The sequence below is a fragment of the Sphingomonas sp. GW821-FHT10C01 genome (assembly GCF_059415525.1).
Genome location: NZ_JBWKNK010000001.1, coordinates 2,028,380 through 2,082,309, shown reverse-complemented (window position 1 = coordinate 2,082,309; position 53,930 = coordinate 2,028,380). Strand labels below are relative to the sequence as shown.

The window sequence follows — 53,930 nt, the reverse complement described above, 5'->3', positions numbered from 1 at the left end:
CGCACATGCGGACGTCGCGCCGACGAACATCCGCGTCGACCCAGCCGCCGGTCTGTTCGGCCTCGCCATCGTCTCGCGCGAAGGGTTCCTGGCCAAGGCGGACAATCGCGCCGCGATCGCCATGGCGATCGACCGGGTCGCGCTGACAGCCGCGTTCCGGCCGGAATGGCAGTCCGTCGATACGCTGCTGCCAGGCAAACTCGATTCGGCCGCCGATCCGGCGGCACCTCAATGGACAACGCTCCCGTTGGAAGAGCGCAAAGCCACCGCGCGCAACCGTGTTGCGGCATGGCGAACCGCCAATCCCGGGGGTTCGCCTCTCATTCGCGTCGCCCTGCCCGGCGATTCCGGCGCGACCCTGTTATGGAGCCGGATCGGGCGCGACCTGCTCGACATGGGGCTGAAACCGGTCCGCGTCCTCGAGAACGCCGACGCCGACCTGCGACTGATCGACGCCGTCGCCCCCTATGACAGCGGCCGCTGGTATCTCGTCACGGCTTGTCGTTTGTGCGGCGGCCCGTTGATGGCGGCGATCGACGCCGCCCGCGATGCGCCGACCCTGACCGAACGCGCACGGCGGATCGCGGAGGCCGACATGGCACTGACCGCCGACGCCGCCTATATTCCGATCGCACAGCCGCTGCGCTGGTCGCTGGTCGCGGTGCGGCTGCGCGCCTTCCAGCCCAATGCGCGCGCCTGGCACCCGCTCACGCATCTGCGTGAGATCGGACAATGAAAGACGGGCCGATGAACGAAGCGACGCGCATGGACCAGGAACCGGAAGTGCTGTCCTACACCGGTAGCGATGTCGCGTCGGTGCGCTATCGCATCGAAACGATGGAGAAGCTGCTCGAGCGGGTTATCACCATTCCGGGTACCCGACAGACGGTCGGATTCGACTCGCTGATCGGCCTGATCCCGGTCGCGGGCGACATCGTCGGTGCGGCAATGGGCGCTTACATGATCTGGGAAGCGCGCAACCTGAACATGCCCAAGAGCGCGATGTTCCGCATGGCGGGCAATGTCGGATTCGACTGGCTGATCGGCCTGGTCCCCGGGGTAGGCGACGCGGCGGACTTCTTCTTCCGCTCAAACACGCGCAACCTCAAGATCATCAAGAAGCACCTCGACAAGCACCATCCCGGCACCGCGACGATCCAGAACTAGCTTCCGCGCCAGATCCTGAGCGGAACATGCGCGGGCACGCCGCGCTGGTGCGCTGGGCAGGCGCGCGGTTGGAAGCGCGTGTCGAGGCAGACCTGTATCTCGTCGAGCCAGCGATCGCGCCCTGCCTGCACACGCAGCATCGCCGGAGTCATCCCCGGATTGGCACGCGCGACCGCCGCGGCGAGCTGGCCCGCCGTCAGGCCCGGGCGGCGCGACAGGGCATCCATGTCAGGATAGCGGATCGCGCCATAGCTCTCCCGCGCCCGGTCGAAATAGGCGGCAGGCGGGAGGCCCGAACAACTACCGTGCTTGGCATATTGGTAGCGCTGGAGCGCGGGAGAGGGCATCACGCAGAGGTTGCGGCGTACCACTGCCTCCGGGATGCGGGGCGCGGCGGAGCAATATTGCGGCCAGCTCGCCCCCTGCCCATCCGGCCACAGGCCATGGAGCACGAAGCCGAAGCGATTGCCTGGATCGCACTGAAAGCGGTCGCGATTGGCCGATTGACGGCAGAAGCCGGGATTCCAGGTCAGCGCCAACGTGTAACCGCCGACGGGGAGGATGCGGCGCGGGCCGGCGCGGCCAACCTGCTCCGAAGCTTCGGGAAGCCGGTCAGGTACCACGCAGCGATCCGCCTGCGCCGCCGCCACGCCGGGCAGGACCAGCGCCAGAGCGAGCGACGCCGCGCGGATCATTCGAACGGGGTGGTGTCCGGCTGACCGTTGTCCCCGGCGAACCATGCCTGCGCATCGGACCGGAACAACAGCCAGGTCGCCCATCCGGTCAATGCGAAGGTCGCAAGGCTGAGCAGCGTGCCAAGCGTCCCGATCACCGAATAGCTGATCAAGGTGAACGGCAGGCCGATCACCGACAGGCCGAACAACACGACCACCGCCCATTTCGCGACGACGCTCGCGCGGCGCGCTGTGAAATACCAAAGCAACAGCCAAAGCACGAGCGTGGCAATCGTGGTTCCGATCATCATCGTCTCCGCCAGCTCAGCCATTTGCGGATTGCCGGCAAAGGCGGGATTGCTGTGGGCGGCGGCGAGGCGGGTTTTCCACCCGAGCCCCAGATTCACCAGCCAGAGCAGCGTCGCCCCCAGATAGGCCTGCTCAAAACGGACGATCGATTGCGGACGCATGGAAACTCCTCCCCAGTAGCAGGGCAGCTAAGGCTCAAGCCGGCGCGAAGTCCAGTCCGATATCGACTGCGGGCGCCGACTGGGTCAGCCGTCCGACGCTGATATAGGTGACCCCCGTCTCCGCGATCGCGCGGATCGTGTCGAGCCGGACGCCGCCCGATCCCTCGGTCGGTACGCGCCCGCCCACCAATGTCACCGCGCCGCGCAACGTCGGCGGGTCCATGTTGTCGAGCAGCAGATGCGTGGCGCCGGCGGCCAGCGCGGGTTCGATCTGGTCGACCCGGTCGACCTCGACGATGATGCGTTCGATGCCGGCGGTGACGGCGCGGCGCACCGCCTCTCCCACCGATCCGGCGACGGCGACATGATTGTCCTTGATCATCGCCGCGTCCCACAGACCCATGCGATGGTTCTGCGCACCGCCCATCCGCGTCGCGTATTTCTCCAGACGACGCAGCCCCGGAATGGTCTTGCGGGTGTCGAGCAAGGTTGCGCCGGTCCCTGCGATCTTGTCGACATAACCGCGCGTCATCGTCGCGATGCCCGACAGATGCTGAACGGCATTGAGCGCCGCGCGCTCCGCGGTCAGCAGGGCGCGGGCGTTGCCGCGCAGCCGCATCAGGTCACTCCCGGCGGCGACCCGATCGCCCTCACCCGCCAGCAGTTCAATCTCGACCCCGGGATCCAGCGCATGAAAGAAAGCCGCCGCGATCGGCAGTCCGGCCACCACGATTGCATCGCGGCTGTCCATCACCCCGGTGAACACCGCATCCGCCGGAATCACCGCGGCGGAGGTGACGTCCCCCGGCCCGACATCCTCGGCAAGCGTTGCGGCAACAAACGCCGAAAGGTCGAAGCCATCAAGCTGAAACGAAATCATGCGCAAACCCCTGGCGGCAAGTGGCGCTCGCTATAGCCGATGCGACGGAGGCGCGAAGCCCCGTGCGGACGAATTTGGCACACCCGTTGTCATGCCGCGCCACCCAACCTATCTGCCAAGCGGAACAATCAAGGGGTTTTTAGGGATGACGACCTTCGACGATCGCGAACGTGCGTTCGAGGCCAAGTTTGCGATGGACGAGGAAATGGCGTTCCGCGTCATCGCGCGCCGCAACCGCCTGCTCGGCCAATGGGCGGCGGAGAAGATGGGCCTGACCCCCGAAGAAACCGACGCCTATGCCAAGGCGGTGGTTCAAGCCGATTTCGAGGAATCGGGCGACGAGGACGTGATCCGCAAGCTGCTGGGTGATCTGACCGCCGCTGGCGTCGATGTCGACGACGCCACCGTTCGCCAGGCTGTCGAGGCGCAGACCGTCAAGGCGCGCCGCCAGCTGATCGAGGCGAAGTAACCATGCCGATGGCGGCGGAAGAGATCGAGACGCTGATCCGCCAGGGCATCCCCGATGCCCGGGTGGAAATCACCGATCTGGCCGGCGACGGCGATCATTATGCCGCCCGCGTGGTGAGCGAAACCTTCCGGGGAATGCCCCGGATCCGGCAGCATCAGGCTGTCTATGCCGCGCTCGGCGGGCGCATGGGAGGCGTGCTGCACGCCCTTCAGCTCACCACCGCCGTGCCCGCGAACAATGAATGACCTCGGAGCGAGTGACATGACCGACGAAACCCAGACCCACATCCAGAGCCTCGTCGACGGCAACGACGTGCTGCTGTTCATGAAGGGTACCCCGTTGTTTCCGCAGTGCGGTTTCTCGAACCGGGCGATCTCGATTCTCAGCCATCTGGGCGTCGCGTTCGAGAGCGTCGATGTGCTTCAGGATCAGGCCGTGCGTCAGGGGATCAAGGAATTTTCCGACTGGCCGACCATCCCGCAGCTCTATGTGAAGGGTGAGTTCATCGGCGGTTCGGACATCATGATGGAGATGTACGAGTCGGGCGAGCTGGCGCAACTTCTGGAAGAGAAGGGCGTTTCAGCCGCGTAACAACCGCGCGGTGTTTTGCGCGGTTTTGTAAAGGTAGCGTATCATGTTCGTACAACCTCGGGCTGCGACGCTTGGCGTCGCAGCAAGGGACAGTGCGTCCCTGACGATTTGTGATTTGACGCAGAGCTATTCGCCTGCAGGCGGCGGCGGGATCAGCACTTACCTCCGCGAGAAGCGCGATTACGTGCTCAACCATACCCCGCATCAATTGCTCCAGATCGTTCCCGGCCCTGAAGATCGCGTGACGATCAACGGACGTCACATCTTTGCGGAGGTCGGCGCCGAGCCCGTGCGCGGCAGCCCGAATTACCGCTTCATTCTGCGCACCGATGCGGTGCGCGACCTGCTCGCCCATTACCGGCCCGACATTATTGAATCGCTCTGTCCATGGGTGCTGCCCTGGACCGCGATCAATCACCGGCGCGATTTCCCTGAAACCACGTTGGTCGCGGGCTATCGCACCGATTTCCCCAACGCGCACGTCCATCGCGTCGTGCAGGAGAAGGTAGGCGGTCTCGCGGCACGCTTCATGCGCATGCTGGCCTATGGCTATGCCGAGATCACCTATCGCGAGTTCGATCGTGTCTATGCGCTGAGCGAGGACGCCCAGGCCACATTGGCCCGCAAGACGATCACGCGGACCGATGTGATGCCGCTGGGTGTCGATACATCGATGTTCGCGCCGTCCAAGCGCGATCCGGGCTACCGCGCCTCGCTCGGGCTTCCCGGCGACGGCCCGCTCCTGATCTATGCCGGTCGCATCGATAACGAGAAGCGCGCCGACCGGCTGGTCGAGATGTTCCGCAAGCTCCCCGCAGACCTTGGCGCGGCGATGGTGATGATGGGCGACGGCAAGCTTCGCGAGCGGCTGATCGCGCAGTCGCGGGGGCTACCGATCGCCTTCCCGGGATTTGAAAAGGACCGGATCGGTCTGGCTCGCGCCCTCGCCTCCTCGGACATCTATGTCTCCGCAATGGCGGACGAGACCTTCGGCATCTCGGTGCTGGAAGCGCAGGCATGCGGCCTGCCCGTGATCGGAGTCGCCAGTGGCGCGATGCCCGATCGCGTGCCTGAGGGGCTGGGCCTGCTCGGTCCGGTCGACGATACCGGCGCAATGGCGGCCAATGTCGTTAAGCTCTGGAACGACGGCGCACAGCTGGTCGGTGCCCGCGCCCGCGCGATGGTGGTCGAGACCTATGGCTGGCGCCGCACGTTCGAGCGGCTGTTTGGCGACATCTACCCCGCCGCGCGCGCCCGCGCCGCCGAACGACTCGAAGAGGATGGCGTGAGGATCTTTCGTCGCCGCACCCGCCGCGACGGCGCTCCGGTGCTCTACAAGATCTAGCGACGCGCCCCGAAAACGGGCGAGGCGAGCAACCCGGTATGGTGTTGCCCGCCCCTGAAGCGTTACACGCGCCTTGTGAACAGCGGTGTGCCCGGAACCTTGCAGTCCGCGTGCCAGAATGAGTAACCCTCGGAAATCTGGGGTTTTCATGGTTAACCGAAATTCACCTCGCCGCGAACTGTAAGAAGTTTCGACACTTCCTACCCATTTCGGTCCCGGAACGCTGTTCAGATAGCGTTCAGCCTATTGACTACAGATGTGGTCAAGGCGATTACAGCCGTAGTCGAAGGGGAGTGAAATGACCGAACGGATCAGCGATGCCGAGCACGCCGTCATGGAAGTGCTATGGGATGAATCGCCCCTCACGGCCAATGACGTCGCCGAGCGGGTGGCCCCGTCGCGCGGCTGGAGCGCCAACACGGTCAAGACGCTGCTCGGCCGCCTGCTCGCCAAGAACAGCATCGCCGCCGAAGAGGATGGCCGCCGCTACCTCTATCGTCCGCTCGTTGAGCGCGGCGACTATGTCGAGGGCGAATCCCGGCGTCTGATCGACCGGCTGTTCGGCGGCAAGCTGACCCCGCTGGTCGCCCATCTCGCCGAGCGCGACGCGCTCACAGACGAAGACATCGCCGAAATCGAAGCGCTGTTGAAGGAGATCAAGCAATGATCGCCTGGGTAATCGAGACGTTCGTCGCGACGACGCTGCTGATGCTGCTGGTACTTGCGATCCGCAAGCCGGTGAGTCGCCATTTCGGGCCCAACATCGCCTATGCGCTGTGGGCGCTTCCTGTCCTGCGCCTCGCGCTGCCCCCGCTTCCGGAAAGCTGGCGCGCAAGCGCCGAGACACCGGTCGCCACAGCGAGCGAGGTCATCACCTACTATATCGTCGATCCGATCACGGTCCCGCAGGCGACGGCTACCACCGCCTCCGCCGCTACCGCCGCCCTTCCGGTAGAGGCCGCACCGATCGACTGGCTGCCGATCGTGGTCGGGGTCTGGGCGGTCGGTGCCCTCGCCTTCCTGGCCTATCACCTGATTGCCCATAGCCGCTTCTGCGCACGCCTGCTGCGCCGGGCGAAGATCGAGCGTACCGTCGCCGAAGGTCGCGTCCATGTGATCGAGACCGATGCCGCCACCGGCCCGCTCGCCTTCGGCATCTGGCGCAAATACGTCGCCTTTCCGCGCGACTTCAACGAGCGTTACGATCCGCTCGAGCGCAACCTCGCGCTTGCCCATGAACTCGGCCATCATCTTCGTGGTGACCTGATCGCCAACTGGATCGCGCTGGTCGTGCTCGCGCTCCACTGGTTCAACCCGGTCGCATGGCGGGCGTTCCGCGCCTTCCGCGCCGACCAGGAAATGGCCTGCGACGCCTTGGTGCTCTCGGGCCGCGCTCCGGCGCTGCGCCACGCTTATGGCCGCGCCATCGTCAAGTCCGCGCATGGGGGCGCGGTCTCGGCGGCTTGCCACCTGCACACGATCAACGAATTGAAGGGGAGGCTGAAAATGCTTGCCAAGCATAACCGGAAGTCGCGCACGCGGATCACCGCCGGCGTGACGGGCGCCGCGGCGCTGACGCTCGCCGGCCTGGCGCTCACCGCATCGGGCACCCAGGCGGCGGCGAACCTGCGCGCCGATGTCGGCGACGCGATCGGCGTCGACCTGCAGGATGCGCCCGCGGCGCCCACAGCACCGGATGCGGCCGTGGCTCCAGAGCCCGCTCCCGCCGCAGCCCCTGCGGCAGCTCCCGCGCCGAACGGGGCGGGAACGGTCAAGAATATCCGCATCGTCACCCGCGACAAGGACGGCAAGATCACCATCACGGAGGACGGTGACATCCGCACCGCCCAGACCGGGCACAAGCGCATCGTCATCCGCGACGGCAGGGTCGTGAGCAGTGAGGGCATTCCGGCCGACATGCCTACCGTGATCTCCGCACGCTGCGGCGCGCCCAAGGATGGCGACGTCAAGGTCGAGCGGTCCGAAGGCAAGCGCCGCAGCATCACCATCTGCACCGATCGGATCGAGGCGCGCAGCGAAGCCGCCATGGCCCGCGGGATGGCCGCACGTGACGCCGCGCTGGCCCGTGCCGAGGCATCGCGCGAAGCCGCGCTGGCCCGCGCCGACGCATCGCGCGAAGCCGCACTCGCCCGGGGCATGGCGTCACGCGACGCCGCCCTGGCCCGCGCCGAAGCATCGCGTCACGCTGCCGAAGCTGCACGCGAGGCCGCCCGGGACAGCCATGCCATTGCGATCGCCAGCGCCGAAATGGGCAAGCGCCAAGCCCTGTTCGGTCTCAAAATGGCTCGCCGCTCGATCGAGATGCAGAGCGATATGAGCGCGAGCGACAAGGCCTCCGCGCTGAAGGGCATCGATCAGGCGATCCGCGAAGTGCAGTCCGGCAAGGACTGATCGCCGCCACTAACGAGATGGGAGGAGGAGAATCCGCGGTTATGCTGCCCATCGCCGCGGAGGTTGCTCCAACCGGGCCGGTCGCTACCCCTATGGCGGCCGGCCCAACTTGTTTGTCCCCGCTCCGGCCTTGCCTCGCGCCGTCGGAGCCGCCATCTCGGCCGCATGACCGATCCCGCAACTGGTGAAGCGATCCGGCTGGAACCGCTGGTGGCCCGCATCCTCGCGGCGAACCCGTCGGCGTTCACCTATACCGGCACCGAAACCTATCTGGTCGGCACCACCGATCTGGCGGTGATCGACCCCGGTCCCGATTTGCCGAGCCATATCGAAGCACTGATCCAGGCGATCGATGGCCGTCCGGTCGTCGCGATCCTGTGCACGCACACGCATCGCGATCACAGTCCGGCGAGCCGCGCGATCAAGACCGCGACCGGCGCGTCGATCATCGGTTGCGCGCCGCTCGCGCTCGACGACAACGGCCCGCGTGCCGATGCGGCCTTCGATCGCGACTATCAACCCGACCGCGTCCTGACAGATGGCGAGCAGGTGACGGGTCAGGGCTGGACGCTCAGCGCGGTCGCGACCCCCGGCCACACCTCCAACCACCTCTGCTTCGCGCTGGAGGAAAGCGGCGCACTGTTCACCGGCGACCATGTGATGGGCTGGTCGACCAGCGTGATCGCCCCGCCCGACGGCGATATGGGCGACTATATGGCCAGCCTTGAGAAACTGCGCGCGCGCACGGACCGCGTCTATTACCCGGCACATGGCGACCCGGTGGAGACGCCGCAGCGGCTGGTGCGCGGGATGATGGGGCACCGCAAGCAGCGCGAGGGGCAGATCCTGCGCCTGTTGGGACAAGAGATCGGCGACATCCCGGCGATGGTCGAGAAGATGTACGTCGGACTCGACCCGCGGCTGACTGGCGCGGCGGGACGATCGGTGCTCGCGCATCTGATCGATCTGCGGCAGCGCGGGGTCGTGACCGGAAGCGAGGATGGCGCATGGCGGATATCGTAAAGCGCGATGCCCTGATCCGCGGCCTGCTGATCGCCGCTGCGGCCGCGATAATCCTGGCGGCGGCATGGATCGCCTGGGACCGCTATTCCGAGACGAGTATGGCGACCTTGCCCGAAGAGGGTGGCGCGCCGGTAACCCAGATCGTCACCGCCAAGCTTGCCGGGAGCGGCAAGCTCCAGGTCGCCGAGCTTTCGGGCATCGTCCAGGCAACCGCCTCCGACATTCGCGGTTTCGGCTGGCTGCGCAGCGACCAGGTCGTGAAGATGCCCTATTCGGTCGCCTATCATGTCGACCTATCCGGTCTGCGCGATCGGGACCTGCAATGGAATGCGCAGTCAAAGACGCTGATCGTCGATGCCCCCGACGTCATCGTCGCGGCGCCGAATACCGACGAGGGCCGCCGCACTTTGGTCGACACCAGCGGGCTGTTCGTGACGCGCGAGGCAGCGGAAGCGCTGAGCCAGCGAACTTCGGCCCGTGCCGCCGATGTCGCCGGACGCGAAGCGCGCAGCCCCGAACGGATGGCGCAAGCACGCGAGCATGCCCGCCGCGCCCTCGCCCGGCTGCTCGCGCAGCCGCTGACCGCCGCGGGTCTCGGCGACGTCCGCGTCGTCGTCACCTTCCCGCCCGAACGCAGCGCGCAGGTGCGCGAGCATTGGGATGCCTCACGCTCACCCGATCAGGTGATGAAGGACATCGAGGCCCGTGACGCCACGAAGAAGTAGCGGCATTCCTCGCCCGCAATGGGTTGAACGCGGCCCCCGACAAGGCCATGTGGGGCCAAAGAACGAGGGTCCCAGAATGAACGCACCGAGCAACCTGTCCGGCGTCGATATCCGTGCCGAGATCGAACGCCTGCGCAAGGAGCGCAACGCGGTGATCCTGGCGCATTACTACCAGAAGCCGGAGATCCAGGACCTTGCCGATTTCGTCGGCGATTCGCTCGAACTCAGCCGCAAGGCAGCCGAGACCGATGCCGAGGTGATCGCGTTCTGCGGCGTGCGCTTCATGGCGGAGACGGCCAAGATCCTGTCGCCCGACAAGACCGTCATCCTGCCTGATATGGACGCCGGCTGCTCGCTTGAGGACAGCTGCCCACCCGAGCAGTTCGCGGCGTTCCGCGCCAAGCACCCCGATCACATCGCGCTGACCTACATCAACTGCTCGGTCGAGGTGAAAGCGCTCAGCGACATCATTGTCACCAGCTCGTCGGCCGAGAAGATCCTGAGCCAGATTCCCAAGGACCAGAAGATCATCTTCGGCCCCGACAAGCATCTCGGCGGCTATATCAATCGCAAGGTGGGTCGCGACATGCTGCTGTGGCCGGGCGTGTGCATCGTGCACGAGGCGTTCAGCGAGACGGAACTACTCAAGCTCAAGGCACTGCATCCCGGCGCGCCCGTCGCCGCGCACCCCGAATGCCCGCCGCACGTTCTGGATCATGCCGATTATGTCGGGTCGACCAGTGGTATCCTGCAATATGCCAAGGATTTCGACGGCGACACGATGATCGTCGCGACCGAACCGCACATCATCCACCAGATGGAAAAGGCGGTCCCGCATAAGACCTTTATCGGTGCGCCCGGCGCGGACGGCAACTGCAACTGCAACATCTGCCCGTACATGGCGATGAACACGCTGGAGAAGCTCTACATCGCGCTGCGCGACCTCGAGCCACGGATCGAGATCGAGGACGAAATCCGATTGAAGGCGAAGAAGAGCCTCGACCGGATGCTGGCGATGGCGAGCGGCACCGTGGGTCTGGGCGACCTTGGCCCGCTCAAGGTAACCGGCGACTGAAACGGTCGGTTTCCGCTGGCGGGATTGATCTGAGCCCGCAGGCATGAAAGGTTTCACTTGCGCAACGGCGATCAGTCCTTTGCCGCGCAAGGAGAACTTATATGCCGATCCCCGCCAGCTGGTCCGACAAGCTGCTCGCCGTCCTGCGCATCGTCGCTGGACTTGCCTTTCTTCAGCACGGCACGTCGAAATTCTTCAACCTGCCGCCCTTCCCCATGCCGCTCAACCCGCTGCTCTATGCGGCCGGCGCGATCGAACTGGTCGGCGGCGCGCTGCTGGTGATCGGGCTGTTCACCCGTCCCGTCGCCTTCGTCGCATCGGGCATGTGTGCGGTGGGCTATTGGCTCGCACATGGATCGAAGGGCTTCTTCCCCGCCGCGAACGGCGGTGAGGCCATCCTGTTGTTCACCTTCATCTTCCTCTATCTCGCGGCGGCCGGTGGCGGTGCGTGGAGCCTGGACGGGAAGAAGGCCTGACCGCTCAGCGCCACTCCGGGTGAATGGGTAGCGCGGGCGAATAGTAATTGACGTACTGCGCCATCCGGGGCCGCGTCGCGCGGTTCGGGCTGGCGCCGTGCGGCAGATCCTGTCGCCAGATGATCAGATCGCCCGCGCCCGCCGGGATCGGGACCGCCTCCGCATTCAGATCCACCTGACGCGGATCGCGGTTCCCCAACCCGTCCAGCCAGCCATCCAACCGGTGGTGGAATCCCGGTACCAGGGTTAGCGCGCCCTGATCCGCCGCGGTATCGGTCAGATAGAGGATGCCCTGGGTCGCGAACGGGATCGGGGGCGCCAGGCTGACGTCCCAATGCAATCGCGGTCCCTGAAATGGGCGCGCCGCCGTCTCGGGCGGATTGAAGCTCATTCGATCGATCGTGGTCCAGAGATCCGCGGTGCCCCAAAGCTGCGCGAACGCCTTGTGGATGCGCGGCGAGCTGCGGGCGACATCCATCGCGGGGTGCTGAAAATGCTGCACCATGATCCCGTTGCCGCGAAAATCATACCAGCTGGCGGGTCTCCCCGCATCACCTCCGACAATCTCCCATAGCAACGCCTCGGCGGCCGCCGTCTCTTCGGCGCTGATCGCCTGCCGAAGCACCACCCAACCTTCGCGCTCCCAATGCGCCAGATCCTCGGCATCAAGGACCGGGGCGGCAGCCTCAATGGCCGCGACCCGCGCCTGCACGCTTTCGGGCAATGGCGCCGCGTCGAGCCAGGCATGATAGCGCGCGATCGCCTCGGGATCGGGCCTCCCCGCGGTCGCCAGAACCCAGCTTTCGAATTCGGCCAACTCGGGCAACTCTTGCCCCAGATGCTGGATCGCCTGTTCCAGCCCAAGCCCCAGCGCGTCGAGCAGCATCCGCTCGGTCTGATCCTGCGGCATGATCCGTGGCGCGCGGAAGGTGAGCTGAGTCCAGAGTGTTTCGAAACCCCGGATCGCACTGAAATCATGGGTCGGTTGCATCGTAAGCACCATTCCGGCTGCACGATCCGTCGTCAACGGCAGATACCCTCGCCGATCTCGGTCAACTATGCGATCACAAAGAAGAAAGACGGCGTGTCCGCGCCGAACGGAGCCCGCAATCGATGCTCAAGCTTTACGGAATGGCTGCAGTTCTTCTCGCCGGCACCGGCATGGCGGCGGCGCAGGAACCCCGACCGCTCTGCGCCGATCGCCCGGGCCTGGGCACGCCAGCCTGCACGCTCGATCCCGGTCGCACCGTCGTCGAGCTTGGCGGCATCGACTGGACGCTCGATCAGGATGCGACGCAGCGTAGCGACACGTTGATCGCGGGCGATCTGCTGGTTCGCCACGGCGTGACGCCGAATCTGGAGATACAGGCAGGCTGGACCGCGTTCGGTACCGTCCGCACCCGCGACAAGGTGACTGGCGCGGTTAACCGAAGTTCGGGCGTCGGCGATTTCACCCTCGCGGCACGCTATAATCTATCCAATCCGGACGGCTCGGGCCTTTCCGCCGCGATCATGCCTTATGCGACGTTGCCCGCCGGTGGTGACGCGATCGGTGCGGGGGATTGGGGTGCGGGGCTGATCCTTCCGATCAGCTACAGCCTGAGCGATACGATCGGGGTAGCGCTGACCCCCGCGATCGATGCCGCCGTCGATGGCGACCGGAACGGCCGGCACCTCGCCTATGGCAGTGTGATCGGCGTCAGCGCCGCGCTCAGCGATTCGGTGAGCGCCGCGCTCGAGGCCCAGATGACCCGCGACGAAGATCCCGCCGGGCACACAACGCAAGCGCTTGCCAGCCTGTCTTTCGCATGGGTGTCCCAGGATCGCCTTCAGGTCGACGCCGGCGCCGTGGCCGGCCTCAACGCCGACAGCCCCGACCTCCAGCTCTATTTCGGAATAACGCGCCGCTTTTAGGCGGCGCGTATTCGATCTCGGCGAGTCAGCTTCTTGTAGACGAGGCGGGTCGAACGATCCGCCGCGTTGCCCAGCCTAGAATCGCGTTACGGCGCCCGATGCGATTTCGTGGCCGCTGCCGCGGAGCAGTCGCCAGCGGTCCTGCGCGATGAACAGCAGCAGGTCATCGACGGGGATGATTCCGTCGCCTCCGATCACGACCACGGCGGTGCCTGAAGAGGTGGCCCATCGCAGTCGAAGCTGGTTCGTCCCGTCAATGAACCGCCCGCTCGCCTCACTTGCATTGCGCGTACGAGGAATCGCCAGCGGCGCGGCGAGCTGGAACCTTCCCGACCATCCCTGAACTACGCCCGCAGGGGCACCGTTCAGGAAAAGGTCGAGCGGTTCGTTGTAAAGATTGAAGACGTAGACATGTCCTGCAGGCATCCTGATCCGCTCCTTGCGGGCGGACCGGAGTCCCTCAGCGCGTCAGCTTCTTGTAAGCCAATCGCGTTGGACGATCCGCCGCGTCGCCGAGTCGGCGGCGCTTGTCCTCCTCATATGCCTCAAAATTCCCCTCGAACCATTCGACATGGCTGTCGCCCTCGAACGCCAGGATATGAGTGGCGAGACGGTCGAGGAAAAAGCGATCGTGGCTGATGACCACGGCGCAGCCCGCGAAATTCTCGATCGCCTCTTCCAGCGCGCCGAGCGTTTCGACGTCGAGGTCGTTGGTCGGTTCGTCGAGCAGCAGCACGTTGCCGCCGCGCTTCAGCATCTTGGCGATGTTGACGCGGTTGCGCTCACCGCCCGACAGCTTGCCGACATTCTTCTGCTGGTCCTGGCCCTTGAAGTTGAAGGCGCCGACATAGGCGCGCGTCGACTGGTCGTGGCCGTTGACCTTCATGTAATCGAGTCCATCCGAGATTTCCTCCCAGACGTTCTTCGATGGGTCGAGATGGTCGCGGCTCTGGTCGACATAGCCGAGGCGGACGGTGGTCCCCATCTCGATCGTGCCCGAATCCGGCGTTTCCTGGCCGGTGATCAGCTTGAATAGCGTCGACTTGCCCGCGCCGTTCGGCCCGATCACGCCGACGATGCCGCCGGCTGGAAGGGTGAAGGACAGGTTCTCGAACAGCAGCTTATCGCCATAGGCCTTGGAGACGTTCTCGACCTCGATCACCTTGCCGCCCAGGCGCTCGGGCACCTGGATGACGATCTGAGCCTTGCCCGGGGTGCGTTGCGACTGCTGCTCGACGAGCTGCTCGAAGCGGGTGATACGCGCCTTGGACTTGGTCTGGCGGCCCTTCACGCCGGCACGGATCCACTCCAGCTCGTCCTTGATCGCCTTCTGGCGGCCGGTGGCCTCACGGTCCTCCTGCTCCAGGCGCTTGGCCTTCTTCTCGAGATAGGTCGAGTAGTTGCCCTCGTACGGGAAGTACTTTCCGCGATCGAGCTCGAGGATCCAATCCACCACATTGTCGAGGAAGTAGCGGTCGTGGGTGATCATCAGCACCGCGCCGGCATATTCCTTGAGGTGGTTTTCCAGCCACTTGACGCTTTCGGCGTCGAGGTGGTTGGTCGGTTCGTCGAGCAACAGGATCGACGGCTTCTGGATCAGCAGGCGAGTCAGCGCGACGCGGCGCTTTTCACCGCCCGACAGGTTCTCGACCGCCCAATCGCCCGGCGGGCAGCGCAGTGCCTCCATCGCGATCTCGAGCTGGTTGTCGAGGCTCCAGCCGTCGACCGCGTCGATCTTGGCCTGAAGGTCGCCCATCTCCTCCATCAGGGCGTCGAAGTCGGTGTCGTCCTGGGGATCGCCCATCTCGGCCGAGATCGCATTGAAGCGCTCGACCAGGTCGGCGGTCTCGCGCGCGCCGTCCTTGACGTTCTCCAGCACCGACTTGCTCGGGTCGAGCTGCGGCTCCTGCTCGAGATAGCCGACCGTGATGTTCTCACCCGGCCACGCTTCGCCGCTAAAGTCCTTGTCGATGCCCGCCATGATCTTGATCAGGGTCGACTTGCCGGCGCCGTTGGGGCCGACGATGCCGATCTTGGCACCCTGATAGAATTGCAGGTTGATGTTGCTCAGCACCGGCTTCGGGGCGCCGGGGAAGGTCTTGGTCATGTCCTTCATCACGAAGGCGTATTGGGCGGCCACGTGCGGGTCTCCGTTCGAGTATCTGAGTGTTCGGGAATTCGGCGCCGATGTAGCGATGCGCCCGTCGATTGGCAAACTTGTCGCTCGTCGAAAAGAACGCGCGTGCGGGTTGCCGCGGGGGGCGGGCTTCCATTACGCGTCGCCGCAACAATCTTTCAGTGGAGGATGCGAATGCGCGTGAAGACCATGGCCCTGGCCGCGACCCTGAGCCTGCCCTTCCCCGTCCTGGCCCAGATCGATCCGGCAGTGCTCCGCGATGCCGCGCTCAAGGACGAGATCGCCTGGGACATCACCGAAGGCCTCACCACCGAAATCGGTCCGCGCCTTGCCGGAACCGAAGCGGAGGCGCGGGCGCGTGCGTGGTCGGTGAAGAAGCTCACCGCGCTCGGCTTCAGCAATGTCCGCAACGAGCCGTTCCAGATGAAAACCTGGGTCCGTGGCGAAGAGACGCTCGAGGTGCTCGCCCCCTTCCCACAGCCGCTGCGTCTCACCGCGCTGGGTAATTCCGGCGCGACACCCGCGACGGGCCTGCGCGGCGAGATCGTCTATTTCAAGGATATCGCCGCGCTCAACGCCGCACCGGATGGAAGCCTGCGCGGCAAGATCGCCTTCGTCAGCCATGACATGACCCGGACCCAGGACGGATCGCAATATGGTGCCTATGGCGCTGTCCGCCGCAGCGGTCCGGCGACGGCGGCACGCAAGGGCGCCGCGGCGATCCTGATCCGATCGGTCGGTACCGATTATCACCGCAATCCGCATGCGGGCGGCACCGGCTTCCCCGAAGGCGTGACACCGATCCCGGCGGCGGCACTTTCGCTCCCCGACGCCGAACAGCTGGAGCGGATACTCAAGCGCGGCCAACCGGTCAGCGTCAAACTGACCTTGACCCCCAAACAGATCGGCATGACCGAATCAGGCAATATCATCGCCGAAGTGCCAGGCAGCGATCCCACTGCAGGGCTGGTTGTCGTCGCCTGCCATCTCGACAGCTGGGACCTTGGAACCGGCGCATTCGATGATGGCGCGGGCTGCGGCATCGTCACTGCAGCGGCCAAGCGCGTTATGGAAGCAGGCAAGCCCCGTCGCACCATCCGTATCCTCTGGGCCGGTGCCGAGGAAGTCGGCGTGTTCGGCGGCAAGGCCTATTTCGAGGCACATAAGGGCGAACGCCACGCACTTGCCGCCGAATCCGATTTCGGGGCCGACCGCGTCTGGCGCGTCGATTTCAAGCTGCCGGATAGTGCCAAGGCGGTGGGTGACCGGGTGGCCATGGTGCTTTCACCACTGGGGATCAGCCGTGGACGCGATCCCGCAAGCGGCGGGGCCGATGTCGGCGCGCTGGTTGCGTCCGGGGTCGCGGGAATCGATCTGCAGCAGGACGGCACCCGCTATTTCGACCTGCATCACACACCCGACGATACGCTCGACAAGATCGATCGGTCACAGTTGCGCCAAAATGTCGCGGCATGGACGGCGATGCTCGCGGTGGTCGCCAATGCACCCGAGGAAATCGGTGCCGTACAATGACGCAGCGCGTCATTTCGGCTCGCCGCAAAGCTTGCTGTCAGATGAATTCCCATTGACGGCGGCGTAACGGGCGTTATTCCGACTAACTCGCACGGCAATCGGGCCGCCGCGAACCGAATAATTTTTGCTTGGGAGCAAAACGAATGAAGAAGGTCCTCATCGTCGCTGCCGCGACCGGCCTGATGTCGCTCGCCGCTTGCGGTGGCACGCCTGCTGCGAACAACACCGTCGAGAACGTCGCTGACTCGCTCGAGAACGGCGCTGACCTGCTGCAGAACGAAGCTGCTGGCGCGAGCAACGAAGCGGCTGCGATCCTCGAGAACACCGCCGAGACGCTCGACAACGCGGCTGCAAACGTCGCCGAGTAATCGGACCTGTTCTTCCAGGGCTCGAAAGAGCCCGGTCGAATCGAAAGGGCGCTCCTCACGGGGCGCCCTTTTTCGTTGTGCCGGACAGCGCGTCGCTTTGCCTTCGTCGCCGACAATCGGTCGTTCGTCGGATCGAACGGTTCCGGTGGATGTGTCGTTACCTCTCGTCGAGCATTGATGGCCCGTCAGCGATCAGGGGCATAACCGGGATCAGCGTTCGAACAGGACGCACCCCAAAACCCCGGAGTGACCCATGTTGTTCAACCTCGCCCGCGCGGCCGCAACCGCCGCCGCGCTGATCGCCGCCGTTCCGGCCCTTGCCGACGGCGCGAAGTCCGTGAAGGTCTCCTACGCGGATATCAACCTCTCCAGCAGCACCGGCAAGGCGCTGTTCGCCCAGCGCATCGATATTGCCATCCAGCGCGTGTGCGGTTCCCCATTTCAACGCGAGGTCGCAATGGCTGCCGCGTCACGCCGCTGCGCCACCGTCACTCGTAAATCGACGGCACCCGCCATCCAGCTCGCCCACCGCAACGCTGCCAATCGCCAGCTTGCGGCGCGGGACATGAGTGTCACTGTAGCACCCTGACATTCATACCAACTGCCCCGTCCGCCGCAGCCGGCGGACGGGGTCATTTCACCATGATCGCCTTGGCGGCCGCCTGATAGGTTCGTCCAATCCTGACCAGATCGCCGTCGGTGAGTTCGGCGTGCCAAACACCCAGGCCATCGTGCCGGAGCTTGGTGATGCAATCCTTGCGCACGATCGTCGAACGATGCAGCCGGATGAAGCGTCCGGGATCAAGCCGCCGTTCAAGCTCGCTGATCGTCTGGTGGATTAGATAGCTGCGCCCGCCCACGCCAAGCCGCATATAGTCGCGTTCGGCATCCACACGCTCGATGTCACCAGCGCTGACCCGCACCATCTCCGAACGATGCGGTACCCAGAATTCTTCGATCCAGCGTGAACTTGCCACTTGCGGCTCCGTCCGTCCCCGGCCTGCCGCCTCGATCGCACGGCCGATCGCCCGTCCGAGCCGTTGGGCGCTCACAGGCTTGAGTACATAATCCACCGCCGCCACATCGAATGCGGCCACGGCATGTTGTTCGAACGCGGTACAAAAGATCACCGCCGGCCGGATCGCCAGATCCGCGAGCGCGGCCGCCACCCCGATCCCATCGCGATGCGGCATCGCGATGTCGAGCAGCACAAGGTCTGGGTTGAGCGCCTCGATCAGGCGTAGCGCCGCCTCACCGTCGCTAGCCGTACCGATCAGATCGATCTCAGGAATGCCGGCGCACAGGATCTGCATCCGCTCGACCGCGAGTGGTTCGTCATCGACGATCAGCGTACGCAAGCGTTCAGCAGCCATTGGTTACCATCGGCAAAGTCAACATCGCGGTATATCCCCCCTCAGCGCGCTTTCCGGCGGTGAGCCATGCGGAATCACCAAACCGCGCGGCCAGCCTGTCGCGCACATTGCGCAAACCGACGCCGGTTCCGTTGGGAGCCTTGGCACCGTCGCCATCGTCGCTCACCGTCACCTCCAGCTTATCGCCGTTTACCCGTGCGCGAACGCAAATCCGGACAGGACGGCGCGCTGGCGCAACCCCGTATTTGATCGCATTCTCGATGAGCGGCTGCAGAATCAGCCCTGGAACACAAGCGTTGGCGGCTGCGGGTTCGACCTCGAAGATCGCACGTAACCGCTCCGGAAAGCGCACCGCCTCGATCTCTAAATAGAGCTTCTGCACCGCGATCTCGTCGGCCAGCGGAATATCGTCGGTGGGCTCGCTAGCGAGGCTCGTGCGAAAGAAATTCGAAAGGTTGAGGATCATCGCCTCTGCATCCTCCCGCTTGCCTGACATGACGAGTGCAGAGATCGAGTTCAACGTATTGAACAGGAAGTGCGGATTGACCTGGTATCGCAATGCTCGCAGCTCAGCCGTCTGAGCGGCAGCGCGAAGACGCGCCGTTTCTCGCTCGGAGGCGCGTACAGCGCCGGCATAAGATAATGCCAGGTAGAAGACAGACCAGGAAACGAAGAAGAAGTACCAAGCAATCGCGTTCTCCGCGATCAGATGCAAGGCATCGTAATCCTTCTTCTCCTCCACCTCTTCAGGCGACTTTTTCTGCAGTTCGGGCGGCTTGGGATCATAGACGTAGAAGGACGCGTAGTTGATGCCTGAATAGGCCGTCGCCGCCACCGCGGAAAACAGGAATGCCGCTGCCACGCGAACGCGTAGCGTGTGATAGCAGAACAGCCGCAATACCCGATAGAGCAGGTAGGTGAAGCCGATCCCGAACAGCGATACCCACGCCCGATTGTCGAGCATCAGCCAATAGCCCGGATAGTCCATGATCCACGACCGCAGCGTGATGCTGACGTAGTAAAAGATCCAGAATGCGATGATCGACCAAACCGCAACCCGATGCGGGACGGTAAAGCGGGTAAATTCAGGGCTATTTTCAACGGCCATTTGCGACCCTAGCGCGATGGTTGCTGAAGAAACCATGTGCCGCGACGTCATTGATCGAACAACATTGCACGCTTGTCGAAAGCGTAGCCATGCGCCGTGAAAATGGTCGGGGAGACAGGATTCGAACCTGCGACATCCTGCTCCCAAAGCAGGCGCGCTACCAGACTGCGCCACTCCCCGACGCTGGGCGCGGTTAGGCGCTAATGCGCCGCCGCACAAGGCCCGCCACGGCAAAAATTGCCTCATCAACCCAAGGTGACGGGGCTGCTGGTGGGCCCGGCAGGACTTGAACCCGCAACCTAGCCGTTATGAGCGGCCAGCTCTAACCAATTGAGCTACAGGCCCCCAGCGCCACCGCGCTTACGGGCGAACGCCGCGCCCGGCAAGCGTCGCTCGATCCAGAGCGGCAAGGATTTCGTCGTGAGAGGCCGGGGCGATGCCAAGCTTCGCGAGCAGACCGAACGCTGCTTCCCACCATGCATGGAATGCGCGGAGATCGGCAACGTCGCGAACATAAGGGGTGTAACCAGGCGCAGCCGAGGGAGAATGGTAGGAGAAGAGCAATGTCCGCACGCCCTCCCCCGCAGCGATGCGGATCGCCTCCAGCGCAAGTTCGATCGGCATTTCCTCAGGCGTCAGCGCCACGCGCGTGAGCAGGCGCAGCCGCGCGGCGAGGCCACGTCCACGCGGCACATGGCCCAACGCGCCATAGAGGCCTGCGCCGCCTGATCGCGCGGCACCGGTGTAGATCGTCGTGAGCGGAAGCTCAGCGAGGCCCTGCTCGCCAGCCCAGAAGGCGTGATTGCCGATTCCCGTGAAATCCGGACCGCCTTCTGCCGAATAATTGTAGCCCGATCGCATCGAGGTATCGACGCGATACCCCTCGGCGGCCAGTAGCGACAGCGAGTTGGGGCCGATCCCGTAGCGACCGGCACGGAACATCACCGGCCGCCGCCCGAAGGCCGAAGCGATCTCGCCGGTCAGCACGGCCAACTTCGCCGCCTCCAGCTCGCGCGGCAAATTACCGACGAAGCTGTTGCGCGGCACCACCAACTCGTCGAACGGCGGATTGACCCAGGGATGAAGCTGCGTGCCGATCGCCGACCGTCCGTCGGCGATTATCGCACGCAAGATATCGACCGACATCGGACAGGTGACGATCGGGTGATCGACCATATAGGTCGCCGGGACGCCGTGCGCCGCAAACAGCGCATGCATCTCCGGCAAGGCGCGCATCGCCTCCGTCGCGCGATTCTCGCGGCGCAATGGCTGCGACCAGTCGAACTCTTCCTCGGTATCGACGAATACGGTGAAACGCGTGCCGAAATCGTCCGGCCACACCACTGCGGCTTCCCGCACCGGCGCAGGCACCAGGTAATTCTTCGGCGGCATAAGCTGTTGTTCCATCCCCATGCGGACGGGTTTAGCGCACCTGCTCCAAAGACTTGGTTACCGCCGCAGGCAAGCGGATCGTCAACGTTTCGGCTTCGATCACCAGCGATCCCGACAATTCGTGCGCAAGGTTGCGAATGAGCCGCAACGCGAAGCCGGTGCCAAGCAGCGCGGCCTCCTCGCGCTCATCGTCGATCGCGAAAATCGCGTCGCCCGGATAAGCCGCCAATGCGCGCGGCCGATCGAAGCCGATAGCAACAGCCTCGTTTTCCGCGGTCAGATGTACCGAGATCCGTTCGCCCTCGCCCGCTGCCGACAGCAACGTCGCCAGTGTTCGCGACAGCAACCGTTCGATCGCACGCGCATCACCGACCACGGCCAGATCATCCGAGGGCAACGAGACATCCGCCTCACGCATCACGGCGAGCGGCGCCAGTTCATCCGAAACCCGATCGAACAGCGGCTGCAACGCCACCTCGCCGGGATACAGGCGCAGTGCCGAGGCGTCGATCCGTGCTGCTATGTCGAGATCGTCGATCGCCGCCAGCAGCGCACGGGCACGATCACGGATCAGCGCTGCTCGCTCACGATACACCGCGGCCGCTTCGCCCAGGATTTCGCGCTCGATCAGCTCTGAAAAACCCGCGATCGCGTTCGTCGGGGTGCGCAGTTCGTGCATCAGCTGGCGCAGCGAATCAGCGCCGCGAGTCCCGCCGGTGGGGGCCGCGATCTCATCCACGCGCGGACGGCGAGCCGTCCCCCGATAGCCGATGAACCGGCCGCTCGCTGAGTCGAACGCCGCGTTGGCAGAAATGCGCCAGTCACCACCGGCATCGCTGTCCCCAGCAACGAACAAGCGGGCGCCTGCAAAGCGCGCGCGCTGGCGCAGCGCTCCTGCCGCCACACCATCGACGCGGGACCCATCGGGCATCGCGGTCATGTCCAACGAGAGGCCGATCAGCGGCGCACGCGATACGCCATCGACCCAGCGGATCACGCCCTGTGCATCGGTCTCGAACCGGAAACCGTCAGTGCGGGCACGCGCGCGCGGTGTGGCCGGCAGCCCCTGCTGACGGGTGTAAAAGGCGTCGATGCGGGCAACCACGTCGGCGATTTCGAATGGCTCACTCGATGGATCCGTAGCGGGTTCCGACGGCGCGTCCGTCCGTTTGACTAGACCCCCGCTTAGCGCCGCAGGCTTGGACCCGGCACCGTTCTCCTCGGCCTGCTGGAGCGCGGCGGCGACCACGGGAATTCCGAGTGCCGCGATTCCGACCGGAATGAAAGGCGATGCGGCCGGCATCATCGGCGCCACCACGGGAGCGTCCTCAACCGATTCGGTCTGAGTGGAGAGGCCCGCAGGAAGCTCCGCCGCCACGACTGCGTCGGTACCCAGCACGAAGTCCGCGGCACGAAACCCTTCCAGCGCGCCGTCCACGCCGACAGGCAGATCGCGCCGACCGCGCAGCACGCCGCGCGCGGGCGAAGAGAGCCGCGGCAACAACTCAATCCATTCGCCGGCGCTCAACCGTGCGGTCCGAAGAATCGGCGCGGCGACCGCGATCTCATCGACCACGCATAGCTTCACCAACGCTGCGGGTGGTTCAGCCATTTCGAGTGATCGCGCGCTGGTAATCCGCACCGCAACGGGTACGTCGTCTCGAATCGATTCGAGCAGCAATAGCGCGCGCGAATCGTCGGGGATTCGACGGCGGCCGATCAGGTCGACGAGCTGGCGCCACGCCGAGGCCTTGCCGAACGCCGTCGAGACGTCCGCCGCCAACACCGTTTCAAGAGTATCGTCGAACCGCACCGAATCTATCGTTCCCAGCCGCCGAAAAGCCCGCGGTAATCAAACCTTAACGCGGCAAATCGCCGCCGGGAACCGCAGATTTCAGGACGTCGCATAGTGGGACAATTGCGCTTGCGCGTAATTATCTTATGTGTACGGGACATATGGCGACTGTTGCTGTCGCGCCTAAGGGGAGTTTTCATGGCTTTTGACGAGATCGACCGGCAGATTATGGCACATCTGCAGGCCGACGGCAGGATGACCAACGTCGACCTGGCCGATCGTGTCGGCCTCACCGCGCCACCATGTCTGCGCCGCGTCCGCACGCTGGAGGAAAAGGGTGCGATTCGCGGCTACCACGCCGATCTGGATCCGGTGTGGCTGGGCTATACGATCACCGTCTTTGCGATGGTGAGCCTGAAGAGTCAGGCCGAAACCGATCTGGAAGCATTCGAGGCGCATGTCGCGGACATTCCCGAGATTCGCGAATGCTACATGCTCAACGGCGACATCGACTTCATCCTGAAGATCGTCGCCAAGGACCTGAGCAGCTTCCAGCAATTCCTGACCACCAAGCTCACGACCGCGCCAAACGTCGCGCACGTTCGCACCTCGCTCACCATCCGCTCGTCGAAATCGCTTCCCGGCGTTCCAGTCGAACCCTGATCGGCAAGGACAGCAGCAACAAAAAGGGGCGGCGATGGCCGCCCCTTTTCGTTCGTGAAGCGCAGTGTCAAGCCAGCGGCAGATCCAGCCAGGTCGTCCAGAACTTCGCAATGTCGCCACGCGGCGATCCGGTGACGGCGCCAAATGCCGCCTTCGCCTCCGCCTTCTGACCCGACAGAGCCAGCGCGATACCCAGGCGGGTATTCACGACGTTTGTGTCGACGCTGCCCTTCTGGAGCGCAAGCCGGTACAGTTCGACCGCCTTGGCGTAGTTGCGGGTGCCCAGATAGGCGTCGCCGGTCTGCATCGCGACATCGCCCTTGGCCGCACCGGCCGCCCGCTTCTCTTCGTTGGCGAGCGGGACTTCCGCCTTCTCCTGCGCGGACGCGGTGGTGTAGAGCTGGTTGATCGAGACGTTGGTCTTGGTCACCTTGCCGTTCGCGCGGCCTTCGTCGATCACCGCCTTGACCTCGCCCGGCAGGCCGCGGCGCTGCGCGACATCGGCGTACTGGAAGTAATCGCTCTCGCCGCCCATCGCCTTGGATGCGCGCATCAGGCGGAGCACGTCGAGCCGCTGATCCGGGTCGAGCGTGACATTCTTGTCCTGCAGCTGCTCAAGATAGATCAGCAACGACGAACGCCAGGCGTCAGGGGTCGGATAGGCGGCAAGCTGACGGTTCAGCCAGGTCGTCGCTCCGGGCTTGTCACCCGAGGTGTAGAGCTTCGACACGACAACCTTGTACCAGGATTCGGGCGCCTTGCGGCCGGCAGCCTCTTCGGCCTTGATCGCGGCGTCGATCGAAACGACGCCCGCCGGAATCTGGCCGCCGTCGAGCTGAACCTGGGCGATCCGCAGGTCCAGATTGGTGTCGGTGGGCGCATAGCCGAGCTGACGCGCCTTGGTCAGGTGGGTGAGCGCTTCGGCATATTTCTTCTGCTGATAGGCATAGTTGCCGCGGAAGAAGCTGTAGCGGGCGATATCCGTGGGCGGCGTGTTGGGGTTCGCCAGCAACGCGTCGATCGCGGTCATCGATCCGGGGATGTCGTTCAGGCCCGAAGCGACCTGCAGCCGGAACACTGCCGCATAATATTTTTCGCCATCATTCTGCGCGGCCGCATCGAGAGCGGCGAGCTTGGGCTGGGCACCCGCCCAATCCTTGGCCTTGAGCAGCGGCTCGACCTCGCCGGCCGCCTTGCGGAAGGCTTCACCGACCTTGATCTGGGGACCGGCTGCCTCTTCCTTCTTTTTCTTCTGTGCCAGTGCGGGCGATGCGGTGAACAGCGCGGGGGCGCTCATCACGAACGCCGCGGCGAGTACCGCCTTGGAAACAGACTTCATCCAGGACTCTCCTTACGCGGTTCGCGTAACAATAATGGGGCAGATTCGCTCTAGTCTCCCCTTGGCGGGGGTCAAGGCGAACCGATGCATTCCAGCCCTCGCATCGGCACGCTGAACGCATTTTGAACGATTCGGCTCCCCGCCTCCTCCTCCCGGCTCCTACGCGCGCGTGTACGCGGGCGCGCGGGCTTGGCAGGTGGTCGCTGCCCCGCTAGAGCGGTCACAACACTGAAACAACCCTTCGAAAGCGCGAAACTTTGACCGACGAGACCGTCCTCGCGGACCCTTCCGATATCACGCCCATCTCGATCGTCGACGAGATGAAGACGAGCTACCTCGATTACGCGATGAGCGTGATCGTGGCGCGCGCGCTCCCTGACGTCCGCGACGGGTTGAAACCGGTTCACCGCCGCATCCTCCACGCCGCGCAAGAGGGCGGCTATCTCGCCAACCGACCCTATCGCAAATCGGCGCGCCTCGTCGGTGACGTGATGGGTAAATACCATCCGCACGGCGACAGCTCGATCTACATGGCGATGGCGCGCATGGCGCAGGACTGGTCGATGCGCGTGCCGCTGATCGACGGTCAGGGCAATTTCGGATCGATGGATCCCGATATGCCCGCCGCGATGCGCTATACCGAGGCACGGCTCGCCAAGGTCGCGACCTCGCTGATCGAGGACATCGACAAGGACACGGTCGACTTCCAGGACAATTACGACGGTTCCGAAAGCGAGCCGACCGTCCTCCCGGCTCGCTTCCCCAACCTGCTCGTCAACGGCGCTGGCGGCATCGCGGTCGGCATGGCCACCAACATCCCGCCGCACAACCTTGGCGAAGTGATCGACGCGTGCCTCGCCTACATGGACAATGGCGCGATCACCATCGACGAGCTGATGGAGATCGTTCCAGGCCCCGATTTCCCGACCGGCGCCATGATCCTCGGGCGTTCGGGCTGCCGCAACACCTATCAGACGGGCCGCGGCTCGATCCTGGTGCGCTGCCGCCACGGCTTCGAACAGCGCGGTGAGCGCCGCTCGATCGTGCTGACCGAGATTCCCTTCCAGCAAGGCAAGAACGCGCTGGTCGAGAAGATCGCCGAAGCCGCGAAGGAAAAGCGAGTCGAGGGCGTCAGCGACATTCGCGACGAATCGAGCCGCGAGGGCGTCCGCATCGTCATCGACCTCAAGCGCGACGCCACCCCGGAAGTCGTGCTCAATCAGATCTGGCGCAATACGCCGGCGCAGCAGAGTTTCCCGGCCAACATGCTCGCGATCCGCGGCGGCCGTCCGGAACTGCTCAATCTGCGCGATATCGTCGAGGCATTCGTCAAATTCCGCGAGCAGGTCATCACCCGCCGCTCGAAGTTCGAGCTCGCCAAGGCGCGCGACCGCGCGCACATCTTGCTCGGCCTGGTTATCGCGGTCACCAATCTCGATGAGGTCGTCCGCATCATTCGCGGATCGTCCAGTCCGGTCGCGGCGCGCGAAGCGCTGCTGGTGCGCGAATGGCCGATCGCCGAGATCGCGCCCTATATCCGCCTCGTCGAAGCGGTCGAAACCGAAGTCACGGGCGACGTCTATCGCCTGTCGGACATTCAGGTCCGCGCGATCCTCGACCTGCGCCTGCACCGCCTTACCGCGCTCGGCCGCGACGAGATCGGCGACGAGCTCAAGGGCCTCGCCGATTCGATCGCCGAGCTGCTCGAAATCCTGGCCAACCGCGTCAAGCTTTACGAAGTGCTGCGCGGGGAGCTGATTGCGGTCCGCGATCAGTACGCCACCCCGCGCCGCACCGAGATCGCTCCCGCCGCCGACGGCATCGACGACGAGGACCTGATCGAGCGCGAGGACATGGTCGTGACCGTGACCATGCAGGGCTATATCAAGCGCACCACGCTCGACACCTTCCGCGCCCAGGCGCGCGGCGGCAAGGGCCGCGCCGGCATGGCGACCAAGGACGAAGACGTCGTCACCGAACTGTTCGTGACCTCCACGCACACGCCGGTCTTGTTCTTCTCGACGCTGGGCAAGGTCTACCGGATGAAGGTGTGGAAGCTGCCCGAGGGTGGCCCCGCAACCCGCGGCCGGCCGATGATCAACCTGCTCCCGCTGGCGGCGGGTGAGACGATCTCGACCGTACTCCCGCTGCCTGAGGACGAGAGCGAGTGGGGTAAGCTCCACGTCATGTTCGCGACCGCCAAGGGTTCTGTCCGCCGTAACAGCATGGACGCGTTCACCAACGTGCCCAGCAACGGCAAGATCGCAATGAAGTTCGAGGGCGAGGACGAGGACGATCGCCTGATCGGCGTCGCCCTGCTCGACGAGGCCGACGACGTCCTTCTCGCCACGCGCCAGGGCAAGGCGATCCGCTTCCCCGGCGACGATGTCCGCGAATTCCAGAGCCGCAACTCCACCGGCGTGCGCGGCATGCGGCTGGGTGCGGGCGACGAGGTCATCTCGCTCTCGATCCTGCACAAGGCCGGGATCAAGGACCAGGACGAGCGCGACGACTATCTGCGTCACGCCCCCTGGAAGGCCGACAAGGACAGCGAGCCGCAGATGACGCCCGAGCGCTTCGAGGAGCTCAAGGATCGTGAGCAGTTCATTCTCACCGTCTGCGCCAACGGCTATGGCAAGCTTTCGTCAGCCTATGAGTATCGCCGCACCGGCCGTGGCGGTCAGGGGATCACCAATATCGACAACATCGCCCGCAACGGCCTTGTCGTCGCCAGCTTCCCCGCGACCCAGGCACACCAGCTGATGCTCGTCACCGATCAGGCGAAGATGATCCGCCTGCCGCTGACCAGCCTGCGCGTCATCGGTCGCGGATCGGCGGGCGTGCGCCTGTTCAACGTCGCCGACAACGAGCATGTCGTCTCCGCCGCCCGCATCGAGGAAACCGAGGACGAGGAAACGGCGGTCGCCGAGGGCGAAGTCGAGACCATGGAAACCCCCGATGCGGCCCCCGGCAATGAGGACGCGGCCAGCTCGGACGAGACCGAGTAACCCCGATCCGTCACCCCGGCCTTGCGCCGGGGTCCACCGGGCGGCAAGCATCGGGACCGAACTTCCTGTTCACCGCTTGCGTCACGGTGGATCCCGGCACGGTGGCAGGGATGACGAATGGAGAGACCATGCACCCCACCACCGCCTACAAGGTGCTGACCGCCGATCAGATGACCGCGCTCGAAGCCGGTACCTTTGCCGGCGCGCCGATCGATCTGGTCGATGGGTACATCCACATGTCGACGCGCGACCAGCTCACCGAGACGGTCAACAAGCATTTCGCCGGACAAAGCGACCTGTGGGTCGCCGCGGTCGATCTCGACGCGCTGGGCGATGCGGTGAAGTGGGAAGTTTCGCGCGGCGGCGCGGAATTCCCGCACCTCTATGGCCGCCTGACGCTCGAAACGGTGATCGCCTACTCCCCGCTTGAACGTGCGGACGACGGCACGGTCAGCTTGCCCGTCGCGGGCTGATCTATCCCGTCACGGTCGGGTAGAGCGACCCCACCAGCAACAGCGCCGCCGCGACGTTGAACTGACGCAGCCGGCGCGCATCGCCCAGCCAGCGGCGCAGCTTCACGCCCATTGCCGCCCACAACCCGACACAAGGCAGGTTGATGGCGCCGAACAATGCCGCCACCAGCAACAACCCGATCCACGGATCGACCGGGGGCATGTAGACCGTCACCCCGGTCAGCGCCATCGTCCACGCCTTGGGATTGACCCACTGGAACAGCGCGGCTTGCACGAACGTCATCGGCGTTCCCTTTGCCGCCGCCCCTTCACTCGGCGGGCGGGCGGTCGCGATCTTCCAGGCAAGGTAGAGCAGATAGGCGACGCTGACCCATTTCAGCACCTCATGCGCCAAGGGATAGCGCGCAAACAGCTGGGCCAGCCCGAGTCCGACCAGCACGATCATCAAGGCGAAGCCCAGCGACACGCCCAACATATGCGGGACCGTCCGCCGGAAACCGAAATTGGTGCCGGAGGTCATGAGCATGATGTTATTCGGCCCCGGCGTGATCGACGAGGCGACGGCGAACGCGGCAAGCGCGGGCAAGGTCTGCATCCAAAGCATGGCGCAAGAATATGCGATTCCGCGCCGAATGTGCTTGCAAACACGAGTCCGAATTGCCCAATAATTGCAATCCATGAGCAACTTTGATGCAATTGACCGCAATATATTGCGCGAACTGACCGCAAATGCGCGAATCACCAATCTCGCGTTGGCCGAACGCGTGGGCCTGTCCCCTTCAGCCTGTCTGCGCCGCGTGCAGGATCTCGAGCGGATCGGAGTCATCAAGGGGTATCGCGCCGTCCTTGACCCCGCCGCGCTGGGCGTCACGTTCACCGCCTATGTCGCGGTCGGCCTGTCACGCCACACCAAGTCCGAGCAGGAGGATTTCGAGCGGGCGATCGAAACGGCGCCCGAGGTGCGCGAGTGCCACAACGTCACCGGATCGGTCGAATATCTGCTGAGGGTCGAGGCCAAGGACCTCGAATCCTACAAGCGCTTCCACACCGACGTGCTCGGCGCCCTGCCCCAGGTTTCGACGCTGACCTCCTACATCGTGATGGGATCGCCCAAGGACGAGCGCGCCTAGGGGATCAGGTCGACCACCTCCGCGCCCTCGCCCTCCGCCGCGATCAGCAGGGTCCGGTGGCACAGTCCGGGATCGCGCTCGAAACAAAGCAGCGCGCTCGGCATCTCCGCGATGAGCGCGCGCATCTGCGCGGTCTGAGCCTGAGCCTCGGGCAATTCAAGCTGGCCAGCATAGACCGTCTCCAGCGTCGCCCGATCCCCCTTCTTCGCCGCGTCGCGTCCCGGCTTGGGCGTACCCAGCGCCTTGAGGTGAACATAGCCGATGCCATGTTCCTCGAGCGCGGCGGCGAGCGGCGCCTTGGAGAAGCCCGGCCGGCGCGACAGCGGGAGCTGGCGTACGTCGATCACCCGCCGCACGCCCGCGCTCGTCAGTGCAGCGAGGAAGGTCTCCATGGTCGCGCCCTCATACCCGATCGTGAAGACCTTCATCCCGTTCACTCCGGCTTGTGGCACACCGCCTCGACGTTGATCCCGTCGGGATCGTAGACGAACGCGCCATAATAGCCCGGATGATAGTGCGCGCGAATGCCCGGCGCGCCATTGTCCCGTCCTCCCGCCGTCATCGCCGCGGCGTAGAAGGCATCCACCTCCGCCCGGTTCTCCGCGACGAACGCGATATGGATGCCGGCGCCCTTCGGCCCGCCATTGCTCAACCAGAAGTCGGGCTTGCCGTGCTTCCCATAGCCGATGCCGTGATACGCGCCGCCGGTCATCGCGGGGGTGACTTCCATCACCACGCTCGCGCCGATTGCGCCGAGCGCCGCATCATAGAAACGGCGCGAGGTTTCGAAATCGCTCGCCGAGACACCCATATGGTCGATCATCACATCCTCCCGAAAATGAATAGCCAGACTAACCCAGCACCATCCCTCTGCTGTCAGCAATGTGCGGTGTTCAACAATTATGCCCTGCAATCCGTGACATAGCTGTAGAAATTTCCAAGGCTGCGGATACAGACCCCAGCATGATCCAGATGCTTGCGCCCGAACACTATCATCGTGTCCTGCCATTGCTCGGCCCGGACGACGCGATCAACGCGCTCAGCCTCAATTCAATCATCACCGGCACGAACCGCGGCGCGGTGTATGTCGATGATCCCGAACAGCTACGGTCGGCGCTGGTCGATCAGACGGGAATCATCAGCTTCTTCATCGGCGAGCCCGACAACCCGGCTTTCCTTGGCGATCTCGATCGCTTCCTCGATCACCAACTCGCACCCGACACATTGGCCGCCTGCGGTGGCGACACCTTCATCGCGGTGTTGCACAGCGCCGCGTGGCAACGCGCCCTCGCGCCGTTTCTCGCCGAGCGCGAGGTGGAGGTCGACGAGGAATGCCATTTCGCCTGGCCCCGGGATGCGCCCCAGCCGACACCGCCCACCTTGCCCGCAGGGTTCAGAATCGCGCCTGTCGATGCAGTGCTCGCCCAGCACCCGGATATCGCCGAGCTCCTCCTCGATAGCTGGTCCGATACCGAAAGCTTTCTTCGCGGCGGAATCGGTCATGTCGTGCTGGAGGGCGACCGCCCAGCCAGCCTCGCATTCTCTTGCGCGCTCTGGGACACGCATCACGAAATCAACCTCCTGACCTTCGAGGAAGGCGATCAGGGTCGCGGATTCGCCACGCACGCGTGCGCCGCATGGCTCGATGACACACGCCGCCTGGGCTTCACCCCGCACTGGACCGCCATGGCCAGCAACGCCCCCTCGCTTCATCTCGCGCGGAAGCTCGGATTCGTCGAAACGACACGGCGCCCGACGATCGAGTTCCTGTTCTAGTCCGGTGTGAAGGCTGCCCCCTCACTCGGGCTTGTGGCACACCGCTTCGACGTTCATCCCGTCCGGGTCGATCACGAAGGCGGCATAGTAATCCGGATGATAGCGCGCGCGGATCCCCGGCACGCCATTGTCCCTGCCGCCTGCCGCCAGCGCCGCGGCATGGAAACCATCCACCGCCGCCCGGCTTTCCGCGCGAAAGGCGTGGTGCACGCCGGCACTCACCGGCTCGCCATCGGCGATGACGAAATCCACCTCGTCGACCCCGAACAGCACGATGGCGTTACCCAACCCATTGGTCTCCTCACCCATCACCCGGTAGCCAAGCGGCGCCAGCGCTGCCTCATAGAAACGCCGCGACGCCACGATATCGCCGACCGGAATGCCGAGATGGTCGATCATCGTTGACTCCTTCAATTTCTGAAATTACAGAAATAACCAACATGACCCGCTTCGCAGAACATCCCGACGCCAAGGCGTTCATCCTCCACTGGGGCGAGATGGGAACGCAATGGGGCGTCAATCGCTCCGTGGCGCAGGTTCATGCGCTGCTCTACCTCGCCGATCGCCCGCTCCATGCGGAAGAGATCGTCGATACCCTCGGCCTTGCCCGCTCCAACGTCTCGACCGCGCTCAAGGAGCTTCAGGGCTACGGCATCGTCCGCCGCGTCCATGTCGAAGGCGACCGCCGCGACCATTTCGTCGCTGAGAGCGATTTGTGGGAGATGCTCATGCGCATCGTCGCCGAGCGCAAGCGGCGTGAGGTCGATCCGACGATCCAGCTGCTCGGCGAACTCGCCGCGCGCCTCGCGGCCGACGAAACGGCACCGCCGCAGGTACGCGAGCGCGTCGGCCGGATGCACGAATTCATCGGCACGCTTGGCGGCTGGTACGACCAGGTCCGCGTGCTGCCCAAACCCACGCTCGTCACCCTCATGAAGCTTGGCGGCAAGGTCGCCCGCTTCATACCCGGTTCCCGCAACAAGGAGTGATCCAGCCCCGCGCCCCACGCCCCAATCTCGCACGCCAATCAATTTCTGAAATTACAGAAATATCAGCAAGGGAGAAACACCATGGCCCGCCACCACCCAGCCAGCGATCCGGCGCTTTGTCACGTCGCGTGGCGCGATCTGGTGGCGATGCGTCCGCGCGATGGCCTTCTCGAGTGTCTCCACCCTGTCCCCTGGCTGATCCTGTCCTTGACCCTTGCCAGCTTCGGTTTGTGGCTGCTCGCCATCCCCGCCACCTTCATGTTCTTCCTCACCGCGCTGCGGCTCAATCATGAGGCGATCCACCACAATCTCGGCTTCGGCCCGCGCGGCCATCGCCGTGTGCTGCACGGCCTCAGCGCGCTCATGCTCGGCTCCAACAGCAGCGTCGCGTTCAACCACCTCCACCACCATGCCAGGATCGGTACCCCCGACGATATCGAGGGCAAGTGCGGCGACATGAAATGGTGGCAGGTGCTGCTCTACGGCCCGCGCTTCCCGGTCGAGACGCACCTATACGGATGGCGCAACGGCGGCCCGCAGCTCCGGCGGCGGATGGCGATCGATCTCGCGCTCAACGCGCTGCTAATCGGCACCGCGCTCGCCAGCCAATGGGCGCCCCTGCACTACCATATTGCCGCAATGCTGGTGGCGCAGTGCCTCACCGCCTTCTTCGCGGTGTGGATCACCCATCACGGCTGTGAGGAGGGCGTCGTCGCCCGCACGCAGCGCGGTCGGCTGCTCAACCGCCTCAGCTACAACATGTTCTTTCACCTCGAGCATCACCTGTTCCCCGCGGTGCCCGTCAGCCGCCTGCCGACCCTCGCCGCCCGCCTCGACGCCGCCGCGCCAAGGCTCGCCGCGCGGATGCGGATGGTTGTGCCAGTGCTCGGCATTGAAAGGCAGGTACGATGACTCGCTTCCACTACCGCCGCGGCGCCGCGCTCGCACTGGTCAGCGCTGGTCCATCCTTCGTGTTGCTGGTGTTTCTTGGCGCACTGCTCCGCGAACCGTTCAGCGCAATTCGCCTCAACGAACTCGGCTCGCTTCTCATCGTCCTCCTGTTTGCGACGATCCCCGGCATGATCATTGCCTTCCTGCCAATCCTGCTCGGCGGGCTGACAATGGCCTATCTCGGTGCCCGCTCAATCGAAGCGCGTCACCCCATCATCTGGGCTGGCGCTGGCGCGATCGTCGGCATGCTGATGGCCTTTCTGTTCGACGCTAGCGCACGATCCGGATTGGTTCTCCCATTCCTGCTGACCGGCGCGATTTGCGCGCTCCTCGTCCGTCACGGCGCACACTGGAACGACGAACACCTTCCTACCCCCGCCAATCTCACCAAGGAGAAGTGAAATGATCGAGACCGTCTATGCGCTCTATCTCGCGATCACGATCGCACTCACGATCTGGGTTGCACGCACGCTCAGTCGCAACGGTATCGTGTTCCTGATGCAATGCTTCGGCCAGAACGAGACGCTGGCACAGTCCACCAACCATTTGCTCGTCGTCGGCTTCTACCTGATCAACCTCGGCTTCATCACGCTGACGCTGAGCCTGGGCAACGAGCCGGCGACGATCCCCGACGCGATCCGGTTCCTCAGCGCCAAGGTCGGCCTTGCCGTTATCGTGCTGGGCGCGATGCACTTCTTCAATATGGGTGCGATCGCAAAGTTCGGGCGCAAGGTGAATGACTGGCTGAACAGCACGGCTCGCCCTGCCACCGCATGAAACGTCATCGGAGCGCCGCAAGCGGCGCTCCGACACCCCTGCTATCGTGTGCTTTTCTCCAACGACAGCGTCTGAACTACGCCCCAGGCGATCAGCGCCTGCGCCGCGAAATAGGTCGGCCAGATCAACAGACCAGGCACCGCCGATTCCTTGAACACGCCGAAGCGCGAGAAGATCAGCAGGTCCGAAATCACGAACAACACAGCACCGATCCCTACGCGGTAGCGCGGAAAACGGCTCGTCCATGCGGTCGCCGCCATGACGCCTAGAAACGCGGCATAGGTACCCACCGACAAGGCCTGCCCCGCCGGCGCGGCGAGCAATGCGCTGATCAGGATCGTCGCTGGCGCGAGGAGGTAGCCGAGCAGCTTCTGGCTCGACGACGGGTTCGCCCGGCGGTTGCGCAGGTAGAGCGCGATCGCCACCGCATGCCCGGCCGCGAACGCTGCGCCGCCGATGGTGAAGCCGTGCGTCTCAAGCAGCAGGTCGCCCAACGCGCCAAGCGCCAACGCCCCGGCGATCAGCCAGCCATCGGTGCTCCGCGCCTGGGTCGCCGCCCAGATCGCGAGCAAGGCAACGCCGCTCGTCTTCCACGCCGCCTTCAACGCGCCCGCGTCCGCCAGCCCCCACGCCGTCAGCGAATAACTCGCCCCCGCCAACACCGCTATCCAGAACAGCCCCCGCATGCACTTTCCCTTTTCCTACAGCCCCACCCTTGGCGTAAGGGCTTCAACAGGGGCGTCCGGCACCGCCGGTCGCGTGTCAAGCAGGCGCGAAAAATCCCTGCATATGTGTCAACTTCCCGAGAGAGCCGTGTCAACTTCGCTCCCCCATAAAGTCCATATCATCGGCGGCGGTCTCGCCGGTTCGGAAGCCGCATGGCAGCTCGCCAATGCCGGCATCCGCGTGAAGCTCTCCGAAATGCGCGGGAGTGGCGACATGACGCCCGCGCACCAAACCGATGGCCTTGCCGAGCTGGTCTGTTCGAACAGCTTCCGTTCCGACGATGCCGAACGCAACGCCGTGGGCCTGCTGCATCAGGAGATGCGCGACCTCGGCTCGATCATCATGGCGCAGGGCGATCTCCATAAGGTGCCCGCGGGGTCGGCGCTCGCGGTCGATCGCGACCATTTCTCGGACGGCGTCACCGCCGCGCTCGAAGCCCATCCCAACATCACGATCATCCGCGAGCGCGTGGATCAGCTGCCTGCCGAGGGTCTGACGATCGTTGCCACCGGTCCGCTCACCGCGCCGGGCCTCGCCGACAGCATCGGATCGGCGACCGGCAAGGACAGCCTCGCCTTTTTCGACGCCATCGCCCCGATCGTGCACCATGAGAGCATCGACATGGACGTGGCGTGGATGCAGTCGCGATGGAACAAGGTCGGCCCTGGCGGCACGGGCAAGGACTATATCAACTGCCCGATGACCAAGGACCAGTATCTCGCCTTCCATCAAGGCTTGATCGAAGGCGAGAAAGCCGAGTTCAAGGAATGGGAGAACGTCCCCTATTTCGAGGGCTGCATGCCGGTGGAGGTGATGGCCGAGCGTGGCGTCGACACGCTGCGCTATGGCCCGATGAAAGGCGTGGGACTGGACGACCCGCGCACCGCCTGCGCGGAGTTTCCGAACGGGCGTTGGCCGTATGCCTGTGTGCAGCTGCGCCAAGACAATGCCAATGGCTCGCTGTGGAACATGGTTGGTTTCCAGACCAAGCTGAAGCATGGCGCGCAAGTTGCTTTGTTCCGCACGATCCCGGGTCTCGAGAATGCCGAGTTCGCCCGGCTCGGGGGCCTCCACCGCAACACCTTCATCCGCTCACCCGAGCTGCTCGATCCGACTTTGAGGTTGAAATCGCGCCCGCACATCCGCTTCGCCGGGCAGGTGACCGGGTGCGAGGGTTATGTCGAAAGCTCTGCCATCGGCCTGCTCGCGGGCCGTTTCGCCGCCGCCGAGCTTCTGGGTCGCCCCCTCGCTCCGCCTCCGGTCGAGACCGCGCTGGGCGCTCTGCTCGGTCACATCACCGGTGGCGCGGAGATCGAGACCTATCAGCCGATGAACGTCAATTTCGGCCTCATGCCGCCGATCGAGGGTCGCACCAAAAAGGCCGATCGCAAGCTCATGTACACCGCCCGCGCTCGAGCAGCCTTCGCGGAGTGGATCAAGGCGGCCTGAATTACTCTTCGGCCGCCTCGGCCAGCGCCTTGGCGACCTCGGCCCGGCAATCGCATTGCGGCCGTGCCGGGGTCTTGCGCTTGGGTGCGGTGGTAGCGAACTCCGCGCGGGTCAGTCCGCCCGACTTGTCCTTGTCCGCCTCGGCGAACTTGGTCGAGGTCCGCACCGTCCATTCCTCGAACGACAGCTTGCCGTCGCCATTGGTGTCGAGCTTGGCAAAGGCCTTGCGCCGCGGCTGCTGCAGCTCGGTAAGCGTAACCTGACCGTTCTTGTCCTTGTCACTGCGGTCGAAGCGTTTCTCCTCGCGGCTGCGATCCGCGCGCGGCACATCCGTCGGCGGCGCCTCCTCGCCCGCCGCCTCGGTCTGCGCGGCCTTGGGAGCCGGCGGCACGGGGTCGGGGGTCGCCTTGCTCTGGAACAGGAAGACGCCCGCTCCCGCCATCAACAACGCCGCGATGCCACCCACGAAATAGCGCCACATGCCGACTCTCCCCCCAGCCAGGGGGCTAGCCTACGCCTTCCACAGACGGCAGCAAGACGTCACTTGCCGGTCAGCCGGTGCCATAGCGCCCGCCCCGTCCGTCGCGGCGCTCCAAGCGGCACCCCGGCAAGATCCAGGCGCGCGAGATGCGCCATCGCCCCCAGCGCCCGCCCGTTCCGGCTCCACTTCACCGCGCATGCTTGGGCAAGAGCCTGCTCCGCGATCATTCGTGCAGCCGCTCTTTCGCCCGGGTCACTCAGGCCATCGGCAAGGTCGGCAAGCGCCCAGCCCTCACCCGCAAGCGTCAGCGGATCATCGACCGAAGCTCCCGCAAGCCTGCCCGCCAGCTCGAACAACCGCGCACCACGCTGCGCAAAGGCCTTTAGCCCCGCCGCATCCAGTTCTTCCCGCAACACCGCCTGCCATGCCGTGGCGATCTCCGCCACAGCCGCCCCGGCCACTCCATCTCGGGTCACATCCCGTGCGACCGCTTCCAAAAGCGGTTCGGCAGGCGGGGATGCGTCGTCGAGCTTTGTCAGTGCGTCATACCACCATTGCAGACGGATCTGACCCAGCATCGGCTCAGTCGTGGTGCGCACCGTTTCGGCGAGCTTGTCGTCCAACGCCAGAAGCGCCGCCAGCCCCTGCCCCGCTTTCACGCTCGGCGCGTAGGACAGGATCATTCGCCGTTCCGGTTCCGCAATCATCAGCCTGCTCCGCCCCGGATTGAGGCTATACCTTTCATTAACCATGCGCTTTCAGCCGACGTTAGCTGCACTTGCGCCATAGGCCCCGGTGGAACGGGGTAAGGCGTGCCGATGAACATGCGAGCAGGGGTCGCGAAAAGCGCCCGCACTTGGTTGACATCCCTTGCCCGCGACAAGCGGGGCAACGTGCTCGCGATCGTCGCGGCATCGATCATCCCGCTTGCGGGCATGGTGGGTGGCGGCGTGGACATCAGCCGCATGTACATCGTCAAGACGCGCCTGCAACATGCGTGTGACGCCGGCGCGCTCGCCGGTCGCAAGCAGATGGGCGGCGGCACCTGGTCGTTCAACAGCAACGCGGCTCAAGGGGCCGCGAACCGCTTCTTCGACGCGAACATCCAGGCCAGCCCTTACGGCGCCTCCTCGGTCACGCGCGCCTTCACGGAAAGCGCGGGGAAAGTCAGCGGCGCCGCGTCGGCGGTCGTTCCGATGACCATCATGCGCGTATTCGGCAGGACCACCGAAACACTGAACGTCACCTGCGACGCCGAGATGCGGCTTCCCAACACCGATGTGATGTTCGTGCTGGATACAACCGGATCGATGGATTCAAAGGCGGTCAGCAGCGACAGCCAGACCAAGATCGAAGCGCTCAGGTCCGCGGTGAAGTGCTTCTACGAGATCGTCGCCCGCCTCGATACGGCTGAAGTCTGCGCGACGGGGACTCCGTCGGGCGGTACCGGCAACACCGTGCAGATCCGCTTCGGCTTCGTGCCCTATGCCACCAACGTGAACGTCGGAAAGCTGCTCAAGACCGAATGGCTCGCCGACAACTGGTCGTATCAGACCCGTCAAGCGCGGTTCGTCGACAGGGAAGTCACGACCTGGACCGACGGCCCGGAGAACCAGACCAGTAGCGGCTGGGATCGAAGCAACAGCGGAAGCTGGGGCAGCATCAGCAGTGCAACCATCTACGTCGGCAGCCAGGCCGAGTGCCAGGCGTCGGTTCCGGCGAATGAATTGCGCTGGACCGATGGTTCGGAAGGCGGTCGCGTCAACGAACAGACCACTGGAACCAATCCGCGCACCACCACCTGGTACACCCGACAGACCGCCAACTGGTATGAATATCGCTACCGGGATTTTCAGTCCTCGGACGGTCGTTGCCGCTTCGAACGACGGAGCGCCAGCGGCAGTTTGCTACGCTACTACAGCCAGACCTCGACCGGAACGACGACCACTCAGTCGGTGTTTGACAGGTACAATTACGACAAGATCAGCCTTAACGTCAGCGGATTGAAGAACGGCACCGGCTGGAACAGCTCGGTCAACCTTCCGATCGGCAATCAGGGCGCGAATGTCAGCGTTACCTGGGACGGCTGCATCGAGGAGCGCCAGACCGTCTGGCAGGCCAACTATGCGCCGATCCCCGCCGGCGCCAAGGATCTGGATATCGATTCCGCCCCGACGTCGGGCGATCCGACGACGCAATGGGGGCCGGCGCTGCGCAGCGCGATCTTTGCGCGCGATGTGACCTCGGACTGGAACCAGCTCAAGTACAGCGCGACCCTGTCGGCTTCGAACTTCTACAACAGCGTCCCCTATTATTGCCCCCAGGAAGCGAGGAAGCTTCAGCCGTGGCCGACGGCGTCGACCTTCGAAACCTATGTGAACAGCCTGTCGCCTGACGGGAACACCTATCACGATATCGGCCTGCTCTGGGGTGCGCGGCTGATCTCGCCGACCGGCATCTTCGGCACAGAGAATGCGTTCACGCCGCAGGGCGGTGAGATCGAGCGCCACCTGATCTTCATGACCGACGGTGAGGCCTGCACCAACACCACCGACTATGCCGCCTATGGGCTTCCCTGGCTCGACCGGCGCACGACCGATCCCAGCCAGGCCCCGTCCAGCGGCTGCCTTACCACAGGCACCATCACGCAACAGGTCAACGCCCGAACCCAGGCGATCTGCACTGCGGTCAAGAACAAGAACATCACCTTGTGGGTGATCTGGTTCGGCGCGTCCAACTCGACGATTGAGGGAATGATGACCACGTGCGCCACGCCTGGCCGGTTCTTCGCAGCCCGAAACGCGACCGATCTCCAGAACACGTTCAAGTCGATCGCCGACCAGATCTCCCAGTTGCGGCTTACCAGATGACCCGGCGATTCTCCCTCCGCCGTGTCGTGCCCGGCGCGCTTCTGCGCGACGAGACGGGTGTCACTGTCATCGAATTCGCGATCGTGGCACCCGTACTGGGCATTCTGCTGCTAGGCGCGTTCGACGTGGGTCACACGCTCTATACACGTGCGGCGCTCGAAGGCATCGTGCAGAAGACCGCGCGGGACTCCGCACTTGAAAGCGGCGCCGGCAGCAGCGCACAGAACGCGCTAGACGAAAAAGTGCGCGGTCAGGTCAGGGCTCTCGCGAACAACGCCACCGTGAGCTTCAGCAGGCGCTTCTACCGCACCTTCACCCAGGCTGCGGCCGCGCGCGCGGAAACCTGGACCGACACGAACGGTAACGGCACCTGCGACGGCAGCGAACCCTATGAGGACGCCAACCGCAACAACAACTGGGACGCTGACGGCGGTGACGAAGGTCAGGGCGGCGCAAAGGATGCCACGCTGTACACGGTAAGCGTGTCCTATCCCCGCATGTTCCCCTTCTACAATGTGGCTGGCGGATCGCGGACGACCCAGATCACCGCGTCCACAATCCTGCGCAACCAGCCCTATGCGGATCAAGGCGCCTATGCTGCGCCACAGATTCGCAACTGCCCGGCCGCCATCGAATCTTCACCTACCCCTGTGTCGACAGGAACCCCTACTCCCACCCCGACACCGACTCCCACGCCTTCATCGTCGCCAACCCCTGCGCCGAGCGATCCCTGTGGGGTGCGCTTGCTGGGCATCTGCCTGCTGTGAGGACCGCCGCTCACCTTTTGGCGCTCAGGGCGAGCGCACGCCGGCTCATCGCCGATCGCGGCGGGCTGGCGCTTATCGAATTCGCCTTTTCGCTTCCGCTGGTGCTGACGCTCAGCCTCGTCGGGGCCGAAATGACGAACTACATCATCGCCCGCATGCGTATCAGCCAGATATCGCTACATCTCGCCGACAATGCGGCGCGGATCGGTTCGGGCAGTCAGCTTCAGGCCAAGACGATCAACGAAGCGGACATTAACGACCTGCTGACCGGCGCCGGCCTGCAGGCGGACGAACTCGAACTCTACAACCGTGGCCGGGTGATCCTCTCCAGTCTTGAGCCGGATCCCGCCAACAGCGGAAAATTCCGCATCCGCTGGCAACGCTGCCGCGGCGCGAAGACGACGCAAGTCTCATCCTACGGCAATGCCGGCGCAGTCAACCTGAACGGGATGGGCAAGACCGGGCGCTTGGCGACCGCGCCAGCGGACGGCGTGACGATGTATGTCGAGGTGTATTACGAATACCGCCCGCTGTTCAGCGCCGGGTTCGCGCCATCCACCAACTTCCGCGAAGAAGCATCAATGATGGTTCGCGATCGTCGCGACACGACCGGCGGCAGCAACGGCGTCTATCAGGTCAACGGCGTTGGCGCTTCGACTTGCTGATCCCGCGCCCCCTCTCCCTTCAGGAGAGGGGGGTGGGCAAGCAAGTCAGCGGTAGGCCACCTTCTTGACGCCCGCGACCACCTTGTCCGCGGTGATCAGCGCCAGCTTCTCGAGATTCGCGGCATAAGGCAGCGGCACGTCCTCATTGGTGACGCGCACGACCGGTGCATCGAGGTCATCGAAGCCCTGTTCCATCGCGATCGCCACGATCTCCGATGAGATCGAGCAGACCGGCCAGCCTTCCTCGACCACGACCATGCGGTTGGTCTTCTTGAGGCTCTCCAGCACCGTCGCCGTGTCGAGCGGGCGCAGCGTGCGCAGGTCGATGACCTCCGCGTCGATCCCCTCGCCCGCCAGCGTCTCGGCGGCTTCGAGCGCGACGCCGACACCGATCGAGTAGCTGACGATCGTCACGTCCTTGCCCGGGCGAACGATGCGGGCCTTGCCGATCGGAAGAACCCAATCGTCGAGCTTCGGCACGTCGAAGCTGCGGCCATACATCAGCTCATTCTCGAGGAAGACCACCGGGTCTTCGCTGCGGATCGCCGCCTTGAGCAGGCCCTTGGCATCCGCCGCGTCATAGGGCGCGATCACGATCAGGCCAGGCACGCTTGCATACCACGGGCCGAAATTCTGCGAGTGCTGCGCCGCGACGCGGCTGGCCGCGCCGTTGGGACCGCGGAATACGATCGGGCAGCGCATCTGGCCGCCGGACATATAGTTGGTCTTCGCCGCCGAGTTGATGATGTGGTCAATCGCCTGCAGAGCGAAGTTGAACGTCATGAACTCGATAATCGGCTTGAGGCCGCCCATCGCCGCGCCGCTGCCGACACCGGCAAAGCCATATTCCGTGATCGGTGTGTCGATCACGCGCTTGCCGCCGAACTCGTCGAGCAGGCCCTGAGTGACCTTGTACGCGCCCTGATATTCGGCGACTTCCTCGCCCATCACGAACACGCGCGGGTCCGCCCGCATTTCCTCGGCCATCGCGTCGCGCAGCGCTTCGCGGACGGTGGTCTTCACCATCTCGGTGCCGGCAGGCACTTCGGGATCGGCCACGGTCGCCGCCTTGTCGCTGGCGAGCTGCTTGGTGCCGCTGTCGGCCTTTTTCGGACCGCCATCCTCGCCCGGAGCGGGTTCGGAAGCCCTGGGGGCTTCGACCGGCGCGGCAGCAGGCGCCGGAGTCGAGGCGTCCTCACCCTCTCCCGCGATCGTCGCGATCACGGTGCCGACCTTCACATTGTCGGTGCCTTCAGCGACCAGAATCGACGCGATCGTGCCCTCATCGACGGCTTCGAATTCCATCGTCGCCTTGTCGGTCTCGATCTCGGCGAGGATGTCGCCAGACTTCACGGTGTCGCCTTCCTTGACCAGCCACTTGGCGAGGGTGCCCTCTTCCATCGTGGGCGACAGCGCCGGCATCTTGAGCTCAATCGCCATCTCAGTAGGTCCCCACCAGAACGTCGGTATACAATTCGGCCGGATCGGGCTCCGGCGTCTGCTCGGCAAAGTCGGCGGATTCGTTCACCGCCTTGCGGATCTCGGCCTCAATCGCCTTCAGCTCGTCTTCCTTGACGCCCGCAGCTTCGAGTTCCTTCTTCAGCCCCTCGATCGGGTCGCTGTTGTCGCGCACCGACTGAACCTCGTCGCGCGAACGGTATTTGGCGGGATCCGACATCGAGTGGCCGCGATAGCGATAGGTCTTCATCTCGAGGATGATCGGCCCCTTGCCCGCGCGCACCCAGGCCAGCGCCTCTTCGGCCGCGCCGCGGCACGCCAGCACGTCCATGCCGTCGACCTGGATGCCCGGAATGCGCAAGCTCTCGCCGCGGCGATAGAGCTGGTCCTCCGACGAGGCGCGGTTGACGCTGGTGCCCATGGCATACTGGTTGTTCTCGATCACGTAGATGATCGGGAGCTTCCACAGCTCGGCCATGTTGAACGATTCATAGACCTGGCCCTGGTTCGACGCGCCGTCGCCGAAATAGGCCATGGCGACACCGCCATCCTCATTATACTTGTGCGCGAAGGCGAGCCCGGTGCCGAGCGAGACCTGAGCGCCGACGATGCCGTGGCCGCCATAGAACTTCTTCTCGGTCGAGAACATGTGCATCGACCCGCCCTTGCCGCGGCTGATACCCGCGGCACGGCCGGTCAGCTCGGCCATGATTTCCTTGGGATCGATGCCATAGGCGAGCATGTGACCATGGTCGCGATAGCCGGTAATCACCGAGTCCTTGTCGCCGTCCAGCGCCGACTGAAGGCCAACCGCGACCGCTTCCTGGCCAATATAGAGGTGACAGAAGCCGCCGATGAAGCCGAGGCCGTAAAGCTGCCCCGCCTTCTCCTCGAAGCGGCGGATGAGCAGCATCTGGCGATAGAATTCCAGCAATTCCTCTTTCGAGGCCTTGTACCGATCCGGTTCGTTTGGACGTTCACGGTTAGTTACAACTGGTTCTATTTTACGGCTCTTGGCCGGCGCTTTTGCCACGTTGACCCTCATCCTGGGGAGAGATGGAAGCGGCCCTATAGGCCGGTTTTCGACCGGTGCGCAATGATGACGCGCGCGTAAGGCTGCGACTGGGCGCAGCCTTACGGTAACCGGTGTTCAATTGAGCGGGACGATCACTTCGTCGGGGTGGACGACGTTCAGCTTCTTGCGCGTCAATTCGTCCACCATGTCGGGGTCGGCGCCCTTCTGATTGAGCAGGCTGACGCGGTTGCGCAGCTCAGACCGCTCCTTCTCGAGCTTGGCGAGCTCACCCTGTTTGACCGCAAGCTGTCGCTTGTAGTCGCCATAGGTGAGCACCCCGTTCGGACCCAGCACCGCCGAATAGGCGAAGAAGCCCATGAAGATGATCGCGACGGCCGGGAGACCGGCTCGCGTCAGGATCGCCTTGAACGGGGTTGCTCGCGCCATAGTTAATTGTCGCCCAACTCGAATCCGCGATCAAGCCCGCAAAATCGAGCGACCGGCATAAACCGCCGCGTCACCCAGTTCCTCCTCGATGCGGATGAGCTGGTTGTACTTGGCAAGCCGGTCCGAACGCGCAAGCGAGCCCGTCTTGATCTGGCCGCAGTTGGTCGCGACCGCGAGATCGGCGATGGTCGCGTCCTCAGTTTCACCCGAACGGTGCGACATGACCGCGGTGTAGGACGATCGCTGCGCCAGACTCACCGCCTCAAGCGTCTCGGTCAGCGTCCCGATCTGGTTGACCTTGACCAGGAGTGAATTGGCATAGCCGCCGTCGATACCGCGCTTCAGGCGCTTGGGATTGGTCACGAACAGATCGTCGCCGACCAGCTGGACCTTGCTGCCAAGCTTGTCGGTCAACAGCTTCCAGCCATCCCAATCGTCTTCAGCCATGCCGTCCTCGATCGAGAAGATCGGATACTTGGCGCACAGCCCGGCGAGGAAATCGGCGTTCTCGGCCGAGGAGAAGGTCTTGCCCTCACCCACCATCTTGTAGGCGCCGTCGCGATAATATTCGGTGGCGGCGCAATCGAGCGCCAGCATGACATTGTCGCCCGGCGTGTAACCCGCCGCCTCGATGCTCGACATGATGAAGTCGAGCGCGTCGGTGGTCGACGCGATGTTCGGGGCGAAGCCACCTTCGTCGCCCACGCCGGTCGCGAGACCCTTGTCATGTAGCTTCTTCTTGAGCGTGTGGAAGATCTCGGCGCCGCAACGGACCGCCTCGGCAATGCTGTCCGCGCCGACGGGAACGATCATGAACTCCTGGAAGTCGATCGGGTTGTCGGCATGTTCGCCGCCGTTGATGATATTCATCATCGGGACCGGCAGGACATGCGCCGAAACGCCACCGACATAGCGATAGAGCGGCAGGCCGCGCGCATCCGCCGCCGCCTTGGCAACCGCGAGGCTGACGCCCAGGATCGCGTTGGCGCCCAGACGCCCCTTGTTCTCGGTGCCGTCGAGCTCGATCATCGCATGGTCGATATCGGCCTGATCCTCGGCGTCGAGACCGACGATCTCTTCGGCGATCTCGCCGTTCACGCCCTCGATCGCCTCGAGGACGCCTTTGCCGAGATAGACGCTCTTGTCGCCGTCGCGCTTCTCGACCGCCTCATGCGCGCCGGTCGAGGCGCCCGAGGGGACTGCTGCGCGGCCGAAGCTGCCGTCCTCCAGCAACACGTCGACCTCCACCGTGGGATTGCCGCGGCTGTCAAGAATCTGGCGCGCATGGATGTCGATGATTGCGGTCACGAAATGGTCTCCCTACCTTGGGGGCTGACAGTGTCGCGCGGGCCTCTATCCCGTTCGGCGCCGCCGGGCAAATCATGTAACGGATGGAACCGTCCGTCCGCGCCGTGGTTGATCCGGGGACTCTAGTGGAAGGGATTTTGCGCGATGGCTGACGGGACGAACTCGACCGACGAAGGCGGCACGCTGGTCGCCGCCGAAGCCAAGCGCGGGGCTGCGGACAAGGTACGTGAAGAGGCTGGTAAGCTGGCTGGTCAGGCTGGCGACAAGGCACGCGCCTTTGCCGACACCGGCAAGGAGAAGGCAAGCGGCGCGCTCGACGGATTCTCGGACCTGATGCGCGACGCCGCCGGATCGGTCGATGAGAAGCTTGGCGAGCAATATGGCCAGTACGCCCGCTCCGCCGCCGACCAGATTTCGGGCATCGCCGAATCGCTGCGCGGCAAGCAGGTCGACGAGCTGATCGACGATGCGCGCGAATTCGTGAAAAAGAGCCCGGCGGTCGCGGTCGGCATCGCCGCCGGCGTCGGCTTCGTGCTCGCACGACTGCTCAAGTCCGGCCTCGACGCCGCCGGCGACCTTGCGGACAAGGGCGCCCCGGACAACGCCGGCTCCGGCAAGCCCAAAGTCTGATCGCCGGTTCCGGGGGGTCAGGTGGACGAACGTCACGAGCCGGATGAGGAAGAAGGCATCGGCGCGCTGATCGCGCGCGCGGTCGGCGACGGCCGCGCCTATGCCGAAGCGGAGATCGCATACTGGCGCGCGCTGGCGCTCGATCGGCTTGCCGATGCGCGCGCCGCCGCGATCTTCGGGGCCGCCGTGCTGCTGCTGGCACAAGGCGCGGCGATCGCGCTGATCGTCGGTTTCGTAATGATCCTCACGCCCTATGTCGGCCCCGGCCTTGCCACGCTGGTCGTCGTGTTGGTCGCGGCGGGAGCGGCAGCGCTATTCGCCCGCGCCGCGATCCGCCGCTTCCGTCGCGCCACCCGCCCCAAGGACGCGCCATGAGCGACGACCAGCTTCCGGTCTCGCTGCTTGAGGCCCGCGCACGTACGCAGAGTGCGCGCCAGCGGCTGCTGGGCACGCTCGACGAGATGCAGGGCCGACTCAACCCGGTGACGCTGGCCCAGGATGCGGTCGAGAATGTCGCGGGCCGGCTGGTGCGCGACAGCGTTCAGGCGGTCCGTGCCCGACCCAAGGCGATCGCCGCCGCCGCGGGCCTCGCCGTGCTGTTCATGGCGCGCAAACCGCTGGTGAAACTGCTGTGGTCCGGGACCAAGCGTGCAACCGCGGCGGGCGCGAAGAGTTTGAAACGATCGAAGAGAGGACCGAGTAGATGACCGAGAGCAACGGAGCTTCGAGCCGCCGTCAGCGCACGAGCGACAAGATCGAAAACAACCCGCTGGCGCTGGTCGCGGGCGGTGTGGCGCTGGGCGTCGTGATCGGCGCGCTGCTGCCGCGCCTGAACAAGGAGAAGGAACTGCTCGCCCCGGTCGGCAAGCGCATCGCCGAAGGCGCCAGCGCCGCCGCCGCCGCCGCGCGCGATGTCGGCAAGGCCGAGATCGACGCCCTGCTACCCCAACGCGACGTCGCGAAGGACCAGATCGGCAAGATCATCGGCAACGCCTTCACCGCGGCCAAGGACGCGGCGACCGCGAAGACCGACGCCTGACGGCTTTGTCCGAACCCCACTTGAGTGCGGTGCGAGGTGCACGCTAAGGCGACCGGGATAGCCAATCCCCAGGAGTTTCCATGAGCAAGCTGCACCTCGTCTTCGGCGGTCGCGTGAGCGATCCGATGACGCTCGATTTCCAGGATCCGACCAAGCTCGACGTCGTCGGCATCTTCCCCGACTATGCCAGCGCCGAAAAGGCATGGCGCGGCGCCGCGCAGCGCACGGTCGACGATGCCGAGATGAAATATGTGGTGGTGCATCTGCACCGCCTGATGGAGCCGGATCAGGCCTGAGCCCGCCGAAGCGTTACCCCGGCCTTGTGCCGGGGTCCACCGCGCGGCGAACGATGCCCGTCAGGCTCCAGCGCAGTCCGCGCGGCACCGTGGATCCCGGCACAAGGCCGGGATGACGATGGGTGGGGCCGGGATGACCGGGTGAAGAACGGCCCTTGGCCGCCCCCTTAGATGAACTCGATCTTGTTGACCTCGTACCAGCGGTCGCCCGCGGGGACGGTCACTTCGACCTCGTCACCCACGCTCTTGCCGATCAGCGCGCGGCCGATCGGCGAATTGTAGCTGATCCGACCGGTCTTCACGTCCGCTTCGGCGAGACCGACGATCTGGTAGCGGATCGACTTGTCGTCCTCATCCAGCAGCGTCACCGTGGCGCCGAACACGATCTTGTCGCCCGAAAGCTCCCTCGGATCGATGATCTGGGCGCGCGACAGCTTGTCCTCGATGTCGGCGATGGTCGCCTCATTCTGGCCCTGCTGCTCCTTGGCGGCGTGATATTCGGCGTTTTCCGAAAGATCGCCATGCGCGCGCGCTTCCTCGATCGCATCCACGATCAGGGGCCGTTCGGCTTTGAGGCGCTTCAGTTCCGTCGAGAGCTTCTCATAACCCTCCTGGAGCATCGGCATCTTTTCGACCGTCGCCATCACATTTCGTCCTTCGTCAAAACCCCTTTCCCCGGCGCGCCAGAATTGGCTCGCCCGCACCCTAACCTTCGTTGTGGGGGATCAATTGTGCGATTGCGAATAGTAGGACTGCAACGGGCGGACTTCAAGGGACTGGACCGCAAGTGCAGCAATTGCCCGCGCCGCCGCCACGCTCGCCGGAGCGGTCGTGAAGTACGGAATCTTCAGCGACAGCGCCGAAGCGCGGATCGATTCGCTGTCCTTGAGCGATTGCCAGCCTTCAGTGGTGTTGAAGATCAGGGCGATGTCGCCGTCGACGATGCGATCGACGATATGCGGACGCCCCTGCGCCACCTTGTTGACGCGCTCCACCGGCACGCCATTGGCCTCCAGATAGTCCGCCGTGCCGCCGGTCGCGACGATGGAAAAGCCCTGTTCGACCAGGATGCGAACGCCCGGAAGCACCACCGGCTTGTCGCCGTCCTTGACGCTCACGAACACCCGGCCCTCACGCGGCAGGGTCATGCCGGCGCCGAGCTGCGACTTGGCGAAGGCCATCGGGAAATCACTATCGATCCCCATCACTTCGCCCGTGGACTTCATCTCCGGTGACAAGACCGGATCGACGCCCGGGAACTTGTTGAACGGGAACACAGCTTCCTTGACCGCGACATAGTCGATGTCGCGATCGATCTTCGGCAGATCCTTGAGCTTCTCGCCCGCCATCACCCGGCTCGCGATCTTCGCGATGGGCGCGCCGATCGCCTTGGCGACGAACGGCACGGTGCGCGAGGCGCGCGGATTGACCTCGATCAGATAGACTTCGCCGTCCTTGACCGCGAACTGGATGTTCATCAGCCCCTTGACGCTGAGCCCACGCGCCAGCGCCTCGGTCTGGCGCTCGATCTCGGCGATGATCTCCGCCGAGAGCGAGTAAGGCGGGATCGAGCAGGCGCTGTCGCCCGAATGGACACCGGCTTCCTCGATATGCTGGAGCACGCCCGCGACAACGACATCGTCGCCGTCGGCGATCGCGTCCACATCCACCTCGACCGCGTCGCGCAGATACTGGTCGATCAGCACGGGCGCATCGCCCGACACCTGAACCGCGGTCTGGATATAGTGATCAAGCTGCTCGACCGTATCGACGATCTCCATCGCGCGGCCGCCGAGCACATAGGACGGGCGCGTCAGCACCGGGTAACCGATGCGCTCGGCCACCGCGATCGCCTCTTCGCGGCTGCGCGCGATGCCGTTGGCGGGCTGCTTGAGACCGAGCTTCGACACCAGGTCGGCGAAGCGCTCACGGTCCTCAGCGAGGTCGATCGCATCCGGCGAGGTGCCGAGGATCGGAATCCCCGCCGCCTCGAGCGAACGCGCCAGGTTGAGCGGGGTCTGCCCGCCGAACTGGACGATCACGCCGAGCAATTCGCCCTTCGACTGTTCGACGTGCAGGATTTCCAGCACGTCCTCAGCCGTCAGCGGCTCGAAATAGAGGCGGTCCGACGTGTCATAGTCGGTGCTGACCGTTTCCGGGTTGCAGTTGACCATGATCGTCTCAAAACCCGCGTCCGACAGCGCGAAGCATGCGTGGCAGCAGCAATAGTCGAACTCGATCCCCTGCCCGATCCGGTTGGGACCGCCGCCCAGGATCACGATCTTCTTGCGATCCGAAACCTGGCTCTCGCACTCGGGTTCGCCGAAACTCGGCGCCTCGTACGTCGAGTACATGTACGGCGTCTTCGCGTCGAACTCGGCCGCGCAGGTGTCGATCCGCTTGAACACGGGACGCACGCCGAGCTTGTGGCGGTGCGCACGCACGTCCGCCTCGGTCACGCCGCCGGTCATCGCCTTGACGACTTCGCCGATCAGCCCCGACGACCGCGCCATCGCGCCCGCGCCTTCGCGCAGATTGGCCGATTGAAGCGCCAGCCAGGCGAGGCGTTTGTCGGAAAAGCCCATCGACTTGAGCTTGCGCATCCCCGCCGCGTCCTGCGGCAGGCCGTTGGTCGCGACCCCAGTCTCGGCACGGACGATTTCGGCCATCCGCTCGAGGAACCACGGGTCGTACTTCGTCAGCGCATGCACCTCGGCGACGGTGAAGCCCTCACGCAGCGCCTGTGCCGCGATCAGCAGCCGGTCGGGCGAACGGATCGCCAGTGCCGCCTCGATCTCGTCGCGCGGCGCACCGGCCAGCGCATCGACATTGTTGAAGCCGCTGAGGCCGGTTTCGAGACCACGCAGCGCCTTCTGCATCGATTCATGGATGTTGCGGCCGATCGCCATCACTTCGCCGACCGACTTCATCGCGGTGCCCAGCGTCGCTTCGGCGCCCTTGAACTTCTCGAACGCGAAGCGCGGGATCTTGGTGACGACGTAATCGATCGTCGGCTCGAAGCTCGCCGGGGTCGCGCCGGTGATGTCGTTCTCGATCTCGTCGAGCGTGTAGCCCACCGCGAGCTTGGCCGCGACCTTGGCGATCGGGAAGCCGGTCGCCTTCGACGCCAGCGCCGAGGAGCGCGACACGCGCGGATTCATCTCGATGACGATCAGGCGGCCGTCCTTCGGATTCACCGCGAACTGCACGTTCGAACCGCCCGTTTCGACGCCGATTTCCCGGAGCACCGCGATCGATGCATTGCGCATGATCTGGTATTCCTTGTCGGTCAGCGTCAGCGCCGGCGCGACGGTGATCGAATCCCCGGTGTGCGTGCCCATCGCATCGATATTCTCGATCGAGCAGATGATGATGGCGTTGTCGTTGCGATCCCGCACGACCTCCATCTCATATTCCTTCCAGCCGAGGAGCGATTCCTCGATCAGAACCTCGGTCGTCGGCGACAGGTCGAGGCCGCTGCGGACGATGGTGAGGAATTCCTCGCGGTTATAGGCGATACCGCCGCCCGAACCGCCCATGGTGAAGCTGGGACGGATGATAGCGGGCAGGCCGACCTTCTCCAGCCCCTCCAGCGCCTCGGCTTCGGAATGGGCGATCGCCGAGCGGGCCGATTCCAGCCCGATCTTGGTCATCGCGTCCTTGAACTTCAGGCGATCCTCGGCCTTGTCGATCGCTTCGGCGTCGGCGCCGATCATGATGCAGCCGAATTTTTCGAGCGTCCCGTCATTGGCGAGCGCCAGCGCGGTGTTGAGCGCGGTCTGGCCGCCCATCGTCGGCAGGACGGCGTCGGGCCGCTCCTTCTCGATGATCTTGGCGACCACCGCCGGCGTGATCGGCTCCACGTAAGTGGCGTCGGCCAGTTCGGGATCGGTCATGATCGTCGCCGGGTTCGAATTGACCAGGACGATGCGATAGCCCTCTTCCTTGAGCGCCTTGATCGCCTGCGTGCCCGAATAGTCGAACTCGCATGCCTGCCCGATCACGATGGGACCGGCGCCGATGACGAGAATGGAGGAGATGTCGGTGCGTTTGGGCATTTCAGTGTATCAATCCAGTTTCAGCGACACATCCCCAGCCTTCATATTCGAGGCCAAAGATCAGTTCGATTTGCAAGCAAGTCTCGGTCAGTGCCCTGATCGATGCTTCATCAGCCTTTTGTGAACGCTCGAGGAAGAGGCATGGATCGCCATCCGCAGATGGTTCAGTCTCCAAAACGACGAATCCGAACTCGGCAGCGTGCTCTTCCAGAGCGGCAAGCGCTTCAGGACTTCCGCGAAAATTCACATCGACTGGTCGAGCAATCTCGGGTCGATCACCATTCGCAGCTAAACTAGCGAGGACGTCCAGATCGGCTTCCCATTCCCTTTCGAGCCTTTCAGGATCGATTGGCAATGGGTTCATGCCCTTTCCTCCAGCATCCCCACAAACCGCTCGAACAAATAGAAGCTGTCCTGTGGCCCCGGCGACGCCTCGGGGTGATATTGCACGCTGAACGCGCGGCCGCCGTCGATCTCGATCCCGCAATTGCTGCCGTCGAACAGCGAGACATGCGTCTCGGTCACGTTCGCGGGCAGCGTGTCGCGATCCACCGCGAAGCCATGGTTCATCGAGGTGATCTCGACCGCCCCGTCGCTGAGGCGCTTGACCGGGTGGTTGGCGCCGCGATGGCCCTGGAACATCTTGGTGGTCTGCGCGCCGACCGCGAGGCCGAGCAGCTGGTGGCCGAGGCAGATGCCGAACAGCGGCTTCTTCGTCTCGAGCAGTTCGCGGATCACCGGAACGGCGTACTCGCCGGTCGCGGCGGGATCGCCCGGGCCGTTCGACAGGAAGATGCCGTCGGGGGCGAAGCTGAGCACCTGCTCGGCGGTCGCCGTGGCGGGCAGCACGGTTACCTTGGCGCCGGCCTGGACCAAGTTGCGGAAGATGTTGTGCTTAGAGCCGTAATCGATCGCCACGACGTGCGGGCGGCTATCCTCGGCACCTTCGCCGCCATAGCCGAAGCCCAGCCGCCACACGCCGCCTTCCCAGCCGAAATGCGTTTCGGTGGTGACGGTGATGGCGAGGTCCATGCCCTCAAGGCCCGGCCACGCCTTGGCGCGCTCGAGCAGCCAGGGGATATCGAACTCGCCGTTCGCAGAATGGGCGATCACGCCGTTGGGCGCGCCCTGGCCGCGGATGCGGCGGGTCAGCGCGCGGGTGTCGATCCCGGCGAGACCGATGCGGTCATGCTTGCGCATCCAGTCGTCGAGCCGCTCGACGCTGCGGAAATTGCTCGGCTCGGTCACGTCCTCGCGCACGATCATGCCGAGCGCGTGGGGGTTGTCCGCCTCGACATCGTCGGGGTTGGCGCCGACATTGCCGATATGGGGGAAGGTGAAGCAGATCATCTGGCCCGCGAAGGACGGGTCGGTCATGATCTCCTGATAGCCGGTCATCGCGGTGTGGAAGCAGACTTCGCCCGCGGCGTGACCCTCGGCCCCGAATCCACGCCCCCAGATCACCTCACCCGACGCAAGAACAAGAACGCCTGTAGCTCCTTCAGGCACGGTAAAAGGCGTCGCGTCGGCCATTATGAGAGGGCGCTCCTACAGGGGTTTCCGGCAATGTGTGCTAAGGCCCGCCCGCTAGACCCCTCCCCCCCTTTCGTCAACCCTCGCGTCGGACGGCCGCGGGGTCTAAGGCCGGATAATTCCGATTCACCTGTGGGTAGAGACAAAATGATCCGCGACGATATCCAGGCTGCCGTCATCACCGCCATGAAGGGCGGCGACAAGGAAGGCACGGCCGCCATCCGCCTGATCCAGAGCGCGATCAAGAACCGCGACATCGAGGCGCGGACCCAGGCGCCGGTCACCGACGACGACGCGCTGGTGGTCGAGGTCCTCCAGAAAATGGTCAAGCAACGCCGCGAGTCGATCGAGATGTTCGAGAAGGGCGGCCGCCAGGAGCTTGCCGACAAGGAAAAGGCGGAGGTCGCCGTAATCGAGCGGTTTCTGCCGGCTCAGATGAGCGAGGCGGAGACCAGCGCGGCGATCGAGGCGATCAAGGCCGAGCTGGGCGCGGCGGGCATGAAGGACATGGGCCGCGTGATGGCGGAGCTGAAGGCGCGCCACGCCAGCCAGCTCGACATGAGCAAGGCGTCGGGGCTGGTGAAGGCGGCGCTCGCCTGACGTGGCGCTGACGCCCGCCTTCCTCGACGAACTGCGTGCCCGCACCACGTTGTCCGCCCTGATCGGGCGCAGCGTGAAGATCACGCGCGCGGGTCGCGAGTGGAAGGCGTGTTGCCCGTTTCACAACGAGAAGACGCCGTCGTTCACGATCAACGACGACAAGGGCTTCTACCATTGCTTCGGCTGCGGGGCGCATGGCGACGCGATCCGCTGGATGACCGACCAGCAGGGCCTGCCCTTCATGGACGCGGTGAAGGAGCTCGCCGCGGCCGCCGGGATGGACGTGCCTCAGGCCGATCCGCGCGCCGCCGAGAAGGCGGAACGCGCCAAGGGGCTGCACGAGGCGATGGCCGATGCGGCCAAATTCTATGTCGACCAGCTCCACGGGCTGGGCGGAGCGGAGGCGCGCGCGCTGCTCGAACGCCGGCGGATCAGCGCCGAAACCGCGCGCGCCTTCGGCATGGGCTACGCGCCGGATTCACGCACCAAGCTGCGCGAGACGCTGAAGGCCTATGGCGACCCGATGCTGGTCGAGGCCGGGATGCTGATCCAGGT

62 protein-coding genes and 2 tRNA genes (2 of these 64 running past the window's edge) are annotated in these 53,930 nt (G+C 64.7%); 36 read left to right on the top strand and 28 right to left on the bottom strand.

The window, feature by feature from the left end; all coding sequences use genetic code 11:
* Positions 1-736 carry the 3' portion of an ABC transporter substrate-binding protein gene (locus tag AC07M1_RS10130; protein WP_495162418.1) on the top strand. 725 nt of this gene lie to the left of the window's left edge, so 736 of the gene's 1,461 nt are visible here — the last part of the coding sequence; its start codon lies beyond the left edge, outside the window; its stop codon occupies positions 734-736.
* Between the two features lie 11 nt (positions 737-747).
* A complete protein-coding gene (locus AC07M1_RS10125; protein WP_495162417.1) occupies positions 748-1,167 on the top strand; it encodes a DUF4112 domain-containing protein in 420 nt (139 codons plus the stop codon).
* Here AC07M1_RS10125 and AC07M1_RS10120 read toward each other — a convergent pair.
* From AC07M1_RS10120 to nadC, 3 genes are read right to left on the bottom strand one after another with little or no spacing between them, the layout of a single operon-like run.
* On the bottom strand, positions 1,164-1,862 hold the full coding sequence (locus AC07M1_RS10120) for a ribonuclease T2 family protein (protein WP_495162416.1): 699 nt from the start codon (positions 1,860-1,862) through the stop codon (positions 1,164-1,166). The two genes, AC07M1_RS10125 and AC07M1_RS10120, sit on opposite strands and share 4 nt — an antisense overlap.
* Positions 1,859-2,311 carry a hypothetical protein gene (locus AC07M1_RS10115; RefSeq protein ID WP_495162415.1) on the bottom strand — a complete coding sequence of 151 codons (453 nt, stop codon included), beginning with the start codon at positions 2,309-2,311 and terminating at the stop codon, positions 1,859-1,861. The genes AC07M1_RS10120 and AC07M1_RS10115 overlap by 4 nt, the downstream gene beginning before the upstream one ends.
* A 34-nt stretch (positions 2,312-2,345) precedes the next feature.
* Positions 2,346-3,191 carry a carboxylating nicotinate-nucleotide diphosphorylase gene (gene nadC / locus AC07M1_RS10110; RefSeq protein WP_495162414.1) on the bottom strand — a complete coding sequence of 282 codons (846 nt, stop codon included), beginning with the start codon at positions 3,189-3,191 and terminating at the stop codon, positions 2,346-2,348.
* Between the two features lie 145 nt (positions 3,192-3,336).
* Between nadC and AC07M1_RS10105 the strand changes: the two genes are divergently transcribed.
* The 10 genes from AC07M1_RS10105 (at position 3,337) to AC07M1_RS10060 (ending at position 11,307) form a co-directional block, all read left to right on the top strand.
* Positions 3,337-3,660 carry a DUF1476 domain-containing protein gene (locus AC07M1_RS10105; protein ID WP_495162413.1) on the top strand — a complete coding sequence of 108 codons (324 nt, stop codon included), beginning with the start codon at positions 3,337-3,339 and terminating at the stop codon, positions 3,658-3,660.
* A 2-nt stretch (positions 3,661-3,662) separates the two neighbouring features.
* The gene (locus tag AC07M1_RS10100) at positions 3,663-3,905 is read left to right on the top strand and encodes a BolA family protein (RefSeq protein ID WP_495162412.1); all 243 of its coding nucleotides are present in this window, start codon (positions 3,663-3,665) and stop codon (positions 3,903-3,905) included.
* A 16-nt stretch (positions 3,906-3,921) separates the two neighbouring features.
* The gene (gene grxD, locus AC07M1_RS10095; protein ID WP_495162411.1) at positions 3,922-4,251 is read left to right on the top strand and encodes a Grx4 family monothiol glutaredoxin; all 330 of its coding nucleotides are present in this window, start codon (positions 3,922-3,924) and stop codon (positions 4,249-4,251) included.
* 115 nt (positions 4,252-4,366) lie between these two features.
* Complete coding sequence (locus AC07M1_RS10090) at positions 4,367-5,596, top strand: glycosyltransferase (RefSeq protein WP_495162410.1); 1,230 nt, start codon at positions 4,367-4,369, stop codon at positions 5,594-5,596.
* A 298-nt stretch (positions 5,597-5,894) separates the two neighbouring features.
* Positions 5,895-6,263 (top strand): BlaI/MecI/CopY family transcriptional regulator, encoded by a 369-nt coding sequence (locus AC07M1_RS10085; RefSeq protein ID WP_495162409.1) that lies wholly within the window; start codon positions 5,895-5,897, stop codon positions 6,261-6,263.
* Positions 6,260-8,008, top strand: coding sequence for a M56 family metallopeptidase (locus tag AC07M1_RS10080; protein WP_495162408.1), 1,749 nt, complete (start codon positions 6,260-6,262; stop codon positions 8,006-8,008). Before AC07M1_RS10085 ends, AC07M1_RS10080 begins: the two co-directional genes overlap by 4 nt.
* Positions 8,009-8,173: 165 nt before the next feature.
* Positions 8,174-9,031 carry an MBL fold metallo-hydrolase gene (locus tag AC07M1_RS10075; RefSeq protein ID WP_495162407.1) on the top strand — a complete coding sequence of 286 codons (858 nt, stop codon included), beginning with the start codon at positions 8,174-8,176 and terminating at the stop codon, positions 9,029-9,031.
* Positions 9,016-9,756: a DUF4230 domain-containing protein gene (locus tag AC07M1_RS10070; protein WP_495162406.1), complete on the top strand. Its 741-nt coding sequence runs from the start codon at positions 9,016-9,018 to the stop codon at positions 9,754-9,756. Before AC07M1_RS10075 ends, AC07M1_RS10070 begins: the two co-directional genes overlap by 16 nt.
* Before the next feature lie 76 nt (positions 9,757-9,832).
* The gene (gene nadA, locus AC07M1_RS10065; RefSeq protein ID WP_495162405.1) at positions 9,833-10,831 is read left to right on the top strand and encodes a quinolinate synthase NadA; all 999 of its coding nucleotides are present in this window, start codon (positions 9,833-9,835) and stop codon (positions 10,829-10,831) included.
* Positions 10,832-10,932: 101 nt separating this feature from the next.
* Positions 10,933-11,307, top strand: coding sequence for a DoxX family protein (locus AC07M1_RS10060; protein WP_495162404.1), 375 nt, complete (start codon positions 10,933-10,935; stop codon positions 11,305-11,307).
* 4 nt (positions 11,308-11,311) lie between these two features.
* Here AC07M1_RS10060 and AC07M1_RS10055 read toward each other — a convergent pair whose 3' ends face one another.
* A complete protein-coding gene (locus tag AC07M1_RS10055) occupies positions 11,312-12,298 on the bottom strand; it encodes a phytanoyl-CoA dioxygenase family protein (RefSeq protein ID WP_495162403.1) in 987 nt (328 codons plus the stop codon).
* 140 nt (positions 12,299-12,438) lie between these two features.
* Between AC07M1_RS10055 and AC07M1_RS10050 the strand changes: the two genes are divergently transcribed.
* Complete coding sequence (locus AC07M1_RS10050) at positions 12,439-13,221, top strand: transporter (RefSeq protein WP_495162402.1); 783 nt, start codon at positions 12,439-12,441, stop codon at positions 13,219-13,221.
* A gap of 75 nt (positions 13,222-13,296) precedes the next feature.
* Here AC07M1_RS10050 and AC07M1_RS10045 read toward each other — a convergent pair whose 3' ends face one another.
* Positions 13,297-13,647, bottom strand: a complete 351-nt coding sequence (locus AC07M1_RS10045) for a hypothetical protein (RefSeq protein WP_495162401.1) — start codon at positions 13,645-13,647, stop codon at positions 13,297-13,299.
* A 34-nt stretch (positions 13,648-13,681) separates the two neighbouring features.
* The gene (gene ettA / locus AC07M1_RS10040) at positions 13,682-15,361 is read right to left on the bottom strand and encodes an energy-dependent translational throttle protein EttA (protein ID WP_495162400.1); all 1,680 of its coding nucleotides are present in this window, start codon (positions 15,359-15,361) and stop codon (positions 13,682-13,684) included.
* A 171-nt stretch (positions 15,362-15,532) separates the two neighbouring features.
* On the opposite strand from ettA, the gene AC07M1_RS10035 reads away from it, so the two are divergent.
* The 3 genes from AC07M1_RS10035 to AC07M1_RS10025 all read left to right on the top strand — a co-directional run bounded on the left by AC07M1_RS10035 (position 15,533) and on the right by AC07M1_RS10025 (position 17,848).
* Positions 15,533-16,891, top strand: a complete 1,359-nt coding sequence (locus AC07M1_RS10035; protein WP_495162399.1) for a M28 family peptidase — start codon at positions 15,533-15,535, stop codon at positions 16,889-16,891.
* Between the two features lie 143 nt (positions 16,892-17,034).
* The gene (locus AC07M1_RS10030) at positions 17,035-17,259 is read left to right on the top strand and encodes a hypothetical protein (protein ID WP_495162398.1); all 225 of its coding nucleotides are present in this window, start codon (positions 17,035-17,037) and stop codon (positions 17,257-17,259) included.
* A gap of 253 nt (positions 17,260-17,512) precedes the next feature.
* Positions 17,513-17,848: a UrcA family protein gene (locus tag AC07M1_RS10025; protein ID WP_495162397.1), complete on the top strand. Its 336-nt coding sequence runs from the start codon at positions 17,513-17,515 to the stop codon at positions 17,846-17,848.
* A 43-nt stretch (positions 17,849-17,891) separates the two neighbouring features.
* On the opposite strand, the gene AC07M1_RS10020 is transcribed toward AC07M1_RS10025, so the two are convergent.
* The 6 genes from AC07M1_RS10020 to AC07M1_RS09995 all read right to left on the bottom strand — a co-directional run bounded on the left by AC07M1_RS10020 (position 17,892) and on the right by AC07M1_RS09995 (position 22,945).
* On the bottom strand, positions 17,892-18,632 hold the full coding sequence (locus AC07M1_RS10020) for a LytR/AlgR family response regulator transcription factor (RefSeq protein ID WP_495162396.1): 741 nt from the start codon (positions 18,630-18,632) through the stop codon (positions 17,892-17,894).
* A complete protein-coding gene (locus AC07M1_RS10015; RefSeq protein ID WP_495162395.1) occupies positions 18,622-19,740 on the bottom strand; it encodes a sensor histidine kinase in 1,119 nt (372 codons plus the stop codon). The genes AC07M1_RS10020 and AC07M1_RS10015 overlap by 11 nt, the downstream gene beginning before the upstream one ends.
* 103 nt (positions 19,741-19,843) lie before the next feature.
* A tRNA-Pro gene (locus AC07M1_RS10010) sits at positions 19,844-19,920 on the bottom strand.
* Positions 19,921-20,008: 88 nt separating this feature from the next.
* Positions 20,009-20,085, bottom strand: a tRNA-Ile gene (locus AC07M1_RS10005).
* Between the two features lie 15 nt (positions 20,086-20,100).
* Positions 20,101-21,147: a polysaccharide deacetylase family protein gene (locus AC07M1_RS10000; protein WP_495162394.1), complete on the bottom strand. Its 1,047-nt coding sequence runs from the start codon at positions 21,145-21,147 to the stop codon at positions 20,101-20,103.
* 16 nt (positions 21,148-21,163) lie between these two features.
* Positions 21,164-22,945, bottom strand: a complete 1,782-nt coding sequence (locus AC07M1_RS09995) for a sensor histidine kinase (RefSeq protein WP_495162393.1) — start codon at positions 22,943-22,945, stop codon at positions 21,164-21,166.
* A gap of 180 nt (positions 22,946-23,125) precedes the next feature.
* Here AC07M1_RS09995 and AC07M1_RS09990 point away from each other — a divergent pair, with 180 nt between their 5' ends.
* Entirely contained in the window at positions 23,126-23,590 is a 465-nt protein-coding gene (locus AC07M1_RS09990; RefSeq protein WP_495162392.1) for an Lrp/AsnC family transcriptional regulator, read from the top strand.
* Positions 23,591-23,657: 67 nt separating this feature from the next.
* On the opposite strand, the gene AC07M1_RS09985 is transcribed toward AC07M1_RS09990, so the two are convergent.
* Positions 23,658-24,929, bottom strand: coding sequence for a tetratricopeptide repeat protein (locus tag AC07M1_RS09985; protein WP_495162391.1), 1,272 nt, complete (start codon positions 24,927-24,929; stop codon positions 23,658-23,660).
* 257 nt (positions 24,930-25,186) lie between these two features.
* On the opposite strand from AC07M1_RS09985, the gene gyrA reads away from it, so the two are divergent.
* Together gyrA and AC07M1_RS09975 are read left to right on the top strand one after the other, a co-directional pair.
* The gene (gyrA, locus tag AC07M1_RS09980) at positions 25,187-27,937 is read left to right on the top strand and encodes a DNA gyrase subunit A (RefSeq protein WP_495162390.1); all 2,751 of its coding nucleotides are present in this window, start codon (positions 25,187-25,189) and stop codon (positions 27,935-27,937) included.
* A 128-nt stretch (positions 27,938-28,065) separates the two neighbouring features.
* Positions 28,066-28,410 carry a DUF952 domain-containing protein gene (locus AC07M1_RS09975; RefSeq protein ID WP_495162389.1) on the top strand — a complete coding sequence of 115 codons (345 nt, stop codon included), beginning with the start codon at positions 28,066-28,068 and terminating at the stop codon, positions 28,408-28,410.
* Position 28,411: 1 nt separating this feature from the next.
* Here the strand turns inward: AC07M1_RS09975 and AC07M1_RS09970 are convergent, their stop codons facing one another.
* Positions 28,412-29,014 carry a LysE family translocator gene (locus AC07M1_RS09970; RefSeq protein ID WP_495162388.1) on the bottom strand — a complete coding sequence of 201 codons (603 nt, stop codon included), beginning with the start codon at positions 29,012-29,014 and terminating at the stop codon, positions 28,412-28,414.
* Positions 29,015-29,087: 73 nt separating this feature from the next.
* Here AC07M1_RS09970 and AC07M1_RS09965 point away from each other — a divergent pair, with 73 nt between their 5' ends.
* Positions 29,088-29,540 carry an Lrp/AsnC family transcriptional regulator gene (locus AC07M1_RS09965; RefSeq protein WP_495162387.1) on the top strand — a complete coding sequence of 151 codons (453 nt, stop codon included), beginning with the start codon at positions 29,088-29,090 and terminating at the stop codon, positions 29,538-29,540.
* On the opposite strand, the gene AC07M1_RS09960 is transcribed toward AC07M1_RS09965, so the two are convergent.
* A complete protein-coding gene (locus AC07M1_RS09960) occupies positions 29,537-29,968 on the bottom strand; it encodes a DUF488 domain-containing protein (protein WP_495162386.1) in 432 nt (143 codons plus the stop codon). The genes AC07M1_RS09965 and AC07M1_RS09960 overlap by 4 nt on opposite strands.
* A gap of 5 nt (positions 29,969-29,973) precedes the next feature.
* Positions 29,974-30,363: a VOC family protein gene (locus AC07M1_RS09955; protein WP_495162385.1), complete on the bottom strand. Its 390-nt coding sequence runs from the start codon at positions 30,361-30,363 to the stop codon at positions 29,974-29,976.
* Between the two features lie 140 nt (positions 30,364-30,503).
* On the opposite strand from AC07M1_RS09955, the gene AC07M1_RS09950 reads away from it, so the two are divergent.
* Positions 30,504-31,316 (top strand): GNAT family N-acetyltransferase, encoded by an 813-nt coding sequence (locus tag AC07M1_RS09950; protein ID WP_495162384.1) that lies wholly within the window; start codon positions 30,504-30,506, stop codon positions 31,314-31,316.
* 21 nt (positions 31,317-31,337) lie between these two features.
* On the opposite strand, the gene AC07M1_RS09945 is transcribed toward AC07M1_RS09950, so the two are convergent.
* Positions 31,338-31,715 carry a VOC family protein gene (locus tag AC07M1_RS09945; protein ID WP_495162383.1) on the bottom strand — a complete coding sequence of 126 codons (378 nt, stop codon included), beginning with the start codon at positions 31,713-31,715 and terminating at the stop codon, positions 31,338-31,340.
* 41 nt (positions 31,716-31,756) lie between these two features.
* On the opposite strand from AC07M1_RS09945, the gene AC07M1_RS09940 reads away from it, so the two are divergent.
* The 4 genes from AC07M1_RS09940 to AC07M1_RS09925 all read left to right on the top strand — a co-directional run bounded on the left by AC07M1_RS09940 (position 31,757) and on the right by AC07M1_RS09925 (position 34,033).
* Positions 31,757-32,305 (top strand): GbsR/MarR family transcriptional regulator, encoded by a 549-nt coding sequence (locus AC07M1_RS09940; protein WP_495162382.1) that lies wholly within the window; start codon positions 31,757-31,759, stop codon positions 32,303-32,305.
* Between the two features lie 81 nt (positions 32,306-32,386).
* The gene (locus AC07M1_RS09935) at positions 32,387-33,217 is read left to right on the top strand and encodes a fatty acid desaturase (protein ID WP_495162381.1); all 831 of its coding nucleotides are present in this window, start codon (positions 32,387-32,389) and stop codon (positions 33,215-33,217) included.
* Positions 33,214-33,657, top strand: coding sequence for a hypothetical protein (locus tag AC07M1_RS09930; RefSeq protein WP_495162380.1), 444 nt, complete (start codon positions 33,214-33,216; stop codon positions 33,655-33,657). The genes AC07M1_RS09935 and AC07M1_RS09930 overlap by 4 nt, the downstream gene beginning before the upstream one ends.
* A 1-nt stretch (position 33,658) precedes the next feature.
* Complete coding sequence (locus tag AC07M1_RS09925) at positions 33,659-34,033, top strand: hypothetical protein (RefSeq protein WP_495162379.1); 375 nt, start codon at positions 33,659-33,661, stop codon at positions 34,031-34,033.
* Positions 34,034-34,074: 41 nt separating this feature from the next.
* Here AC07M1_RS09925 and AC07M1_RS09920 read toward each other — a convergent pair whose 3' ends face one another.
* Positions 34,075-34,719, bottom strand: coding sequence for a lysoplasmalogenase family protein (locus AC07M1_RS09920; RefSeq protein WP_495162378.1), 645 nt, complete (start codon positions 34,717-34,719; stop codon positions 34,075-34,077).
* Between the two features lie 127 nt (positions 34,720-34,846).
* Between AC07M1_RS09920 and trmFO the strand changes: the two genes are divergently transcribed.
* Complete coding sequence (trmFO, locus tag AC07M1_RS09915; RefSeq protein ID WP_495162377.1) at positions 34,847-36,208, top strand: methylenetetrahydrofolate--tRNA-(uracil(54)-C(5))-methyltransferase (FADH(2)-oxidizing) TrmFO; 1,362 nt, start codon at positions 34,847-34,849, stop codon at positions 36,206-36,208.
* A gap of 1 nt (position 36,209) precedes the next feature.
* Here trmFO and AC07M1_RS09910 read toward each other — a convergent pair whose 3' ends face one another.
* The gene (locus tag AC07M1_RS09910; protein WP_495162376.1) at positions 36,210-36,689 is read right to left on the bottom strand and encodes an EF-hand domain-containing protein; all 480 of its coding nucleotides are present in this window, start codon (positions 36,687-36,689) and stop codon (positions 36,210-36,212) included.
* Positions 36,690-36,748: 59 nt separating this feature from the next.
* Positions 36,749-37,396: a squalene/phytoene synthase family protein gene (locus AC07M1_RS09905; RefSeq protein WP_495162375.1), complete on the bottom strand. Its 648-nt coding sequence runs from the start codon at positions 37,394-37,396 to the stop codon at positions 36,749-36,751.
* A gap of 153 nt (positions 37,397-37,549) precedes the next feature.
* Between AC07M1_RS09905 and AC07M1_RS09900 the strand changes: the two genes are divergently transcribed.
* Genes AC07M1_RS09900 through AC07M1_RS09890 form a run of 3 tightly spaced genes read left to right on the top strand, consistent with a single transcriptional unit; the run spans position 37,550 to position 40,991 of the window.
* Positions 37,550-39,559 (top strand): TadE/TadG family type IV pilus assembly protein, encoded by a 2,010-nt coding sequence (locus AC07M1_RS09900; protein WP_495162374.1) that lies wholly within the window; start codon positions 37,550-37,552, stop codon positions 39,557-39,559.
* On the top strand, positions 39,556-40,326 hold the full coding sequence (locus tag AC07M1_RS09895) for a TadE/TadG family type IV pilus assembly protein (protein WP_495162373.1): 771 nt from the start codon (positions 39,556-39,558) through the stop codon (positions 40,324-40,326). Before AC07M1_RS09900 ends, AC07M1_RS09895 begins: the two co-directional genes overlap by 4 nt.
* Complete coding sequence (locus AC07M1_RS09890) at positions 40,323-40,991, top strand: TadE/TadG family type IV pilus assembly protein (RefSeq protein WP_495162372.1); 669 nt, start codon at positions 40,323-40,325, stop codon at positions 40,989-40,991. Before AC07M1_RS09895 ends, AC07M1_RS09890 begins: the two co-directional genes overlap by 4 nt.
* Positions 40,992-41,036: 45 nt before the next feature.
* Here the strand turns inward: AC07M1_RS09890 and AC07M1_RS09885 are convergent, their stop codons facing one another.
* The 4 genes from AC07M1_RS09885 to eno all read right to left on the bottom strand — a co-directional run bounded on the left by AC07M1_RS09885 (position 41,037) and on the right by eno (position 45,219).
* Complete coding sequence (locus AC07M1_RS09885; protein WP_495162371.1) at positions 41,037-42,431, bottom strand: pyruvate dehydrogenase complex E1 component subunit beta; 1,395 nt, start codon at positions 42,429-42,431, stop codon at positions 41,037-41,039.
* 1 nt (position 42,432) lies between these two features.
* Positions 42,433-43,494: a pyruvate dehydrogenase (acetyl-transferring) E1 component subunit alpha gene (pdhA, locus tag AC07M1_RS09880; RefSeq protein ID WP_495162370.1), complete on the bottom strand. Its 1,062-nt coding sequence runs from the start codon at positions 43,492-43,494 to the stop codon at positions 42,433-42,435.
* A gap of 105 nt (positions 43,495-43,599) precedes the next feature.
* A complete protein-coding gene (locus AC07M1_RS09875; RefSeq protein WP_495162369.1) occupies positions 43,600-43,911 on the bottom strand; it encodes an FtsB family cell division protein in 312 nt (103 codons plus the stop codon).
* 30 nt (positions 43,912-43,941) lie between these two features.
* Positions 43,942-45,219, bottom strand: a complete 1,278-nt coding sequence (gene eno, locus AC07M1_RS09870; protein ID WP_495162368.1) for a phosphopyruvate hydratase — start codon at positions 45,217-45,219, stop codon at positions 43,942-43,944.
* A gap of 144 nt (positions 45,220-45,363) precedes the next feature.
* On the opposite strand from eno, the gene AC07M1_RS09865 reads away from it, so the two are divergent.
* The 5 genes from AC07M1_RS09865 (at position 45,364) to AC07M1_RS09845 (ending at position 47,184) form a co-directional block, all read left to right on the top strand.
* Positions 45,364-45,849 (top strand): hypothetical protein, encoded by a 486-nt coding sequence (locus AC07M1_RS09865; protein ID WP_495162367.1) that lies wholly within the window; start codon positions 45,364-45,366, stop codon positions 45,847-45,849.
* 21 nt (positions 45,850-45,870) lie between these two features.
* On the top strand, positions 45,871-46,224 hold the full coding sequence (locus AC07M1_RS09860; protein ID WP_495162366.1) for a phage holin family protein: 354 nt from the start codon (positions 45,871-45,873) through the stop codon (positions 46,222-46,224).
* Positions 46,221-46,556 (top strand): hypothetical protein, encoded by a 336-nt coding sequence (locus AC07M1_RS09855; protein ID WP_495162365.1) that lies wholly within the window; start codon positions 46,221-46,223, stop codon positions 46,554-46,556. Before AC07M1_RS09860 ends, AC07M1_RS09855 begins: the two co-directional genes overlap by 4 nt.
* Positions 46,553-46,888: a hypothetical protein gene (locus AC07M1_RS09850; protein ID WP_495162364.1), complete on the top strand. Its 336-nt coding sequence runs from the start codon at positions 46,553-46,555 to the stop codon at positions 46,886-46,888. The genes AC07M1_RS09855 and AC07M1_RS09850 overlap by 4 nt, the downstream gene beginning before the upstream one ends.
* Positions 46,889-46,968: 80 nt before the next feature.
* Positions 46,969-47,184: a DUF4170 domain-containing protein gene (locus AC07M1_RS09845; protein ID WP_495162363.1), complete on the top strand. Its 216-nt coding sequence runs from the start codon at positions 46,969-46,971 to the stop codon at positions 47,182-47,184.
* Between the two features lie 167 nt (positions 47,185-47,351).
* On the opposite strand, the gene greA is transcribed toward AC07M1_RS09845, so the two are convergent.
* The 4 genes from greA to carA all read right to left on the bottom strand — a co-directional run bounded on the left by greA (position 47,352) and on the right by carA (position 52,775).
* Entirely contained in the window at positions 47,352-47,828 is a 477-nt protein-coding gene (gene greA / locus AC07M1_RS09840) for a transcription elongation factor GreA (protein WP_495162362.1), read from the bottom strand.
* Between the two features lie 81 nt (positions 47,829-47,909).
* Positions 47,910-51,242, bottom strand: coding sequence for a carbamoyl-phosphate synthase large subunit (gene carB, locus AC07M1_RS09835; RefSeq protein WP_495162361.1), 3,333 nt, complete (start codon positions 51,240-51,242; stop codon positions 47,910-47,912).
* A gap of 1 nt (position 51,243) precedes the next feature.
* Positions 51,244-51,606, bottom strand: a complete 363-nt coding sequence (locus AC07M1_RS09830; RefSeq protein WP_495162360.1) for a ribonuclease E inhibitor RraB — start codon at positions 51,604-51,606, stop codon at positions 51,244-51,246.
* Positions 51,603-52,775, bottom strand: a complete 1,173-nt coding sequence (gene carA, locus AC07M1_RS09825) for a glutamine-hydrolyzing carbamoyl-phosphate synthase small subunit (RefSeq protein WP_495162359.1) — start codon at positions 52,773-52,775, stop codon at positions 51,603-51,605. Before carA ends, AC07M1_RS09830 begins: the two co-directional genes overlap by 4 nt.
* Before the next feature lie 147 nt (positions 52,776-52,922).
* Between carA and AC07M1_RS09820 the strand changes: the two genes are divergently transcribed.
* Positions 52,923-53,375 (top strand): GatB/YqeY domain-containing protein, encoded by a 453-nt coding sequence (locus AC07M1_RS09820; RefSeq protein WP_495162358.1) that lies wholly within the window; start codon positions 52,923-52,925, stop codon positions 53,373-53,375.
* 1 nt (position 53,376) lies between these two features.
* On the top strand, positions 53,377-53,930 hold the beginning of the coding sequence (dnaG, locus tag AC07M1_RS09815; RefSeq protein ID WP_495162357.1) for a DNA primase. It continues 1,300 nt past the right edge of the window; 554 of the gene's 1,854 nt are visible here — the first part of the coding sequence; it begins with the start codon at positions 53,377-53,379; its stop codon lies beyond the right edge, outside the window.

Bases quoted from the DNA above. Each gene is read 5' to 3' on its own strand.
- AC07M1_RS09830 (WP_495162360.1), bottom strand. From the start codon at position 51,606: ATGAACCCATTGCCAATCGATCCTGAAAGGCTCGAAAGGGAATGGGAA.
- AC07M1_RS09950 (WP_495162384.1), top strand. From the start codon at position 30,504: ATGATCCAGATGCTTGCGCCCGAACACTATCATCGTGTCCTGCCATTG.
- AC07M1_RS09895 (WP_495162373.1), top strand. From the start codon at position 39,556: ATGACCCGGCGATTCTCCCTCCGCCGTGTCGTGCCCGGCGCGCTTCTG.
- AC07M1_RS09920 (WP_495162378.1), bottom strand. From the start codon at position 34,719: ATGCGGGGGCTGTTCTGGATAGCGGTGTTGGCGGGGGCGAGTTATTCG.
- AC07M1_RS09985 (WP_495162391.1), bottom strand. From the start codon at position 24,929: ATGAAGTCTGTTTCCAAGGCGGTACTCGCCGCGGCGTTCGTGATGAGC.
- AC07M1_RS09855 (WP_495162365.1), top strand. From the start codon at position 46,221: ATGAGCGACGACCAGCTTCCGGTCTCGCTGCTTGAGGCCCGCGCACGT.
- AC07M1_RS10105 (WP_495162413.1), top strand. From the start codon at position 3,337: ATGACGACCTTCGACGATCGCGAACGTGCGTTCGAGGCCAAGTTTGCG.
- grxD (WP_495162411.1), top strand. From the start codon at position 3,922: ATGACCGACGAAACCCAGACCCACATCCAGAGCCTCGTCGACGGCAAC.
- AC07M1_RS09975 (WP_495162389.1), top strand. From the start codon at position 28,066: ATGCACCCCACCACCGCCTACAAGGTGCTGACCGCCGATCAGATGACC.
- AC07M1_RS10030 (WP_495162398.1), top strand. From the start codon at position 17,035: ATGAAGAAGGTCCTCATCGTCGCTGCCGCGACCGGCCTGATGTCGCTC.
- carA (WP_495162359.1), bottom strand. From the start codon at position 52,775: ATGGCCGACGCGACGCCTTTTACCGTGCCTGAAGGAGCTACAGGCGTT.
- AC07M1_RS09935 (WP_495162381.1), top strand. From the start codon at position 32,387: ATGGCCCGCCACCACCCAGCCAGCGATCCGGCGCTTTGTCACGTCGCG.
- AC07M1_RS09820 (WP_495162358.1), top strand. From the start codon at position 52,923: ATGATCCGCGACGATATCCAGGCTGCCGTCATCACCGCCATGAAGGGC.
- AC07M1_RS09865 (WP_495162367.1), top strand. From the start codon at position 45,364: ATGGCTGACGGGACGAACTCGACCGACGAAGGCGGCACGCTGGTCGCC.
- AC07M1_RS10020 (WP_495162396.1), bottom strand. From the start codon at position 18,632: ATGGCTGCTGAACGCTTGCGTACGCTGATCGTCGATGACGAACCACTC.
- nadC (WP_495162414.1), bottom strand. From the start codon at position 3,191: ATGATTTCGTTTCAGCTTGATGGCTTCGACCTTTCGGCGTTTGTTGCC.
- AC07M1_RS10015 (WP_495162395.1), bottom strand. From the start codon at position 19,740: ATGGCCGTTGAAAATAGCCCTGAATTTACCCGCTTTACCGTCCCGCAT.
- AC07M1_RS10120 (WP_495162416.1), bottom strand. From the start codon at position 1,862: ATGATCCGCGCGGCGTCGCTCGCTCTGGCGCTGGTCCTGCCCGGCGTG.
- AC07M1_RS09885 (WP_495162371.1), bottom strand. From the start codon at position 42,431: ATGGCGATTGAGCTCAAGATGCCGGCGCTGTCGCCCACGATGGAAGAG.
- AC07M1_RS10045 (WP_495162401.1), bottom strand. From the start codon at position 13,647: ATGCCTGCAGGACATGTCTACGTCTTCAATCTTTACAACGAACCGCTC.
- AC07M1_RS09910 (WP_495162376.1), bottom strand. From the start codon at position 36,689: ATGTGGCGCTATTTCGTGGGTGGCATCGCGGCGTTGTTGATGGCGGGA.
- AC07M1_RS09875 (WP_495162369.1), bottom strand. From the start codon at position 43,911: ATGGCGCGAGCAACCCCGTTCAAGGCGATCCTGACGCGAGCCGGTCTC.
- AC07M1_RS10075 (WP_495162407.1), top strand. From the start codon at position 8,174: ATGACCGATCCCGCAACTGGTGAAGCGATCCGGCTGGAACCGCTGGTG.
- AC07M1_RS10100 (WP_495162412.1), top strand. From the start codon at position 3,663: ATGCCGATGGCGGCGGAAGAGATCGAGACGCTGATCCGCCAGGGCATC.
- AC07M1_RS09850 (WP_495162364.1), top strand. From the start codon at position 46,553: ATGACCGAGAGCAACGGAGCTTCGAGCCGCCGTCAGCGCACGAGCGAC.
- AC07M1_RS09960 (WP_495162386.1), bottom strand. From the start codon at position 29,968: ATGAAGGTCTTCACGATCGGGTATGAGGGCGCGACCATGGAGACCTTC.
- AC07M1_RS09940 (WP_495162382.1), top strand. From the start codon at position 31,757: ATGACCCGCTTCGCAGAACATCCCGACGCCAAGGCGTTCATCCTCCAC.
- AC07M1_RS09990 (WP_495162392.1), top strand. From the start codon at position 23,126: ATGGCTTTTGACGAGATCGACCGGCAGATTATGGCACATCTGCAGGCC.
- AC07M1_RS09925 (WP_495162379.1), top strand. From the start codon at position 33,659: ATGATCGAGACCGTCTATGCGCTCTATCTCGCGATCACGATCGCACTC.
- AC07M1_RS09945 (WP_495162383.1), bottom strand. From the start codon at position 31,715: ATGATCGACCATCTCGGCATTCCGGTCGGCGATATCGTGGCGTCGCGG.
- AC07M1_RS10025 (WP_495162397.1), top strand. From the start codon at position 17,513: ATGTTGTTCAACCTCGCCCGCGCGGCCGCAACCGCCGCCGCGCTGATC.
- AC07M1_RS10035 (WP_495162399.1), top strand. From the start codon at position 15,533: ATGCGCGTGAAGACCATGGCCCTGGCCGCGACCCTGAGCCTGCCCTTC.
- AC07M1_RS10050 (WP_495162402.1), top strand. From the start codon at position 12,439: ATGGCTGCAGTTCTTCTCGCCGGCACCGGCATGGCGGCGGCGCAGGAA.
- AC07M1_RS10085 (WP_495162409.1), top strand. From the start codon at position 5,895: ATGACCGAACGGATCAGCGATGCCGAGCACGCCGTCATGGAAGTGCTA.
- AC07M1_RS10080 (WP_495162408.1), top strand. From the start codon at position 6,260: ATGATCGCCTGGGTAATCGAGACGTTCGTCGCGACGACGCTGCTGATG.
- nadA (WP_495162405.1), top strand. From the start codon at position 9,833: ATGAACGCACCGAGCAACCTGTCCGGCGTCGATATCCGTGCCGAGATC.
- AC07M1_RS10125 (WP_495162417.1), top strand. From the start codon at position 748: ATGAACGAAGCGACGCGCATGGACCAGGAACCGGAAGTGCTGTCCTAC.
- AC07M1_RS09905 (WP_495162375.1), bottom strand. From the start codon at position 37,396: ATGATTGCGGAACCGGAACGGCGAATGATCCTGTCCTACGCGCCGAGC.
- AC07M1_RS10055 (WP_495162403.1), bottom strand. From the start codon at position 12,298: ATGCAACCGACCCATGATTTCAGTGCGATCCGGGGTTTCGAAACACTC.
- AC07M1_RS09845 (WP_495162363.1), top strand. From the start codon at position 46,969: ATGAGCAAGCTGCACCTCGTCTTCGGCGGTCGCGTGAGCGATCCGATG.
- AC07M1_RS09965 (WP_495162387.1), top strand. From the start codon at position 29,088: ATGAGCAACTTTGATGCAATTGACCGCAATATATTGCGCGAACTGACC.
- AC07M1_RS09930 (WP_495162380.1), top strand. From the start codon at position 33,214: ATGACTCGCTTCCACTACCGCCGCGGCGCCGCGCTCGCACTGGTCAGC.
- AC07M1_RS10000 (WP_495162394.1), bottom strand. From the start codon at position 21,147: ATGGAACAACAGCTTATGCCGCCGAAGAATTACCTGGTGCCTGCGCCG.
- AC07M1_RS10115 (WP_495162415.1), bottom strand. From the start codon at position 2,311: ATGCGTCCGCAATCGATCGTCCGTTTTGAGCAGGCCTATCTGGGGGCG.
- greA (WP_495162362.1), bottom strand. From the start codon at position 47,828: ATGGCGACGGTCGAAAAGATGCCGATGCTCCAGGAGGGTTATGAGAAG.
- AC07M1_RS10060 (WP_495162404.1), top strand. From the start codon at position 10,933: ATGCCGATCCCCGCCAGCTGGTCCGACAAGCTGCTCGCCGTCCTGCGC.
- carB (WP_495162361.1), bottom strand. From the start codon at position 51,242: ATGCCCAAACGCACCGACATCTCCTCCATTCTCGTCATCGGCGCCGGT.
- AC07M1_RS09955 (WP_495162385.1), bottom strand. From the start codon at position 30,363: ATGATCGACCATATGGGTGTCTCGGCGAGCGATTTCGAAACCTCGCGC.
- pdhA (WP_495162370.1), bottom strand. From the start codon at position 43,494: ATGAGGGTCAACGTGGCAAAAGCGCCGGCCAAGAGCCGTAAAATAGAA.
- AC07M1_RS10070 (WP_495162406.1), top strand. From the start codon at position 9,016: ATGGCGGATATCGTAAAGCGCGATGCCCTGATCCGCGGCCTGCTGATC.
- AC07M1_RS09970 (WP_495162388.1), bottom strand. From the start codon at position 29,014: ATGCTTTGGATGCAGACCTTGCCCGCGCTTGCCGCGTTCGCCGTCGCC.